The 57,671-nt window shown below is 36.8% G+C and carries 50 protein-coding genes, 2 tRNA genes, 2 pseudogenes and 1 other annotated feature (1 of these 55 running past the window's edge); of the genes and pseudogenes, 13 read left to right on the top strand and 41 right to left on the bottom strand.

Going from position 1 to position 57,671, the window contains the following annotated elements; genetic code table 11:
* The 11 genes from thrS to ytpR form a co-directional block, all read right to left on the bottom strand.
* Window positions 1-327, bottom strand: the 5' end (the start) of a protein-coding gene (thrS, locus tag IV84_RS01105) for a threonine--tRNA ligase (protein WP_056985992.1). 1,650 nt of this gene lie to the left of the window's left edge; only the first 327 of its 1,977 coding nucleotides appear in the window; it begins with the start codon at window positions 325-327; its stop codon lies off the left edge, out of view.
* Window positions 328-659: 332 nt separating this feature from the next.
* On the bottom strand, window positions 660-1,586 hold the full coding sequence (gene dnaI / locus IV84_RS01100; protein WP_046871231.1) for a primosomal protein DnaI: 927 nt from the start codon (window positions 1,584-1,586) through the stop codon (window positions 660-662).
* 2 nt (window positions 1,587-1,588) lie between these two features.
* Window positions 1,589-2,992: a replication initiation and membrane attachment family protein gene (locus IV84_RS01095; RefSeq protein ID WP_046871230.1), complete on the bottom strand. Its 1,404-nt coding sequence runs from the start codon at window positions 2,990-2,992 to the stop codon at window positions 1,589-1,591.
* On the bottom strand, window positions 2,992-3,594 hold the full coding sequence (gene nrdR, locus IV84_RS01090; RefSeq protein ID WP_081036061.1) for a transcriptional regulator NrdR: 603 nt from the start codon (window positions 3,592-3,594) through the stop codon (window positions 2,992-2,994). The genes IV84_RS01095 and nrdR overlap by 1 nt, the downstream gene beginning before the upstream one ends.
* Before the next feature lie 20 nt (window positions 3,595-3,614).
* Window positions 3,615-4,205, bottom strand: a complete 591-nt coding sequence (coaE, locus tag IV84_RS01085; protein WP_046871228.1) for a dephospho-CoA kinase — start codon at window positions 4,203-4,205, stop codon at window positions 3,615-3,617.
* Window positions 4,205-5,044 carry a bifunctional DNA-formamidopyrimidine glycosylase/DNA-(apurinic or apyrimidinic site) lyase gene (gene mutM / locus IV84_RS01080; RefSeq protein WP_056985991.1) on the bottom strand — a complete coding sequence of 280 codons (840 nt, stop codon included), beginning with the start codon at window positions 5,042-5,044 and terminating at the stop codon, window positions 4,205-4,207. Before mutM ends, coaE begins: the two co-directional genes overlap by 1 nt.
* Before the next feature lie 23 nt (window positions 5,045-5,067).
* Window positions 5,068-7,731, bottom strand: a complete 2,664-nt coding sequence (gene polA / locus IV84_RS01075) for a DNA polymerase I (protein ID WP_056985990.1) — start codon at window positions 7,729-7,731, stop codon at window positions 5,068-5,070.
* Window positions 7,732-7,882: 151 nt separating this feature from the next.
* Window positions 7,883-8,587: a Bax inhibitor-1/YccA family protein gene (locus IV84_RS01070; protein ID WP_056985989.1), complete on the bottom strand. Its 705-nt coding sequence runs from the start codon at window positions 8,585-8,587 to the stop codon at window positions 7,883-7,885.
* 149 nt (window positions 8,588-8,736) lie between these two features.
* Complete coding sequence (murC, locus tag IV84_RS01065; RefSeq protein ID WP_056985988.1) at window positions 8,737-10,068, bottom strand: UDP-N-acetylmuramate--L-alanine ligase; 1,332 nt, start codon at window positions 10,066-10,068, stop codon at window positions 8,737-8,739.
* Between the two features lie 71 nt (window positions 10,069-10,139).
* The gene (locus IV84_RS01060; RefSeq protein WP_056985987.1) at window positions 10,140-12,131 is read right to left on the bottom strand and encodes a DNA translocase FtsK; all 1,992 of its coding nucleotides are present in this window, start codon (window positions 12,129-12,131) and stop codon (window positions 10,140-10,142) included.
* A gap of 18 nt (window positions 12,132-12,149) precedes the next feature.
* Window positions 12,150-12,806, bottom strand: coding sequence for a YtpR family tRNA-binding protein (gene ytpR / locus IV84_RS01055; protein WP_046871736.1), 657 nt, complete (start codon window positions 12,804-12,806; stop codon window positions 12,150-12,152).
* Window positions 12,807-12,905: 99 nt separating this feature from the next.
* On the opposite strand from ytpR, the gene IV84_RS01050 reads away from it, so the two are divergent.
* Window positions 12,906-13,229: a PepSY domain-containing protein gene (locus IV84_RS01050; protein WP_046871735.1), complete on the top strand. Its 324-nt coding sequence runs from the start codon at window positions 12,906-12,908 to the stop codon at window positions 13,227-13,229.
* Here IV84_RS01050 and trmB read toward each other — a convergent pair.
* The 3 genes from trmB to IV84_RS01035 all read right to left on the bottom strand — a co-directional run bounded on the left by trmB (window position 13,226) and on the right by IV84_RS01035 (window position 15,922).
* Window positions 13,226-13,864: a tRNA (guanosine(46)-N7)-methyltransferase TrmB gene (trmB, locus tag IV84_RS01045; protein ID WP_046871734.1), complete on the bottom strand. Its 639-nt coding sequence runs from the start codon at window positions 13,862-13,864 to the stop codon at window positions 13,226-13,228. The genes IV84_RS01050 and trmB overlap by 4 nt on opposite strands.
* Window positions 13,865-13,971: 107 nt before the next feature.
* On the bottom strand, window positions 13,972-15,189 hold the full coding sequence (locus tag IV84_RS01040; protein ID WP_046871733.1) for an ABC transporter permease: 1,218 nt from the start codon (window positions 15,187-15,189) through the stop codon (window positions 13,972-13,974).
* Window positions 15,182-15,922 (bottom strand): ABC transporter ATP-binding protein, encoded by a 741-nt coding sequence (locus IV84_RS01035; RefSeq protein WP_046871732.1) that lies wholly within the window; start codon window positions 15,920-15,922, stop codon window positions 15,182-15,184. The genes IV84_RS01040 and IV84_RS01035 overlap by 8 nt, the downstream gene beginning before the upstream one ends.
* Window positions 15,923-16,064: 142 nt before the next feature.
* On the opposite strand from IV84_RS01035, the gene IV84_RS01030 reads away from it, so the two are divergent.
* The 3 genes from IV84_RS01030 to IV84_RS01020 all read left to right on the top strand — a co-directional run bounded on the left by IV84_RS01030 (window position 16,065) and on the right by IV84_RS01020 (window position 17,866).
* Window positions 16,065-16,508, top strand: a complete 444-nt coding sequence (locus IV84_RS01030) for an HIT family protein (protein WP_056985986.1) — start codon at window positions 16,065-16,067, stop codon at window positions 16,506-16,508.
* 1 nt (window position 16,509) lies between these two features.
* Window positions 16,510-16,863: a hypothetical protein gene (locus IV84_RS01025; RefSeq protein ID WP_046871730.1), complete on the top strand. Its 354-nt coding sequence runs from the start codon at window positions 16,510-16,512 to the stop codon at window positions 16,861-16,863.
* 121 nt (window positions 16,864-16,984) lie between these two features.
* Window positions 16,985-17,866, top strand: a complete 882-nt coding sequence (locus tag IV84_RS01020) for a peptidylprolyl isomerase PrsA (RefSeq protein WP_046871729.1) — start codon at window positions 16,985-16,987, stop codon at window positions 17,864-17,866.
* 66 nt (window positions 17,867-17,932) lie between these two features.
* Here the strand turns inward: IV84_RS01020 and IV84_RS01015 are convergent, their stop codons facing one another.
* From IV84_RS01015 to asnB, 16 genes and pseudogenes are all read right to left on the bottom strand, one after another.
* Entirely contained in the window at window positions 17,933-18,556 is a 624-nt protein-coding gene (locus IV84_RS01015) for an HD domain-containing protein (protein ID WP_371861619.1), read from the bottom strand.
* A 126-nt stretch (window positions 18,557-18,682) separates the two neighbouring features.
* Window positions 18,683-18,781, bottom strand: a pseudogene (locus IV84_RS11400) (3'-5' exonuclease); the annotation flags it as partial.
* 501 nt (window positions 18,782-19,282) lie between these two features.
* The gene (locus IV84_RS01010; RefSeq protein ID WP_046871727.1) at window positions 19,283-21,949 is read right to left on the bottom strand and encodes an ATP-binding protein; all 2,667 of its coding nucleotides are present in this window, start codon (window positions 21,947-21,949) and stop codon (window positions 19,283-19,285) included.
* A complete protein-coding gene (locus IV84_RS01005; protein WP_046871726.1) occupies window positions 21,930-23,150 on the bottom strand; it encodes a metallophosphoesterase family protein in 1,221 nt (406 codons plus the stop codon). Before IV84_RS01005 ends, IV84_RS01010 begins: the two co-directional genes overlap by 20 nt.
* A gap of 100 nt (window positions 23,151-23,250) precedes the next feature.
* Window positions 23,251-23,595, bottom strand: a complete 345-nt coding sequence (locus IV84_RS01000) for a YlbF/YmcA family competence regulator (protein WP_056985985.1) — start codon at window positions 23,593-23,595, stop codon at window positions 23,251-23,253.
* Window positions 23,596-23,675: 80 nt separating this feature from the next.
* Entirely contained in the window at window positions 23,676-25,823 is a 2,148-nt protein-coding gene (locus IV84_RS00995; protein WP_056985984.1) for a PBP1A family penicillin-binding protein, read from the bottom strand.
* A gap of 159 nt (window positions 25,824-25,982) precedes the next feature.
* Complete coding sequence (locus IV84_RS00990; RefSeq protein WP_046871723.1) at window positions 25,983-26,447, bottom strand: arginine repressor; 465 nt, start codon at window positions 26,445-26,447, stop codon at window positions 25,983-25,985.
* Between the two features lie 88 nt (window positions 26,448-26,535).
* Window positions 26,536-27,210, bottom strand: coding sequence for a Crp/Fnr family transcriptional regulator (locus IV84_RS00985; protein ID WP_046871722.1), 675 nt, complete (start codon window positions 27,208-27,210; stop codon window positions 26,536-26,538).
* Window positions 27,211-27,323: 113 nt separating this feature from the next.
* Window positions 27,324-28,445, bottom strand: a complete 1,122-nt coding sequence (locus tag IV84_RS00980; protein ID WP_056985983.1) for an aminotransferase — start codon at window positions 28,443-28,445, stop codon at window positions 27,324-27,326.
* 351 nt (window positions 28,446-28,796) lie between these two features.
* On the bottom strand, window positions 28,797-29,459 hold the full coding sequence (locus IV84_RS00975; RefSeq protein ID WP_226997395.1) for an EAL domain-containing protein: 663 nt from the start codon (window positions 29,457-29,459) through the stop codon (window positions 28,797-28,799).
* Window positions 29,460-29,742: 283 nt separating this feature from the next.
* Window positions 29,743-31,431, bottom strand: a complete 1,689-nt coding sequence (argS, locus tag IV84_RS00970) for an arginine--tRNA ligase (protein WP_046871720.1) — start codon at window positions 31,429-31,431, stop codon at window positions 29,743-29,745.
* 267 nt (window positions 31,432-31,698) lie between these two features.
* Window positions 31,699-31,769: transfer RNA gene (locus tag IV84_RS00965), tRNA-Gly, on the bottom strand.
* 99 nt (window positions 31,770-31,868) lie between these two features.
* On the bottom strand, window positions 31,869-32,576 hold the full coding sequence (locus IV84_RS00960; RefSeq protein ID WP_046871719.1) for an aspartate/glutamate racemase family protein: 708 nt from the start codon (window positions 32,574-32,576) through the stop codon (window positions 31,869-31,871).
* A gap of 5 nt (window positions 32,577-32,581) precedes the next feature.
* Window positions 32,582-33,838 carry a carboxylate--amine ligase gene (locus IV84_RS00955; RefSeq protein ID WP_046871718.1) on the bottom strand — a complete coding sequence of 419 codons (1,257 nt, stop codon included), beginning with the start codon at window positions 33,836-33,838 and terminating at the stop codon, window positions 32,582-32,584.
* The gene (locus IV84_RS00950; RefSeq protein WP_046871717.1) at window positions 33,838-35,382 is read right to left on the bottom strand and encodes a UDP-N-acetylmuramoyl-L-alanyl-D-glutamate--2,6-diaminopimelate ligase; all 1,545 of its coding nucleotides are present in this window, start codon (window positions 35,380-35,382) and stop codon (window positions 33,838-33,840) included. The genes IV84_RS00955 and IV84_RS00950 overlap by 1 nt, the downstream gene beginning before the upstream one ends.
* 18 nt (window positions 35,383-35,400) lie before the next feature.
* Window positions 35,401-37,281 carry an asparagine synthase (glutamine-hydrolyzing) gene (asnB, locus tag IV84_RS00945; protein WP_046871716.1) on the bottom strand — a complete coding sequence of 627 codons (1,881 nt, stop codon included), beginning with the start codon at window positions 37,279-37,281 and terminating at the stop codon, window positions 35,401-35,403.
* A gap of 380 nt (window positions 37,282-37,661) precedes the next feature.
* On the opposite strand from asnB, the gene IV84_RS00940 reads away from it, so the two are divergent.
* Entirely contained in the window at window positions 37,662-38,804 is a 1,143-nt protein-coding gene (locus tag IV84_RS00940) for an MFS transporter (RefSeq protein WP_056985982.1), read from the top strand.
* A gap of 85 nt (window positions 38,805-38,889) precedes the next feature.
* Window positions 38,890-40,716: a heavy metal translocating P-type ATPase gene (locus IV84_RS00935; protein WP_056985981.1), complete on the top strand. Its 1,827-nt coding sequence runs from the start codon at window positions 38,890-38,892 to the stop codon at window positions 40,714-40,716.
* A gap of 58 nt (window positions 40,717-40,774) precedes the next feature.
* Here the strand turns inward: IV84_RS00935 and IV84_RS00930 are convergent, their stop codons facing one another.
* A complete protein-coding gene (locus IV84_RS00930) occupies window positions 40,775-41,434 on the bottom strand; it encodes a deoxynucleoside kinase (RefSeq protein ID WP_046871714.1) in 660 nt (219 codons plus the stop codon).
* Window positions 41,435-41,877: 443 nt separating this feature from the next.
* Here IV84_RS00930 and IV84_RS00925 point away from each other — a divergent pair, with 443 nt between their 5' ends.
* The 4 genes from IV84_RS00925 to IV84_RS00910 all read left to right on the top strand — a co-directional run bounded on the left by IV84_RS00925 (window position 41,878) and on the right by IV84_RS00910 (window position 44,719).
* Complete coding sequence (locus IV84_RS00925; RefSeq protein ID WP_052694523.1) at window positions 41,878-42,756, top strand: MalY/PatB family protein; 879 nt, start codon at window positions 41,878-41,880, stop codon at window positions 42,754-42,756.
* A 33-nt stretch (window positions 42,757-42,789) separates the two neighbouring features.
* Complete coding sequence (locus IV84_RS00920) at window positions 42,790-43,065, top strand: beta C-S lyase family protein (protein ID WP_052694522.1); 276 nt, start codon at window positions 42,790-42,792, stop codon at window positions 43,063-43,065.
* Between the two features lie 30 nt (window positions 43,066-43,095).
* Entirely contained in the window at window positions 43,096-44,460 is a 1,365-nt protein-coding gene (locus IV84_RS00915; RefSeq protein ID WP_046871713.1) for an APC family permease, read from the top strand.
* Between the two features lie 175 nt (window positions 44,461-44,635).
* Window positions 44,636-44,719 (top strand) — tRNA-Leu (locus IV84_RS00910).
* Between the two features lie 86 nt (window positions 44,720-44,805).
* Here IV84_RS00910 and IV84_RS00905 read toward each other — a convergent pair.
* The 5 genes from IV84_RS00905 to IV84_RS00885 form a co-directional block, all read right to left on the bottom strand.
* Window positions 44,806-45,084, bottom strand: coding sequence for a hypothetical protein (locus tag IV84_RS00905; protein ID WP_046871712.1), 279 nt, complete (start codon window positions 45,082-45,084; stop codon window positions 44,806-44,808).
* A 13-nt stretch (window positions 45,085-45,097) separates the two neighbouring features.
* Window positions 45,098-45,322: a hypothetical protein gene (locus tag IV84_RS00900; protein ID WP_046871711.1), complete on the bottom strand. Its 225-nt coding sequence runs from the start codon at window positions 45,320-45,322 to the stop codon at window positions 45,098-45,100.
* A gap of 106 nt (window positions 45,323-45,428) precedes the next feature.
* Window positions 45,429-46,247, bottom strand: a complete 819-nt coding sequence (locus IV84_RS00895) for a Cof-type HAD-IIB family hydrolase (RefSeq protein ID WP_046871710.1) — start codon at window positions 46,245-46,247, stop codon at window positions 45,429-45,431.
* Between the two features lie 81 nt (window positions 46,248-46,328).
* On the bottom strand, window positions 46,329-47,450 hold the full coding sequence (locus IV84_RS00890) for a glycosyltransferase (RefSeq protein WP_046871709.1): 1,122 nt from the start codon (window positions 47,448-47,450) through the stop codon (window positions 46,329-46,331).
* A gap of 167 nt (window positions 47,451-47,617) precedes the next feature.
* On the bottom strand, window positions 47,618-48,076 hold the full coding sequence (locus IV84_RS00885) for a universal stress protein (RefSeq protein ID WP_056985980.1): 459 nt from the start codon (window positions 48,074-48,076) through the stop codon (window positions 47,618-47,620).
* 134 nt (window positions 48,077-48,210) lie between these two features.
* On the opposite strand from IV84_RS00885, the gene IV84_RS00880 reads away from it, so the two are divergent.
* Window positions 48,211-49,047, top strand: a complete 837-nt coding sequence (locus tag IV84_RS00880) for an NAD(P)H-hydrate dehydratase (protein WP_056985979.1) — start codon at window positions 48,211-48,213, stop codon at window positions 49,045-49,047.
* Between the two features lie 67 nt (window positions 49,048-49,114).
* Here IV84_RS00880 and IV84_RS00875 read toward each other — a convergent pair whose 3' ends face one another.
* From IV84_RS00875 to leuS, 4 genes are all read right to left on the bottom strand, one after another.
* Complete coding sequence (locus IV84_RS00875) at window positions 49,115-49,840, bottom strand: pseudouridine synthase (protein ID WP_056985978.1); 726 nt, start codon at window positions 49,838-49,840, stop codon at window positions 49,115-49,117.
* 11 nt (window positions 49,841-49,851) lie between these two features.
* A complete protein-coding gene (locus IV84_RS00870; RefSeq protein ID WP_046871705.1) occupies window positions 49,852-51,531 on the bottom strand; it encodes a putative polysaccharide biosynthesis protein in 1,680 nt (559 codons plus the stop codon).
* A gap of 261 nt (window positions 51,532-51,792) precedes the next feature.
* Window positions 51,793-52,119 carry a hypothetical protein gene (locus IV84_RS00865; protein ID WP_046871704.1) on the bottom strand — a complete coding sequence of 109 codons (327 nt, stop codon included), beginning with the start codon at window positions 52,117-52,119 and terminating at the stop codon, window positions 51,793-51,795.
* A gap of 180 nt (window positions 52,120-52,299) precedes the next feature.
* On the bottom strand, window positions 52,300-54,714 hold the full coding sequence (gene leuS, locus IV84_RS00860; protein ID WP_046871703.1) for a leucine--tRNA ligase: 2,415 nt from the start codon (window positions 54,712-54,714) through the stop codon (window positions 52,300-52,302).
* Window positions 54,715-54,769: 55 nt separating this feature from the next.
* Window positions 54,770-54,986 (bottom strand) — a binding site (T-box leader).
* Between the two features lie 97 nt (window positions 54,987-55,083).
* On the opposite strand from leuS, the gene IV84_RS00855 reads away from it, so the two are divergent.
* Window positions 55,084-55,728 carry a phosphatase PAP2 family protein gene (locus IV84_RS00855; protein WP_046871702.1) on the top strand — a complete coding sequence of 215 codons (645 nt, stop codon included), beginning with the start codon at window positions 55,084-55,086 and terminating at the stop codon, window positions 55,726-55,728.
* Window positions 55,725-56,291, top strand: a complete 567-nt coding sequence (gene mnmM / locus IV84_RS00850) for a tRNA 5-(aminomethyl)-2-thiouridylate-methyltransferase MnmM (protein ID WP_046871701.1) — start codon at window positions 55,725-55,727, stop codon at window positions 56,289-56,291. The genes IV84_RS00855 and mnmM overlap by 4 nt, the downstream gene beginning before the upstream one ends.
* A gap of 40 nt (window positions 56,292-56,331) precedes the next feature.
* Here mnmM and IV84_RS00845 read toward each other — a convergent pair.
* Window positions 56,332-57,651 (bottom strand): annotated as a pseudogene (locus IV84_RS00845) (MFS transporter); the annotation flags it as partial.
* Window positions 57,652-57,671 lie beyond the last annotated feature (20 nt).

Below are 57,671 nucleotides of genomic sequence, written 5' to 3'. Positions count from 1 at the left end.
GTCGGTGTCACAATAAAATCCATGTTCCACATTGCCCTTTGTTCCAAAATGAATGTCAGGATAAATTGATTGAACGGCTGCTTCTAAAACAATTGCACCAGTATTCCAAACAACTTGCAGTCCTTCTTCAGAATCCTTTGTGACGATTTCTAATTTGACATCTTCATCCAAAATTTGGTTCAAAGAAACAATCTTATCGTTTACTTTTCCAGCAACGGCCTTTTTTGCCAAACTCGTACTAATTGCCTTTGCAACTTCTAAAACACTTGATCCATTTTCCACAGATCGTTTTGCGCCATCAGCTAATGTAACTTCAATATCTGCCATGTTTCTTCGCTTCTTTCTAATTTTTTTGGATAAAAAAATCCCGAATACAATTAATGTATTCGGGACGTTATTCACGCGGTTCCACCCAAAATTACAGATTACTCTGCATCTCATGGGTTCGATAACGGGAACAATCCGTCCTGATATTTCCATCAGGCTCAGAAAAGTGGTAATCACTAACGTCCATTAGGTAGCTTCCAGCTATAGCTACCATTCCCTGAAATGAAACAATTAACAATCTTGTCTTTTCTTTGATTTCAAGATTAATTAAACCACATTCTCAAAAAAAGTCAATAACCTCTCATCAAATTTTTACTTTTCAAGCTATAGATTTAATTTTGACGCCGGTTGACTCCCACCATTGTCACCTCAGTTGCTAGAAACTTAATGCGTTCCATTAAGCGTTTTGCCTTCAATGGCTCTGATTCTCCCCGCTGATTAATTTGTAAATGTTCTGTTTCTAATTGTGCCATGGAAAAATTAGAACTGAAAAATGTTGGTAATTCGTTTTGCATCCGATACTCTAGAATAACCCCAAGCACTTCATCCCTGACCCAACTAGACATTGAATCTGCACCTACGTCATCTAACATCAGAATTGGTGCCTTTTTAACTAGCGTTAATTTTTCTGCCAAATTATTTTCGCCGATCGCATTTTTCATTTCAACCGCAAAACTTGGAAAATGTACTAACGTAGACTCAAACCCCTGAGCAGCTAATTCATTGGCAATAGCGCCTAAAAGATAAGTTTTCCCTACCCCAAAGCTACCCGTTAAATAAAGACCCTTATGAAATTGATGCGGCTCTGATTCATAAGCTTGGGTAAAATTCAATGCTGCAGTCAGCGCTGACTGTCGGTCTTGGTCCGGAAAGAAGTCATCAAAACGCGCCTTTTTAATCATTTTAGGCATATTTACAGCTTTTACCCGCATATTAAAGGCTTGTTGTTTTTCGCTTGCCAAAAGCTTTTTACTGGGACGGTAAGACACTTCAATCATATGATTGTTCACGATTAAAATTGGTTGATAACCTGGCATTAAAGTTGGTTCGTTTCGCTTATATTTATCACGCTCTTGGACATACTCATAGAGCTTTGATGCAGATCGCGCCACACCATCAGCTGACAATTCATTTTTGTGTGCTTCACAGAAGCTAAGAACATCCGCATCTTCGTAAACTGGAGTCATTAAGTCTTGAAATTTAGTGTCTAATTGATGTTTACTCATGAGCCCTTTTAAAACCTCACGTATATTTTCCATGGCTAGTCTTCCTCCTTATTTTGTTTACGTAACTCTTTTAAGCGGCGGTTCAAAAGTTCTTGATCACTTTTTTTGACCGTTGTTGGTTTGACTGCTGGTGCATCACTTTTGGCCCAATCTGGTAAAGTTTCTTTTTCAACCACTTTTCGTGAAGTTGTTTTAGCTTTCCGTGCGGTTGTTTTTTCATTAGCAAATTTCTTGATTTGTAAAATAGCATCTTCCGGTGTGGCTACGTGTGCCCTGCTCCAGCTATTGACCATGGTATCTACTAATTTACTAGGCAACGTGGTAGCTCCTTGATCAATTACAATATACGAAATCAAAATATTTATCACACTTACAGGAAAAAGATTTCGATCGATTAAATCTTTAAGAATCTGTCTTTCTCCATAAGTAACGTATCCGCCATGAATAGCCATTTTTAAATTTTCTAAATAGGTTGCAGGTGCATAGGCTTTGGCAGCCTTAATTAATTGTTTGTCTTCCTCAGTTAGTTTTTCTTCAGAAGTCTTTTTTTCTGGTACAGATTTAGGCTCTGTGCTGGCAGGACTAGTTGCATAACTTTCCTTATGAGCAGTTTGACTTGTAAAGCTTTTAGAAATTTGTTGTTGCAACTTCTTAGGTTTTAACTGATTCGTAACCAAATCGGTAGCTTGTCCAATCTGGCGACTCATTTCAACTTCATCAATCCCGTACAAAAGGTGTTCGCTTAAGATCAGTCTTTGCGCCTGATCAACCGAATTCCAATCAGTAAAACTATGACTAAGCAAATCTTTTAATAATTTAAAATCAAAATGATCCGTACTTAAACTAATGGGCTGAGCATCTTCTTGTGAGCTAGCTTGCTTAAATTCAGCTTGCGTCTCTCGAATTAAAGAATCAGGTTCTTTAATTGTGCTATCCGAAATATGAAAAGCCGTTAAAAAATCTGTGGAAACATCCTTTAAATTTTTTGTATCAATTTGGGGTAACTTAAACTGCTTTGCAAGTTCTTTAAAGCGATTTTCACCAATTGCTTCAAGGAGTAAACTACTTAATAAGTCATCTTTAAAGAAGACATTTGGTGAAACTGGTCTAATTAATTGGTACACAAAATAACGGCCAAGATTGTCTTGCCCTTCATAGGATTTAAGTAAACCAATGCCCTCTAACTTTTGTCGACTCAGATAAAAATTAGGTAAATCACAATTAAGAAGATCAAGTAATTCTAAATGTGATTTTCTTTCTGAACGAATTTGTGTTGGACTTAGCTCCGTCCATAAGGTCAAAAATAAACTAAAAGCCCTTGCACAAATAATTGGTTGATACAAAAAAGTAAGTACTTTTTGGTCAAAATCGCTCAAATAATTTTTTTGAGTAACTAGAAAACCATCTTTGGGACTTAAATTAGCCCATCCCTCATTCATTATGACTCGCCACCATCATCTTTATCTGGAGTACCTTTAGTATCTTTAATTTTACCTTTAACATCTTTGTTTGTGGTACCTTTAGTACTTTTGTTTTTATCTTTAACGTCCTTATCTGTGGTATCTTTAGCATCCTTTTTGATAGCTTTTTCCTTTGCCATCATGTCTTTCAATTCCGACATAAATACATTCATATCCTTAAACTGACGATAAACACTAGCAAACCGAATATAGGCAACTTCATCAACTTTAGCCAACAAATTCATGACATATTCACCAATAATTTGACTGGAAACTTCATTTTCACCTAAAGATCGTACTTTGTTTTCGACTTTATCCACAATTTTAGTCATTTCATCCATGCCGACAGGTCGTTTTTCAGCAGATCGAATAAGCCCGCGAAGAAGTTTATCTCGGTTAAACTCTTCCCGTGTACCATTTTTCTTAATCACCAGTAAAGGTGACGCTTCAATTCGTTCAAACGTTGTAAATCTAAAACCGCATGCTTCACATTCTCTTCTGCGCCGGATCACACGTCCATCATCTGTTGGACGGCTATCTACCACTCGAGAACCATTGTGATGACAGTGTGGACATCTCATGGGCATTCTACCTCCACTTGCTAACGTAACTTACTATTGTCAAGCCATTTTAACACTTGCTGGCGTGTTTCTTCAATAGACCCGCTATTATCGATCACGATATCAGCGAACCCCAACTTCTTTTCTTGTGACCATTGTGTTGCAATTCGTTTTTGTGCTTCTTGCTTCGAAAAACCATCCCGTCGCATCAATCGATCAAGTTGGCTTGTAGGATCACTTTTCACAACCATAATTTTATCAACAAGTTGTTGATATCCTTGTTCTAAAAGAAGTGGTGCATCTAAAACAACCAGGTTTGCGGTCTGTTCTTTTTTTAATGACTGGATAATTGCCACTCTGATGGCTGGTTGGATGATTGCATTCAGCTTCTCCAATTGTGTAGCATCAGCGAACACAATTTTTCCCAGACGTTTGCGATTAAGTGTTAAATTGTCAAAAATCACGTCTCCAAAAGTCGTTCGTAATTGATTGGCAACCGCAGTTTCAGGCTGCACAACATCGCGCGCAACCTGATCAGCATCAACAATTGGATATCCCAGTTCTTTTAAATAAGCACTAACCGTCGACTTTCCAGTAGCAATACTACCAGTTAGCCCTAAAATCACTGTCATTATTCATCATCCTTGATCAGCTTTTGACAAAATGGGCAAAAATGGGTTCCTCTTTGAGCTACCTTAATTCGCTCAATCGGTGTACCACAACGCTCACAGGGCTTTCCCGTTCGTTGATAAACATGTAGCTGATTTTGGAAACTGCCTGCATGCCCGCTCGCATCTAAGTAAGAGAAAACAGTTGTACCCTTTGCCTTGATGGCCAACGTAAGTTCATCAAATATTTTTTGCCTTAATGTCACAATTTTACCAAGCGGCACTGTATTCGTTGGTTGCAATGGATGAATTTTAGCTAACCAAAGTACTTCATCACAATAAATATTTCCTAGCCCAGCAATCATATTCTGATCTAAAAGAAAAGATTTTATTGATTTATGATGCTTTTTCATTGTTTCTACCAGATAATCAACACTTAGAGTTTCTGGGGTTGGTTCTGGGCCAATCGTTTTAAGTCCTGCAACAGTATATTCTTCGCCCGTTGGTATCAAAACCATGCGCCCAAACTTTCTTGTATCGTTGTAACGTAATTCGGTTCCATCTGTAAACTCGAAAACCACATGATCGTGCTTATTCAAGGGCACTTCATGCGAATGAACAGAATACTTACCTTCCATACGTAAATGGGATACCATGGATTGCTGATCATTAAAATGAAAAAGAAGATATTTTCCGCGGCGGTCAATCCCAAGAATTGTTTTCCCGGTCAATGCTTTGATAAACTCACTTTCGTTTGGCAAAACCATCTTAGGATAATATACATCAATCTTTTTGATTTTTTTCCCCACAACTAATGCTTCTAATCCACGTTTTACTGTTTCAACTTCTGGCAATTCAGGCATAATAATTCCTTCTTATTCATTTGTTATTTGGCATCATACCAACTTTTACCAAACGCACTTTCAACCTTCAAAGGCACATCCAATTTCACTGCAGAATCCATGATACTTGGAACTAATTTCTTAATTAGAGATAATTCATCATCTGGAACTTCAAAAATCAATTCATCATGAACCTGTAATAACATTTTTGTCTTAAGTTGGCGCTTTTCCAACTCATTTTGCATGCGAATCATTGCAATTTTAATGATATCTGCTGCACTGCCCTGAATTGGTGTATTCATGGCCGTTCTTTCAGCAAAAGAACGCTGATTATGATTGCTTGAATTAATATCCGGTAAATAGCGCCGACGACGAGCAATTGTTTCTACATACCCTTGTTTTCTGGCCGTTTCTACAATTTGATCCATAAAAGTTTTAACACCTGGATATTCCTGGAAATAGGTATCAATAAAAGTTTTCGCCTGTTTTCGTGAAATGCCGATATTCTGTGATAAACCGTAATCACTAATTCCATAAACAATCCCGAAGTTAACTGCTTTTGCTTGCCGCCGAATATTCGGTGTAACTTCTGAAGCATCCTTTAGCCCAAAGATTCTTACAGCTGTACTAGCGTGAATATCCTCATCATTTTTAAAGGCTGCTTGGAGATTTTTATCACCTGTAATGTGCGCCAAAACTCGTAATTCAATTTGAGAATAATCAGATGAAAAAATCTGTGCATTATCTGCACTTGGAATAAATGCTTGGCGAATCTTTCGTCCTTCCTCTAACCGAATCGGAATATTTTGAAGATTAGGATCAATCGATGACAAACGACCAGTTTGCGTCAAAGTTTGCAAATAAGTCGTGTGTACCTTTTGATCCGAAGAATGGACAACTTTTAGAAGCCCTTTCACATAAGTCGATTGAATTTTAGAGATTTGCCGATAAATTAAGATGTTATCAATAATTGGAGCCTGACCTCTTAACCCCTCCAAAACACTAACTGCTGTGGAATAGCCAGTCTTGGTCTTTTTAGAACTAGGAAGACCCAATTTTTCAAAAAGAATCGAACCAAGCTGTTTGGTAGATTTAATGTTAAATTCCTCACCGGCTTCGTTATAGATGGTTTGTTCAATTTCAGTAAGTCGTTCTGTGAACTCACTTTCCATTTGTTCCAACCGATCCGTATCCACTCGAACTCCAGCAATTTCCATTTTTGAAAGGACCAGGGCAATTGGTAACTCAATGTCCGTATACAATTGAATCTGCTTATTTTGTTCAAGCTCTGTTTTTAGTTGCGGTACCAATTGTTGAATGGCCCGAAGTTTGGATGCTAAATGAGTTAAAAACACAGTATCATCGTCTGGAATATGTCGTTTTACACCAGTTCCGTAAACCTCTTCATCCGTTTGGATATCCTGATATCCATGGCGATGAGCTAAAGCACCAAGATCATTAGAATTATCATTCGTATCCAATAAATAGGATTCTAAAAGTATATCATTTTCACCATTTGTAAAAGATACTCCTAGTCGGTTCAATCCCACATACGTTCGCTTAAGATCAAACACATTTACCTTATTTTGCGTATCTGTGAAAATCCTTTTAAACGTCTCACTAGTTAGTAAATCTACATTTCTTGAAACATACCATTTATCATCACTACCAATTCCAAAACCAACGAAATCTGATACATGATAATTTTTTTCAGGCATCTCCAAATAAAAGGCCATTTCTCCTTTTAATTGGGTCACTTCACTCAAATTATCAGTAGTTAGCTCTGTATAGGCAATCTCTTTAAGAGTCTGGGTTGTTTCAAAGCCCTCAGTTGATCGAATTTGTTTTAAAAAAGATTGAAAATTCATCCGTTCATAGAAATCTACTAACGTTGCAGAATTTTTTCCTGTATATTCAAGATCCGCCAAAGAAATTTTAATCGGTGCATCCCGATTTATTGTAGCTAGTTTCTTACTTAAAAAAGCATTATCGCGATCTGCAATCAAATGTTCTTTCATTTTTGAGGTTTTCATTTCGTCTACATGTTCATAGACACCCTCGACCGAATCATACTTTTGCAATAATTTGATTGCTGTCTTTTCACCAATTTTTGTAACTCCAGGATAATTATCAGAAGTATCTCCCGCTAACCCTTTCATATCAATAATTTGAGCCGGTTTTAATCCTAACTTTTCTTGCACATGCTCGGGTGTATAGTGTTCAACTTCACTAACTCCTTTAACCGTGACAGAAACCGTCGTCTTTTCACTAGAAAGCTGGGTTAAATCACGATCTCCAGTTACAATTGTGGTTTCAAACCCAGCCTCTTCCGCTTCTCGAGAAAGGGTTCCGATAATATCATCGGCTTCATAATTAGCTAATTCATAAGATTTAATTCCATATGCCTTTAAGAGTTCACGTAAATAGGGCATTTGTTCTGAAAGTTCGGGAGGTGTTTTAGAACGTCCACCCTTATAATTGTCATACATTTCAGTTCTGAAAGTTGTTTTCCCGGCATCAAAAGCAACTAAAGCATCTGTCGGTTCCACAATTTCTAAAATATGATCGAGCATTTTATTGAATCCATAAATTGCATTAGTGTGTAATCCATCTTGATTTGTAAATTTGCTCAGCACATTGTGAAGCGCAAAGAAGGCTCTAAACGCGACACTATTTCCATCGATTAAAAGTAATTTTTTTGAGGCCATATTTTCTCCTTAGTAGTCATACTTCTATTCTAACAAATCGGACCACCTTATTATACTAATGATCTCTCAATTTTTTCTGGAAAGTTATTTAAAATAAAAACGGCTAATCTTCTCTTTCGAGTTAATTAGTCGTTTTTAGGGCAAATTATAGTTAGTCTCGATTTCCATTGAAACCACCAAAGATTTCTAACAAGAACTGGAATAAGTTCAAGAAATCCAAATACAAGGTTAAAGATCCTTGAATTGCCAATCCTGTTAGCGAAACTTGATCTCCGTATTGCAGATATAAACTCTTCATTTTGTTCGTATCTGTCATCGATAATCCTGCAAAAATGATAACTCCAACAAAAGAGAACAAGTAGTTAATCACAGGACTTCTCAAAAAAATATTAATGACCATAACTACCAACAACGCAATTAACGCAGCAAAAAGCTGATTACCTATTTTGCTCATGTCTTTATGCGTCATGGCCCCAATTGCGGACATCGATATAAACGTAATCGATGCTGAAACAAATGCAGCAGTAATTGTAGGCAAGTTAAACGTTAAAAAGATAAACGAAAATTCTAACCCGAAAAACAAGGAGAATAAGCTTAAAACTGTAAAACTCATCCCCGCACTTTGCATTGCCTTACCAGTTGCGGCTGAACTAAAGATCATTAATCCAATTAAAATAAATAAGAATATAAACGGATGACCGCTAAGAACTGGCATAATTTGAGCCCTAAACGTCACACCACCGAGATAGGCAACAATGGCAGACAAAGCCACGGCGTATCCCATAAATCCGTACATTCTTGTCATAAAACTACTGAGGCCTACCTCAGTATTAACTATGTTTCGCGGTTCTTGCATACCCAATTCCCTCTTTCTTTTAATTTGTATACATTTTATCAGATTAAAAAGTTGAATCAAGTGAAAAAGGTCAGAACTAGTCAAAACATTTTGCAGGTTTCTAGTTTCCTCTACTAGGTGCTCAGAAAGCCTTCTTTTAAATCATTTCATTAGTTATTTTTAAAGCTTAAATTGCTGAGTAATTCCTCATAAGATTTCTCATATCGTTGAACATCCCCGGCACCCATAAAGACAACCACGGCATCATGATAATCCAACAGTGGCGACATATTATCTGCTTGAAGAATCTCACCACCCTTATTAATCTTCGCAGCCAAGTCAGCAGACGAAATTTTTCCACTCTTTTCACGTGCAGAACTAAAGATATCAGTTAAATAAACCTTATCTGCTAAATTCAAGCTTTTGGCAAAGTCATCCAAAAGGGCAATGGTTCGACTGAATGTATGTGGCTGAAAAACAGCAATGATTTCCTTTTCTGGATATTTCTGACGAGCAGCATCCAAAGTTGCTTTAATTTCAGAAGGATGATGCGCATAATCATCGATGATCGTCATGTCAGCAACTTTCTTTTCTGAAAAGCGGCGTTTAACCCCTTTAAAGTTTAACAATTCATCTTTAATTTCTTCCAAATTAACTTTTTCAAAATAAGCAACCGCAATTACTGCTAAACTATTTAATACATTATGTTCACCAAATAAGTGAATATGAAAATGGCCCAGATATTCATCTCCATGATAAACATCATATTCTGATCCTTCAGTTGTTCGTTTAATATCACGAGCCTGAAAATCATCATTTTTACCTGTTCCATAATAGTAAATAGGCACATCTGCATGCAAACGCCGCAAATTCTTATCATCACCCCAAGCAAAAATTCCCTTTTTAACTTGTTGAGAAGCATCTTGAAAGGCCTGATAAACATCTTCTATTCCAGTGAAATAATCGGGATGATCAAAGTCAATGTTAGTCATAATCATGTACTCTGGATGATAAGCCATAAAATGACGACGGTATTCATCAGCTTCAAACACGAAGAAACGGGCATTAGGTGTCCCTTTTCCAGTCCCATCACCAATTAAATAACTAGTTGGCGCAACACCACTCAAAACGTGAGAAAGAAGCCCAGTTGTACTCGTTTTGCCATGTGAACCTGCCACTCCGATACTTGTATAACCAGGTAACATTTTGCCTAGAAATTCATGGTAACGTGTGACAGGTAAACCCATTGCCCGCGCTTTTTTTATCTCAGGATGATCATCCGTAAACGCATTCCCAGAAATAACCGTTAACCCTTCTGTAATGTTGGCTTCATCGAAGGGCAAAACTTCAATCCCGGCCTTTTCCAATCCTCGTTGCGTAAACGTATATTTGGTAATATCTGATCCCTTCACGTGATATCCTTCATCATGCAAAATCAATGCTAATGAACTCATTCCGGAACCCTTTATACCTATAAAATAATAAGTCGTCGTGTTATCCATTTTCTCTTCCTCTTTATCAGTTTTGTTAATAGTTTACCACATTAAAAATTCAGGTATACCTCAAATCACATTTAACTATCATGAATCTTTTTCAAATCTGCTTGAGTAAAATACACTTCACGTGGTTTGGATCCTTTTGCTTCTGAAATATCACCTTGAGCTTCCAATTGGTCGATAATCGTAGCTGCATGATTATAGCCAATCGAAAAAACCCGCTGCAACTTAGAAGTAGAAATCGTATCTTCATCCGCCAAATACTCTAAAACATCTGGCATTAATTCATCTTGCTCATCCGTTTCTTGTACTTGTTTTTTTAAAGATTCTGGATCGAATTCATAGTGTGGCTTTGATTCTGCACGAATAAAATCCGTAATTTGATCAATTTCACCATCTACATAGGACCCCTGCAATCGGATTGGGGTACTATCACCATTGCCAAGGAATAGCATATCACCTCGTCCTAGTAACCGTTCTGCTCCGCTATGATCCAATATTGTGCGTGAATCGATTTGACTAGAAACCATAAACGCAACTCGCGTAGGAATATTATTCTTAATCAGACCCGTAACCACGTCCACACTTGGTCGTTGCGTGGCAATAATTAGATGAATACCAGCAGCTCGGGCTTTCTGTGTAATTCGGACAATATAATCCTGAACCTCTGAAGCTGCCACCATCATTAAGTCTGCCAGCTCGTCAATAATCACAACTATGTAAGGCAGATAATCAGCCGCATGACCAGTTGTTTCGGCCTTTGTATTATATTGCTCGATATTACGCACTCCTGCAGCGGCTAATTTTTCATAACGCTCGTCCATTTCATTAGTTACCCATTTTAAAGCCGCAGAGGCCGATTTAGGATCAGAAATAACGGGTGCCAACAAATGGGGAAGATCGTTATATGGTGCTAATTCAACCGTTTTGGGATCAATCAAAAGTAAACGAACTTGACGTGGTGTTGCTTTGTAGAGAATTGAAATTAGCAAGCTGTTAATAAAAACGCTCTTACCAGAACCCGTGGCCCCAGCAATCAACCCATGTGGCATTTTCCTCAAATCATAAACTCGCGGTTTTCCAAATAGATCCACCCCCAAAGCAATTGTTAAAGGTGACTTACTTTGCGCAAAAACTGGTGAGTTTAAAACCTCAGACAACATGACCGGGCGGGATTTAAAATTAGGCACTTCAATTCCAACAGAACTTTTCCCTGGAATTGGGGCTTCAATTCGAATATCCTTAGCTGCCAACTGTAATTTCAAATCATCTGCCAAATTTGTGATTTTATTTACTTTAACGCCTCGCCCTAGCTCAACTTGAAATTGCGTAACTGTTGGGCCAACCGTCCAGTTTGACACTTTGGCATTAACACCAAAAGCACTTAAGGCTTCATCTAAACTTTGCACTTGATTTTGCAACCATTCAGATTGCGAATCCGCATCCAGTTTAACTGGTGGTTTTAACAAACTCATTGGTGGAAATTGATATCCCTCCGACTCGTCATGGGCATTCTCTGTCTCAATTGCATTGCTTACTGTTGTAACTGAACTACTAGCCATAACTGATGGTCTGTGCATAGTTTGACGCGCCTTGAAATGAGCTTCACTAGAAAAACCAGGATCTGCTGTCTTTTCAATTTTAGGCTGCGCATTACTAATTTGTTCAACATTTTCTCCCTGTTCAGTTGATCCTGTTAACAAAGAAGTACTTTTACTTAATTGTACATTTTCTTGTTTCGCACTCACTGAATTTGCAGTGCCTGCTGAAGAATTAACCGTTACTGGCGAACTCTTAGTAGTTTCTGCGCTTTTACTTACTGTTACAGTTGCAAATGAAGAAGAACTAATCGCTTGAGTTTGAACTTGTTCAGATATATCAGACATGGATGTACTGAACACTGGAGGTTCAACTGCTTCCTTTTTAACTTTGGGTTGCAGAAACGGTACATTTTCTGAACGTTGCTTTGTAATTAACGGCTTTTGACGTAATCTGTGAACCTGCTTTTTAGTTTGTTTCAGAGACTTTTCATCTTTACGGTAAAAAGCCGGGCCATCATAATGTTTCATAATTTAAATCACCTAACTTTATTTGGCTGATGGCTGAAATAGTTTTGCTCCCTGTGTAAAGTCAAAAGCTTCGCCTACTTTAAAAACATCATCCGATTCGGGTAAAATTAACGCGCCTTTCTTTTGTGGCGCGTTAGGTAATCCTAATTCACGTCCTGAACAAATCATGCCATCGCTTTTAACGCCACGCAAACTACCTGGCCAAATGATTAGTCCATTTGGCATCATAGCACCAACTTTAGCAACCACAACTTTAATCTTAGCCTTCATGTTAGGTGATCCGCTCACAAGCTGGACCTCTTGATCATGGTCCACTATCGTTTGCGTAACTAACAGGTGATCTGAATCTGGATGTGGCTCTGCGGTTTTGACATAGCCCACAATAAATTTGCTTTCTAGATCAGGCTTTAACTCAGCCTCAAATCCCACACTTTGTAAGTACGTGTTAAGCTTATTAATCTGCTCTTGTGATAAAAATACCTGACCAATTACTGGAACTTTACCTAATTTTGAAGATACATGAGCAAAATTAAGTCCAAGTGTCACATTAGTTTCCGCGTCATAAATGCGTGTAACATCTTTTTTTGTCTCAACTGCTTGTGTATCTGCATCGGGATTCAGGATACAAATCAATGTATCGCCTAGTTCATTTGGATTATAACTGCTAATTAACATATATGATTCCTTTCTGGTGAGTCCGTTCTGATATATTATTTTATCCGCACTTGGTATACTATGATTATAAATAAGATCTTTAAAAGGGAGTGTTTATTGATGAACAAAAAAGAAACTGTAACAACTCTTACTTTGGCAGGATCTGCAAGCTTGGCAACCGGCTTATTAACTAGTTGGTTACTAAATCACAAATCCTCTGTTTCTGCTAATGGTATTCTAGAGACTGTTCGCAAAGCCTTCTTAAAAGAAGGCCCAATTGAAGGCTCATGGATTGAAATGAAAAAAGCACCATTACAAAAATTTGCCATAAAAACTCATGTCTACTACGGTGGTGTAACCCGCTATGAAGACAACAAACTTATCCAATATGAGTTTTTAGCCGACGCAAAAACTGGGACAATTATTGACATTTATCGTCTCTAGAAATGCCCACTAAGTTTATAAATTCGTTGCCCTTTTTCACTAAATTTATGTTCATATTCAGTTTCAACGTTTTCCAAGGCCTCGTCGCTATGATGGAGATCGAGAAAAACATCCTCTAATACGAATCCATAATTATTTAGACTTACTAACGAATACTCAAACAGTCCCTGATTATCAGTTTTAAGCTCCAAAGCACCGTGCTCCACTAATATTTCTTGATAGACATGAAGAAAAGACTTGTAAGTTAGACGTCTTTTTTCGTGTCTTTTTTTGGGCCATGGATCAGAAAAGTTCAAGTAAATTCGTTTGATTTCGCCGTTATCAAAATATTCATCGAGGTTGGCCCCATCCGCCAAAACTAACTGTAGATTTGGTAGCTTTTCTTTCAACGCATTTTTTAAAGCAATAGCCCCAACAGAATGTTGAATTTCAATTCCAATAAAATTAATGTGCGGATATTTCAAGGCCATTTGAATAATAAACTGACCTTTTCCCATACCAATTTCAATTTGAATTGGTTGTTTTTCTTTAAAACGCTCTTGCCAATTACCCTTGTTTTGCAAGGGGTCTGTAACCATTAATTCTGGATGAGCTTCAATTAAGGGCTCAGCCCAAGTTTTATTTCTAACTCTCATTATTTTTCCTCAAGTTCTTCTTTTAAAATTCCGTCACTAATTACATGTCCCAAACATATTCTTTGGGGCAGTCACCTGTTTAAGTTTATAGATTGTCTTGGTCAGCGTCAAGAATTCATTTTTTTGATTCGAATTGGAAAATAAAACTTCAACAATGCCCAAACTTCGATGCTTCCAACAATCCAGGTTATGACGGTCTGCAAAATTGATAAGTTACTAATCCCAACAACGATTGCTAACAAGCTAACTGTAAATTCAAGTAAAATTGCTACTAGCCAGTTAAATCCTGCTGCTTTCGTTTCAACGCTAATTGGATAAAGGTGGGTAAATACATTTTCATCGTAATTTGCAAACAACGGTAATAGTTGAAAACCAATGAGATACACAAATAATAGTTGCAAGAAGATCGATAAATAAACGTTTGAAATAAAAATTAATAAAACCACTCCTAAGGCCGTTAAGCGAAAGTATAAACCACTATAAACCGTACTACGCATAAGTGCTCGTGAGAACAAATAAACATAGGGATTATTTGAATGTTGATCAATAATTGCCAATATACGGTCTAAATATTTGCGACGATGAACCGTTCCATGGACATTCGGTACATCTGTAAACAGGTTAAAGAATCGATAAATTTTCAACATGCGTTGATCTTCTAAATTTACAGCAAGGGTCCAACTCAAGGAACGCGTTTGCCACTGTTGCTGCTCTCGCCTAATTTCTATGAAGCTTTGAATAACCGCACCAATTAAAGCAAACCAAATACCTAGATAAATACCACCTGTAAACCAAATAAGTGGCAATATCCAGTTAGCAAGCAAACGTTTTTGCCATCCAAAAACTTGATTTTGATAAAGTTGATTCAATTCTAAAGAAAGAGAACCGTACTTTAAAATAATTAACACAATCGCAAAACCAGCAATTTGTGCAGTTGGCAATTTAAATGCAATCGCCATAAACGGAAAAAGAATTATTGTTCCGATAACTTCAACTATGGTGCTAAAAATCCAGCTGTGAATGCGTGCTTTCTTCAAATAAGCATGCATATCATGTTCACGAGGTAATAAGAAAACCGGATCAGCGCGTTTGAGCAATGTGGCCAAACTACAGAATTGTAAAATAACCGTTAAACAAATAATTGTTACCGGTCCAGCCCACCATGTACCAGCATGAAAGCTTTTTAAAAAGTTCGAATACCCAAACCCTAAGCCCCCCACCAAGAACATGAGTGCAATCACAAAATGATCATTTAAAACGTACCTTAAATATTTTAGCATTTCTAGAAAGTGAGCACGTTTTCTTTGTGTCCATAAATTAAGCATGTTGCTCACCTGCTCTTGCCAATCCCAGATAAATCTCTGTTAATGATTGTCCCAAGGTTGGATTTTGAGCGCGCAATTCTGCCAGATCACCTTGATTTTGGATTTTGCCATCATGCAATAAGACAAACCGATCACAGTACTTTTCTGCTGTATCCAGCACATGAGTGGACATTAAAACAGCAGCACCGTGAGATTTGCGATCATCAATCAACTTCAACAAATCATCAGTCGCCAAGGGATCTAATCCTAGGAAAGGCTCGTCAATGATATACAAATTAGCATCCGTTAAAAATGCACAAACAATCATCACTTTTTGTTTCATACCTTTTGAAAAATTATTTGGAAACCACTCTAACTTGTTTGCAAGTCGGAAAGTTTCAAGTAACTCATTTGCGCGTTGCCATGCTTGTTTTTTATCAAGTTGATAGGCCATAATGGTTAAGTCAATGTGTTCCCTTAAAGTTAATTCAGGATATAAAACTGGTAATTCTGGAATATATGCAATTTGTTTTTTATAAGCATTACTATCTTGATAAACCGTTTTACCATCAATCGTAATTTTTCCCTTTTGCGGCGTCATTAAGCCAATTACATGATTAATTGTTGTTGATTTTCCAGCGCCGTTTAATCCGATTAACCCAACCAATTCACCGGGATTAACCTCAAAACTAATATCTTTTAAAACTGGAATTTGTGAATAACCACCAACTAGGTGTTCAATTTTTAATGCCATCTTAAGCCTGCCCTTTCACTTCTTGATTTGAATTGATTATATCATGATATGAGTGATTTCACAGGCAGAAGCAGTGAAGTTGTTTGGCTTGCTCCAAAATATTGTTATAATGAGGTTAACTAATAAAAAAGAGGTAATGAACATGACTAACCAACGTGATGCATCATGTATTTTTTGTAAGATTATTGATGGTGAAGTTCCCAGTCACACAATTTACGAAGACGAAAACATCAAGGCATTTTTAGATACTTCGCAAACAACTCCAGGCCATACGCTTGTGGTCCCCAAGACACATGTTAAAGACATTTTTGCTTATGATCCCGAATTAGCTTCCAAAACATTTGCAAAAATTCCAATGATTGCCCAGGCAATTAAAGCAATGGATCCAAAAATTATTGGAATGAACATTGTAAATAACAACGGTACGGTAGCTTCTCAATCTGTTTTTCATTCTCATTTTCATTTGATTCCTCGTTATTCTGAACAAGACAACTTTAAAATCATATTTGGAGATAATACCGAAAAATATTCAGAAGACCAACTCAATCAGATTCAAGATAAAATAAAGTCTAAATTGGAGAAATAAAATGGCAAAAAAAAATAAGCACCATTTTCTTAAATTTACTTTGCTTTCTTTTTTAGGTTTTCATGGTGGAAAATATGTTTTATCCCATCCACATCTTTTAAAGAGCATCCAGCAAGATTTTAAAGACACAATTAATAGTATTCACGAATTTAGTCAGGCCATCACAAATTTGAAGACCAGCACGACTAGCCTCCAATCAGCCATTAAAGCTAGTGAGCCAACAATTGAAGCCATTCAAAAAGACATTGACCACTTTCAATATAAATTGCAACCACGACTGTCAAAAATTAATGGACTTACAGAAGATATTGATAAGCAAATAAATCAAATCTCCAATAAGAACCCTAAAAAATAGCATTCATGAATATAGTTTGAATTTTTATTAAAGATTCATACCGGTTTATAAATCAATCGGTTTGTATGGTATGATGAGTATTGAAGTTTTTCAAACAACTAAGAATAGGATGTGTTTATAGATGAAAAAATGGTTAATTGCATTAGCCAGTGTTTTTATGGCAGTAAGTTTGGCTGCCTGTGGTGATAAGACCGTCGCAACAACAAAGGGTGGAAAGATTACCGAGGATACATACTACAGTAGCCTGAAATCGACTTCTAGTGGTAAACAAGTGCTTCAACAAATGATTTTGAATAAAGTTCTCGAAAAGGATTACGGGAGCAAGGTTTCAACAAAGAAAGTTACAAAGCAGTACAACGCTTATAAGACTCAATACGGTAGTCAATTTAAGAGTGTTCTTGAACAAAACGGTATGACAAATTCAAGTTTCAAAGAAGAAATTCGTTCAAACCTACTTTTGGAACAAGCTGTTAAAGATAAGTCAACTGTTACAAATGCCGACTTAAAGAAACAATGGAAGACTTACCAACCTAAAGTTACCGTTGCACAAATTTTAGTTACTAAAAAGTCAACAGCTGACACTGTTATTAAGAAATTAAACGATGGTGAAAGCTTCACGTCTCTTGCCAAGAAGTATTCCACCGACAGTTCAACTAAGAATAAGGGTGGAAAGCTTGCAGCATTTGATGATACAAATACAAGTTTAGACTCCAGCTTTACTAAAGCCGCATTTAAGCTTGATGAAGGTAAATATACAACAACCCCTGTCAAGACAACTTACGGTTATCAAGTAATTAAGATGATCAACAAGCCTGCTAAGGGTAAGATGAGTGATCATACTGAAGCTCTTAAGAAACGTGTTTGGGCAGCTGATATGAGCAGCAGCAGCAAATTAAAGGCTGTTGTTTCAAAAGTTCTCAAAGACGGTAATGTTTCAATCAAAGATAATGATTTGAAAGATGTTTTATCTGACTACCTTTCAAGTTCATCAACATCTAAGTAATAAATTAGATTAAATAAAAGGTGCCATCCAATTTCTATTAGGAAATTGAATGGCACTTTTTTTATTCTATTCAGTTTTATGATCTAATCTTTTATAGAAATTTCGCCCATTCATAGCAAATAATCTTTCAGAAAAAGTACCACCCTTTGTATGGTCTAAAGCACCCGTTACCATTTGAATTGAAGCATCTAAATCATCTAACGCATGCAAAACAACAGCTTCAAGTAGTAATGGCTCAATTGGTGATCCATATTCTTTTAATCCATGATGAGAAACAATCATATGTCGTAATAATAAGATATCCTCACTACTATCACTAATTTTAAGCTCTTGACAAGCTTTTACAATTTCGCCATCCATAATTACGATGTGCCCCAATAAGTTACCTTCAACTGTATAGGTTGTAGAAACTGGCCCAGATAATTCAACTGTTTTCCCCAAGTCATGCAAGATAGACCCAGCGTAAAGCAATGATCTATCAATTTGCGGATACTGATTACTAACCTGCTTAGCCAACCGCAGAATCGAAATTGTGTGATAGGCTAAACCGCCTTGAAACGCATGATGATTAGTCTTCGCAGCAGGATACGTGTAAAATTGTTTATCATATTTTTGAAGTAAATAGCGTACCACTCTGTTCCAATTAGGATTAGTGATATCAAAAAGTAGTTTGCTAACTTCTTCTCTCATATCTGCTTCACTCATAGGTGCTTTTTTAGTATACAAATTAGGATTATTAGGCTCTGTTTCCGTCGCCAATCGGATTCCCAAAATCTTAATTTGGGGTGATCCCTTATAGTTCTCTCGTTTTCCATTTAGGAAAATCACTTTTCCAGCTTCAAAATTTTGAATATCTTTTGAACTTGCATCCCAGAACTTACCACTGATATCTCCAGAACGATCTTCAAAAACCATTGAAAGAAAATCTTTTCCATTCTTGGCAACACGAACCTCTGCACTCTTGATCAAAACAAAAATGTTTAAAGTTTCATCAACAACATAATCAAAAAGCTTTTTATTTTCCATATTAATGCTCCTTTTCAAGTTATATGTGTATTTTGCATTCGCAAAATCTCTTTTTCAAAACGGATGTCCATCCTCTCTAAACACTTAAGCGTTAAGTCGGACTGGCTCCTTTTCAAGTTATATGTGTATTTTGCATCCGCAAAATTCCTTTTTCAAAACGGATGTCCATCCTCTCTAAACGCTTAAGCGTTAAGTCGGACTGGCTCCTTTTCAAGTTATATGTGTATTTTGCATCCGCAAAATTCCTTTTTCAAAACGGATGTCCATCCTCTCTAAACGCTTAAGCGTTAAGTCGGACTGGCTCCTTTTCAAGTTATATGTGTATTTTGCATTCGCAAAATCTTCTTTTCAAAACGGATGTCCATCTTTTCTAAATGCTTACTGGCCTTCTCATTTAAGATAAATCACTTGGCTATTTGACGTTGGATTGGTCAATTGCGTCTCAGTTGAGAAATAAATAACCTGATGGTTTTGGCTGATTTTGCTCAGCAAATTCATGACATTTTGTTTTCTGGTTGCATCAAAATTAACGAAACCATCATCAATAATAATCGGAAGGTCGACTAAATCCGTCATAACTTCAACAAATGCTAAGCGAATTGCCACATAAAGCTGTTCAGCCGTTCCTTGTGATAACTCACCTACATCAAATGCCTGATTATTGGTATCAAATACAACAATTGTCCCATCATTAAAACTAATCTTATTGTACCGTTTATTCGTTAACAATGAAAAATATTGTTCAGCAAACTTTATAATCTTCGGTAATCGACCCTGACTAGCAACCGACAGGGTTTCATCAATCCATTGAGCTGCCAGTTTGGTCGTCAACCATTCACGCGTTTGTGCTAAAATTTCAGCCTCTAAATTGGCCAACTCCTGCTGTAAATTAGAATAAGTATCATCATCTGCCAGTTGCTGTAATTTTGTATTCAAAACAGTTTTCTGTTCGATCAAAGTCTCTTGTTCCTTACGAAGCTTTTCTAAACTCTGTGTTTGAGCTGTCAGCTCATCTTGAATCTGCTCTTTATTCTCAAATTGCGACAGTTCTTTCAAAGTTGAGGAATTTAATTGTTGTTTTAATTTAGAAATCTTTTCTTGATTACTTTCTTGCTCATATTGTTTTTCTCTAGCAATTTGAAAGCTTTCCCAATTGTTTAATCCTGCTTCTTTTAATTTTGAATCCACATTATGTTGGATTTCTTCTTTTTGAGCAGTCACCTTTTTAAAACGGTTCTGATAATAAGCTAAATCTTGACGGATCTTAAGAACATCTTGTTGTTCTTGATCCATTTTTTGAAAATAATTGTTTAAATTTTGAATTTTTTCTTGTGTATCTCCTGTTAACACGACCCAATCAGATAAAAGCTTACTCTTATCCAAAAACTCACTAATTTGTTTTTGTGCTTTAACAATTTGTTCCTTACCTGTTTTTTGTTTTTGAGTTAACAATTCAAACCGTTTCAAATAATTTTGCAAGGCTGGCCACGTTTGCGGGTCTGAATTAGAAATCCCTTTTTGCTTACCGATCGCAGTCAACTTTTTAGCAATCGTTTGCTGTTGTTTTGAAATATCTTCCAATTGCGTATTTAGATCACTCAATTTAGCATGTAAATCCATATTCGCTGATGAATGAGTTTTAGTTTGATTGTCCGTACCTGGTCGCATAAAGTAACGAATCCCAATACAAACCAATCCTAGTAATGCTAACCCAATTTTGAGCCCAATTCCCATACTAAATAACCAAGGAATTATTATTAAAATAACTCCAACACCCGTGAGTACATTTTGCAACCCTCGTTTTTGCGTCGGTTGAGTTGTTGGGCGTCTCGAATTACTTTCTTCCAACAGTCGATTTTGAATGTGCACAATTTGATCTTGCACCGCTTGTTTTTGATTCTCAAGCTTTGATTTCTGATCCAGATTTGTTTGAACCTGATTCATTTCATCATCTGTAAATGAATTTGGTATCGTTTCACCTACAATTAATTGAGAACTAATTTTTATTTTTTCCTGTTCAATTTCATTAACTTGCTGCTTCAAGTCTTCAACCTGATTGAGTAAACTTTGGCTGTCTCCTAACTCGTCCCGTAAGGTTGTCACTTCTTCTTGGTGTTGATCAAAAAAGACGACCCGTGGATTAGATTTTAGGCTCTCCATCAATTCAGAGATTTTTGTTTTCACATCTGTAGCGGTTTGTTTAATTTCATTCAACTGTTGATTCAATTTTTCCAAGTCTTGAATCTTATCTGTCGAGATAGTCGAATTACCCTGATTATCTCTTTTAATCAAATTTTGTAGTTGTTGATAAATTGACCAACCACTTAAATTTCGTTTTAGTTGCTCTAGTTTGTCCTGACTATCTTTAATCTGAGCACTTAATTTAGTAAGCTTTTTCTGTGCTTCATTCTCAGCTTCTGTTTTCTGACGATATTCCCCAATTTCCTGTGAGGCTTCTTGCACATTTTGCTCCAATTTTTGATGCTTTTTAAGTAATTTGTTCAAAGGCCGTACGCGTCCCTTGGGTGCATATATCTTATCTGCACTTTTTTCGAAACTACTTTGTAAACTAATCCATTGGTCACTACCAACAGCACCAATTTTTAGAACTCGTTTTCGAAATTCATCCCGTTCCAGCTGACGGATTTCTGTTAGTTCAGTTTGACTAAAACTAAACATTTCATTGAATAATGTTTCATCGACAGAGCCCAGTAAAGTTGCCAAAACATCATTAGAAAGGACCTCTTGTGTTGCAACATCCGTAACAGTTAATTTACCACCACTCTTCCCTTTCACTCGCGTAAGCAAATAACGTGTTCCTTGATGCTCAACTAAAAGTTCTCCTCCATATTTAGACCCATCTTTAGGCTCGTAACGTAAATATCGGTCTGCGCCACGCTTTGTTCGAAATCCAAATAAGATACTTAAAATAAATTGTCGTAATGTGGATTTCCCAGCTTCATTAGGCCCAGAAAAGTAAGTAAGATTTTGAGAAAGGTCAAACTTCTGGTCTTGCCATTTTCCAAATCCATAGATATTAATCTTCAGTATTTTCATCATTTTGCTCCTCAGGCCCACCATTTTTAAGCAACAGAGTTTCAACCGAATCTTGAAGCTGATCATCTTGCTGCAAGGCTTCTGCAATAAAAGGTTGGTTCAGTAAGCTTCCTGCGAGTTGGTTGACATTGTCTTCAGTAAATACCCTTTTTTGGCTAGTTTTCCAAAATTCCTTGTCAATTGCATTCAGTTGAAAAGCCTCTTGATTTGGGATTGGTGTAATCTCATAGACCCAGGTTTTACTTTTACCTAGTAGTTTTTGCTGAATCACTTCCAATAAACTATCGTCTTCAATTCGCGTTAATACTGAATTTGCTAGTACTTGAATATTTTCAATTTTGATATTGATAAATTTAGGTTTGTTGCTAGATAATTCTTCAATTTGGTGAAAAATAGTTGCACCTAAATGATCAAAGCTTTCTCCCTCTTTAGCTTTAGTTATCATCGTTTGCCAATCCACAACGGAAGCTTCCACAAACTTAGGTTTTAATTCATGGCCTTCGCTCGAGACTAAATAGAATCCTTTCGTTCCTGCTTCATTTTTGTGCCGACCTTGTAAATTCCCTGGGTAAATTATAGCCGGATTTTCATTTAAGACTTGCCGTTTGTGGATATGCCCTAATGCCCAATAATCATAGTGGAATTTTAGCAATTCGTTTTTAGAAAATGGCGCATAATTTGCTTCAGGTGCATTCAAACTATCCATGCTCCCATGTACAGTTCCAATTTCAAAGTCGGTTTGAGTTCGTGCAGGAAATTTGGCTACCATATCTTCTTTAACAGCTTGCTTATCATAACTAAATCCCACAATTGTCACGGTCGTCCCGTCATGTAAAGTCAGTTTTTTTGCCTCTGGCTGAGCCGGAAATACATAAACATTATCTGGATAATGAATAATTTCAGTGTTTTCATTTAAGTAATCATGATTCCCGTAACTTAAGTAAACTGGGATTTGTTTTTTATTTAGTCGTTCAAATTGTTCATTCAAAAAAAGATCAGCCTGTATACTATGTTGCACACGATCATAAACATCTCCAACAATCAAAACAAAATCCACGTTTTCTTCAATCGCAGTGCTAACCATATTTTTAAATGCATCATAAGTAGATTTGTGAATTTCTTGCCAAATTTGATCTGGGGCTTTCCGTAATCCTTGAAAAGGACTATCCAAATGAATATCCGCTGCATGAATAAATTTCATAAAAATCTTCCTCGATTCATAAAAAAAGGGTAGAACAAATCATTCATTTGCACTAACCCTGTCTGTATTAAAAATACGCATTTCTTTAATTTTATAATCTTTAATCGTGATATAAATTCTGAACTGGCTTGGTTATAATCTGATTAATATCATTTAGAAGCTGATTCAATGCCCGTTCTTTATCCATCAGGCTCTTAATGACATCAACGTCGCCAACTTGGGAAGCAATCTCACGTGCATGAGACATCTCATCATCGCTCATTTCTTCACCATTCATTTGTTTCTGCTGTAAATTTACTTGAACTTCTTGAAAATCTTTAAAAAGATCATATGCCTTTTGATCCTTTTTCATTTCCGTATATGCTGCAACTAAGTTTTTATATTCAGTTGTTTCACGAAGTTCTTCTTCCATTTTGTTCGCGGTATCATAAATATTAACAGCCATTGTCTTCCTCCTAGATGTTTCACTTTTATACTGACATTGTATCATACCAAACCACTTTTGATACCCGCATTTGCCGAAGTTTATTGTCCAATAAAGTTTTTAGCCTTATCTAACCACTCATTTGCCTTTTGCTTCATAGAATCAGTTCCTTGAGAGAAATTCTTTTCGGCACTAGATGTGCCATTTTTAATTGAATCCCATAAATTAGATGATCCAGAGTTTTCACCCGATGCTAAACTCGAAGCGTTGCTTGTGCCAAATTCCGTACCAGGTGTATTGGGCAAAATGCTTTCCATCTCGGATTTAAAGAGCGTCCCTAAACCAACGCCACTCAAATTTTCCAAGTGATTAGTTTTAGTTGTGTCATCAAAACCTTCCCAAGTTGCGACGACCATATCCGGTGTATAACCAACCATCCATTCATCGCCAGTCGCATCACTACTTGAAGCCCCATCAACCTCGGTACTTCCAGTTTTCCCGGCAATTGTGTAATTGGCTGGTTTAGCACTTGCTCCAGTTCCGTAAGAATCACTATATACGCCAATCATCATGCTAGTCATTTCTTTTGCCACTTTTTTAGAAATAACCCTTTTTTTCTGCGGTGTATTATTAACAACTGTTTTACCAGAGGAATCAACAATTTTCCGAATAAACCCAGTTTGCGCTAATTCCCCATTATTGGCAAAGGCCGTGTATGCACTAGCTAATTGATAAGGAGAAATACCGGTGGTTAAGCCTCCTAATGCAAGTGCTAAATTTTTATCACTTTTATTCAAGTTTAAACCAAAGTTTTCAGCCGAATCATAGCCCTTAGAAACCCCAATTTTATTTAGTAACCAAACTGCTGGCGCATTACGACTTTCGGCTAATGCTTTATACATAGGGATTGTTCCGTCATATTGATCATTATAATTTGCAGGCCGATATTTATTTGTGCCATAAGATTTCAACTTATCTTGTAACGTTGAATCATATGAATAGCCACTGCTGAGAGCCGGTGCATAGGCAACAATTGGTTTTAGAGTTGATCCAGGTTGTCGCTTAATTTGAGTAGCACGATTAAATCCCCGGAAAACATGTTTTCCTCGACCACCAACAACTGCGGAAACCCCACCAGTTTTGGGATTAATTGCAATTGAAGCTGCCTGGACCTTACTTCCATCAGATGCATTAGACGGAAAATAACTAGGATCTTTAAACTGCTCTTGCATATTCGTTTGATCTGATTGATTGAGATACGTATAAATCTTATAGCCACGATTCATAATGTCAGACTCTGTCAATCCATAACGACTAATTGCTTCACTAATAACGGCATCAAAATAATATGGATATTTATAATCACTTGTATCCGTATACGCGTTAGATGCTACAAGTGCAGTATTTTGATAAGCTTTTGCCTGAGAATCTGATAACTTATTATTATCAGCCATTAATCCTAAAACAACATTTCGCCGTTGCTTAGAAGCCGCTGGATGATCATCTGGATTGTAAGCACTAGGCGATGTTAGCATTCCTGCCAAAACAGCTCCCTGTGGTACTGTTAACTCACTTGCAGAAACGCCAAAGTAACGTTCTGCAGCATCTTGAACACCCCAAATACCATTTCCAAAATACGCATTATTCAAATACATTTCTAGAATCTCGGACTTTGTATAAACATTTTCCACCTCAATGGAAAGGAATAGTTCACGTGCCTTTCGTGTGAAGGTCTGTTGTTGAGATAAGAATGCATTCTTTACCAATTGCTGCGTTAATGTACTTCCTCCACCACTAATATAATTTTTTCGCATTACTTTATTCATTGCATAAAGTAATGCCGCTCTGCCGATTCCTTTCACAGAGAACCCATATTCTTTATAGAAATTACGGTCCTCAGTAGAAATTACCGCATTTTGAACATTAATCGAAATTTTGTTTAGTCCAACCCACGTCCCTTTTTGAGAATACAAAGAACCTGCCTTATTATTTTTAGCATCATAAACGACGGTCGTCTTCTCTAATGCATTTTTAAGATTACCTACATTTGCAGTCTTAGCTTCGTAGGTAAGGTAGCCACTCATAATCAGAAAAAAGGTTAAAAATATAACAATTAACCAGCGAGTAACTTGGAATCTTTTCCAATACCGTTTTATAAAAGCATGCGATCGATGCCAATACGGAGCCAAAAAATGACCGATCCTTTTTAATCCCGATTTTAGTGAAGAGAAAAACTTATTTGTTTGCATAAAAAATCTCCATATTAATTAAGTAATAGGTGTATTGTATCATATTTATCTTAATCCCTTTAAATGCACTATGAGACTTAAAGTACCCTTAAAAATTGGATCTCAAATACATTAAAATAGAGCAAAAACCGAGGAAAATCAGTCTTTGCTCTATTCGTTTTATTTTTCTGCATCAGGTAAGTACTTTGATAAGCGCTGATTTAATTGTAACGCTAGTTCTTCATTGGGGCTAAAAACCACAATCGTATCAAACCCTGCTAAAGTACCAACGATTTCTGGCATTTTTGTATCATCAAAAACAGCAGCTAAGCGATTTCCATCATTTGAAGCAGTTTTAATGATGTTTACAAATTGAATTTGATCAATTTGCAATGCTGTTTGTTTAAACGTATGAAAAAGTAAGCTAGTTGGATCTTCAGTAGACGAATGAAAAATCATGTAGCGTTGGACGCCTTGATCATCCGCAGACTTAACAATGTGCATTTCTCGCATGTCACGAGAAATTGTGGCCTGAGTGGCAATCACACCACGTTGCTTTAACAAGCCCATTAAATCATCTTGTTTAGCTACTAATTGATTAGAAATAAGATCTGTAATAATCTTTTGCCGTTCACTTTTTTTCATAATCGCACTTCACTTCCGTATTAACTAGCTTAAGTATAGCAAACATCAAAACTGCAAAACAAGTTGTTCTTCCTTTGGTAGGAAATTTTTAAACGAAAAAATACTTATCTTTATAAAGAATTTTACCATCATCAACTAACCCCTTAACAGCAGCACTTGTTGTTTTTCGATTAAGACCACAAAACTTAGCAAGATCACTAATTGTAATGGGAAATGGGATTTGACATTCGTCATCTATTCTTGAATTATCTAAAAACCATTCATTAATTAAACCTAGGTTTTGTTCAACCTGATCCTTTGCAGTCGAACTAGTTCTTATTTGAAGAAATGTTTCGTTTTCTTTCACGGCTTCATCAAACTGTTTCAATATTCTAGATTGAAACTTGTTATTTGAACACAATAATTTATTGAACAATTTTCTAGGAATATACACGACTTCGGCGTCAGTTAAAGCCGTCGCCGTATAATAGTAAGAAGTGTCAGTCTGCGTCCCTCTCAAAGGAAATACCATGTCGGGACAAATAAACGTCATAAAAGATGAGTCATGATAAATATCAACAGACTCCGCCTTTAGAAATCCTTCTTTCAAAAAGAAAGTATAATAGCGTTTCTCATATTGTTCAAATAAATGCTGACCTTTTCGTACCTTTTTACCTTGCATACTATTAAACACTTCGGCGAGCTCTAATTTACTAAGTACCTTACACTCATGAGTATGGGCGATATGTCGTTCGTAATTGCCTTTATTCCTGGGATCAATCATCATAAACCTCTTTCATATCAATTATAATGGTTACCATTATCCCAGAATTGGTTATGAAAGCAAGTAGTAGTTTTACCTAATAACTCTGTAGTTTTGATACTTAAGTCTGTAATTTATTGACACTGTTTCAAAAACTCATTCAATCTTTGTAATCCATTTTTTAACGTCTCTGTATCTGTGCAGTATCCCACTCTAGCATGGCCGGGCATATCGAACCGATTTCCTGGAACCAGCAAAACGCCAGTATCATCTAATAATTTTTGACAAAAGGTTTCGTCATCCATTTTAATATTAAGTTTAATACAAGCCGTTGAAACCTGCTCAGGCATAATAATGTCAACTTTTTCTTGAGAATCCACCCACTTTCGCAAAATTTCATGATTTCGCTTAACTAATTTTTTATTTCTTGCCAAAATTGCTTGCTGATTTCGTAAAGTAATGCAAGCTAATGTGTCATTAACTACTCCACCAGAAATCATTGTGTAATCTCGATATTTTCTGAATACATCTGCTAATTTTGCTGATTGGGTTGCAATCCAGCCAATTCTTAATCCAGGAACTGAGTATGTCTTAGAAAGGCTATTTACAGAAATTCCTTGTTCATAAAGATCTGCAATTGACGGAAACTGATCAACTTTATCTACTGGCTGATAAACTTCGTCTGCCAATATGTATGCACCTACTTCTCTTGCCAACGCCACAACTTGTTTTAATAATGGCTTTTTGAGGAGGCTGCCTGTTGGATTTTGTGCATTATTTAAACAAATCATTTTTGTCTTTGGTGAAATAAGCTGTTTTAATTGTTCAATATCTGGTTGCCAATTTAGATCCTCACGAAGGCCCCAATTATCAACCTTCACCCCTAATGATTTAGGAATGTCATATAGTTGCTGATAACTTGGATACAAGGAAATGATCTGATCTCCTGGATTTAACAGACTGAATAGCGCCAAAAAATTGCCACCAGTTGCCCCATTCGTTTGTAAAACATTCTTGCTATCGACTCGTAAATATAACTCGGAAACTAATTGTTTAAACTCAGGTGATCCTTCAATCCACCCATAATTTAGTTTCGTATTTAAATATTTCGTGATTTGTTCGGTTGGATTTTGGCTGTCAAACTTTAGTAATTCCCCCAATGTCAGTGAACTAATCGTGCTTTGTGAGATATCAAATTGAGCCGATTTTTCATTTTCATTCAACCATTCTTCAACCCCAAAACCTTTGATTTCCATATTTGTCTCCTCCCAAATTTCATTCGGCTCAATCGTTTCTCAACAAAACTATTATATCAGCCCTGAAATTTCCATGTTGCCCAGATTACCCATTCAAAAGGGGTAATCTGGCACACTTAAGTTATTCTGTTTATTTTTGTATGCTTTTCTTCCTAATGTCAGGATTTACCACCATATTTTTTGATAAATCATTATTTTGGAAATTAAATTTTTTCTTTCGCATCATTTAATTTCTTTTACCAGTATATCATTCACAATCTAGGCGTATGATCCCAATTTGAAATTATGATTAAACTCTGAAAAAAAACTCGTTCATAAATGAACGAGTCTAATCGATATATACTATAGTTTTTAGTAAAACTTCTGTGGACGATCATATAAATATCCTTGTCCATAATCAACAGCCAATTGACGCGCAATAACCAAATCCTCTTCGGTCTCGATTCCCCCAAGCACAAACTTTTTTCCTAAGAAATTCGCTAATTCTTGCCAAAAATAAAGTTTGTTATAAGCGGTTTTAATCTCTGTTTGAAAGTTCTGTAAAGCAAACTTTAATTCCGTTACAAAAGGTAATAATGGCCTCAAAAGCTCAAATTGATTAACCCCTGAACCGACATCATCAAGACTAAGGGCAACACCTTTACTTGTGAGATACATTGCGGATCTTAACAGTTCAACATCCATAATCATTTTTGTGTTATCACGTTCTGTTAACTCTACTGTTAAGCCATAATCCGGCAATTTTTCATGAACATTAATTATTGCATCTAACATTTTACGATCTACAAATTGATCATGATCTAAATTAATCATAATTCGAGATTTGGATGGTAAGTGTTCCATGGCTTCTGCCACAAGCCCTGAAAAAAGTTCTGGTGTTAGGATGCTGAAATCAGCTGGAACCCGCCATTCATCATCTACAAACTCACGTAAGAGCAATTCATACCCGTCCACCATGCCGTACTGAAGATCATAACAAGCTTGACGCAACATTCGATATTTTTTGATTTCCAATTCTTCATATCTCCTATTAATCTTTAAGTCTTAATCCAAGCAAATTCAAAAATAAACTAACAACTCTAATTTAATCACACTCAATATCCCAATAAATAATAATACTTAATTTTCACACACATATCACTACTCGGCAAATAAAAGTCAACACAGTGTTCATTATAGCGCAATACTAAAATTTATTGAACAAATTAATGCTTACTTTTTCAATGTGTTCTGTGAACAGATAATCAATGAACTGTCAAAAAGCAAGCAAAATTCAATGAATTTTGCTTGCTTTTTCTTACATTTCTTCTGGTGACTGAACGCCTAATAAGTTTAAAGAACTCTTTAAAACAATACTTACACTCTTAACAAGTGCCAACCGTGCATTCAATTGATCATCTTTTACCAATACTTTTGAATTTGCATAGTATTGATTAAATGATTTTGCTAAATGCAGTGAATATTTTGCAATAATTGATGGTTCATACTCTTTAACTGCACGTAGAATCGTATCAGGGAAGTTTTGCAATTGTTTTAATGTATCCCAAGCATTCGGATCAGCCAGTTTTAAACCATCCACAGTTACCTGATGGTCTGTCTTGCGTAAAATACTTTCCGCTCGTGCTCGGGTGTATTGAACATACGGACCTGTTTCTCCTTCAAAACGAACTACTTCGTTTAAATCAAAATCAAACGAGTTCATTCGTTCATTCTTAAGATCATGGAAAATGACCGCACCCACGCCGACTTCATGCGCCACTTCATCTGCATTGGCTAAATCTGGATTTTTTGCTTGAATTTGCTGTTTTGCTAAATCAATTGCATCATCTAGCACTTTATCCAAAAGAACTACCCGACCAGAGCGGGTTGATAACTTTTTTCCATTTAAAGTAATTAAACCAAATGGAATATGATGAATATCATCTGACCAATCAAAACCCATCTCTTTCAAAACGGCTTTTAATTGTTTAAAATGATTAATTTGTTCGGCCCCAACTACATATAAAGACTGAGAAAAATCATAAGTCCGTTTTCGATAAATGGCCGCTGCTAAATCACGCGTAATGTATAGCGTTGCACCATCAGTCTTTTTAATCAGTGCCGGATTTAAGTTGTACTTATCCAAATCAACAATTTCAGCACCTTGACTCTCTTTTAGAAGATGTTTATCTTCTAAAATCTGGACAACCTCATCCATTTTGTCATTGTAGAAAGCTTCGCCCTTGTATGAATCAAAAGTAATTCCTAACTTATCATAAATATGTTTAAAGGAATCAAGAGAAACGGAGCGGAACCATTGCCAAAGCTTAGTGGCCTCTTCATCGCCATCTTCCAGTTTTTTAAACCATTTACGCGCCTCGTCATCAAGTTCAGGATGCTCTTTGTCTTCTTTATGAAAACGCACATAATACTCCAACAACTTATTAATTGGATCAGCCTTAACTGCTTCTTCACTGCCCCAAAGTTTATAAGCTTCAATCAATTTACCAAATTGAGTGCCCCAATCTCCTAAATGATTGATTTTTACTGGCTGATATCCGGTTTTGGCCAGTAAGTTAGCTAGTGCATTGCCAATCACAGTTGAACGTAAATGACCCATTGAAATTGGTTTAGCAATGTTTGGTGATGACATGTCAATTGGCACTTTACCATTATTACCAACAGTAGCATCCCCAAAATGATCTTTTTCAGTCAAAACCGTCTGCAAAGTTTCTAAGCTAAATTTACTCTTATCTAAAAAGAAGTTTACATAAGGACCAGCGGCTTCTACCTTTTCATAATTTTCCTGATTAATATTTTTAACTAAATCAGCAGCAATCATCTGTGGTGCTTTGTGTAACGTTTTAGCCAATATAAACGCGGGAAAGGCAAAGTCTCCCATTTTGCTTGTCTTAGGTACTTCAACTTTTTCATAAACAACTTGTTCTTCAAGCTGCCCATCAAGTGCTGAAACAATACTTTGTGCAACCTGTTTTTTATAATCCATTTTGTATCCTCCTATTTTATCTATAAACCATTCTAAATTTCACAAAAATGCTAATCCTCTTTAAAAAGTTCCGTATTAAAAAAGTCTCTTACAAATAAACATTGTAAGAGACGAGTTCACCCGCGGTACCACTCTAATTGATTTTAAAAATCCACTCAATTTCTTTAATTGTTATCATAAAAACACGTTCCTCGAAATTTCTTATTCGGCTCACACCATTCCGAACTCGCTTGGAAGAAACTGATCAAGTACTACTCTTTTATGGAAAGCGGGCAACGGGAATCGGACCCGCGACGCAAGCTTGGGAAGCTTGAATTTTACCACTAAACCATGCCCGCAAATACAAAAATAAGTATAGCATATCGGGTCATTTTTGTCATGGCTGTTTTATCTATCCACACCCAAACAGCCCATGCTTACCTACTTCGTTTTTAAATTTATTTTCGTAATTTGGTTGCTAATTCAATCGATTTATCTACTAAAATTGATTGCGAATCTGCAATTGGAAACGTTAATTCAGGTGCCATTTCTTGAGCATATGACAATTCTGTACATCCTAAAATAACAACTTCAGCATTTTGTTCTTTAACCATCTTTTTGACAATTGTATGAAACAGGTCACCATCTACTTTATTTTGATTTTTTATATCATCAAAAATTAACTGAGTAGTTAGCCGTTGAATCTCTTCTGTGGGCTTAATAACTTCCAAGTTTTGCCGCTTTAACTCTCGATCATAAATGCCATCTGTTGTGGTTCCCTTTGTTCCGATGACACCAATTCTTTTTGCAGTTGGATATTTTTCTTTTATATCGTTAACCGTTTCTCGAGGCATATGAACAATCGGAATTTCCGTAGCCGCCTGCAAATCCTCATAAAAATAATGAGCGGTATTACATGCAATTACAAAAAAGCTCGGCTTCAGCATACTTTGCTGCTTAATATCTTCTAACAAATCAGGCAACGGACTTGGTTGTGAATGATCCATTAAAAAAGTTGAACGATCAGGTACCGTCGCATGATTCACCAAAATGTAATTAAAATACTCCTGATCACAATGAGCAGGTGTTCGCTTATTCAACAAACGTAAATAACTCTCGGTTGCTGGTGTCCCCATTCCGCCAATAATCGTAAAGAAATCTTTCATTTAAATCATCCCTTATTTTCTTCAAAATAACGATCAAAGTTCTTAACATAATTATGGTTCATCCAAGTTAAAAGCGCCCATCGTCTCACATTCATATCTTTTGAGTAAAAAGCAGTCATCCCATAACGTTTTTGTTTTATCAACTGTAAGGCAACTTGCTTATCACGATTATCACGAGTGTACTTTTTAAATACTTTAATCGGAACCCCTAACCATAACTGATGCATTTTTTCATCTCGATTAGCGTAAACAGTTGGTTTATTGGCCAAATCTTCGGTCACATAATCATCAACAACCCATTTAGCTAAGTTATAACCATTTAAAGTTACAAAGAAACTGCTACGTCCTTGCCGTAAATTGATCTCAAACAACTTAAAGGTTTTATCTCGTGAATCATACTTCAAATCGAAATTAGCATATCCGGTAAACTGAATTTTTTCCAAAAAATCTTGAATTGTTTTATAGATTGTTGCGTTGTACTCAGGCAAAATGGCCACATAATTTCCAATTGCAGATGGTGCCGCATCCTCTAGTAATGGATGCCCCAAACACATCATTTTCACTTTATGGTTTTGGTCTACATATGCATTCAAAACGCGCATATTACTATCATCTCCAGGAACAAAATCCTGCAAAATAAGATCAGAGGTATACCCATTATCATAAATTTTACCAACAATTTCATCAAATTCTGCTCTTGATTGAATTCGGAAGGCCTTTTTACGACCTTCAAAATGGATATCTAACCATTCAACACTATTGGCTGGTTTCAAAGCAACTGGAAACTCAAAAGGCTCATCAATTGGTTCTGAACTTTCATATTCTGCCTTAGTAATAATCCTTGTTTTGGGATAAGGCAAATCAAACTCATCACAAATCTTATAAAAACGCTCCTTATTATTTAACTTACGTAAAAGATCGTAATCCACATAAGGACAAATGAAAGTTTTTGAAAGCTCTTCTTTGTGCTTAGAAATGAGTTCTGCATAGCCATCGCCCATTCCAAGCAGGATGATTTTTTCAGATCGGTTTTCATAACGTTTAGCAATTTTCTTCATAGCTTCAAAAAAATTAGGGTCTTCTGAAAATCCAGGAATTAATTCTAAATCCACAATTTTTGTAAATCGGGTTGGTGCTAATTCCATCTCTGCAAAAGCCTTAACCTTTTTTCCGGTCATTTCGTAAAAAGAGCGAGCCATTCCATATGCATTAAAATCACTTCCTAACAAAATAGGAATATAATCAGTTTTCGAAGTTTCCATTATGCCAATCCTTTCAAAACTTTTTTTGCAACCACTGAGTCTGTTGGCCAGGGCGTATCAACTCCCTTTACCTTTTGATACGGATCCTCACCTTTTGCAGCCAAAATCACGACGTCTTCCGGCTGACTAATTGTAATCGCACGCTTAATTGCATCGTAACGATCCACAATTTTTTCTACATGAACTTTCTGATGATCAATATAACTGTCAATTTCTGTAATAATATCAGCGGGATTTTCAAACCCAGGATCATCAGCTGTTAGTATTGCCACATCAGCATACGATGTCAGGGCCTTACCAAACCCTTTACGTCGCGAAATTCCCTTGTCACCTGGGCTGCCAACTACCACAATCATTCGGCCTTTGGGATACTGACTCCGTAAAAAACTAAGTAGCGCATTCATACTTGCATAGTTATGCGCATAATCTACGTAGATTACGCCGTGTTTTTGAGATTGAATCGATTCCATTCTGCCAGGTACTTTCACTTTTGATAACAGGTTGTGAGCCTCTTTATAAGTTACCCCCGCAACTCCAACTGTAATCAAAGCAGCTGTCGCATTACTCTGGTTGTAGCTACCAGGCATACTCAACATATAACGTCCATTAATTTGAAGGGCGTTTGCCTTTTCTGTATGTGAGCTAACTTCAATTTCATTGACTTGTAAATCATCACGATCGTTGTGAAAAGTAAAATCAACTGGTACTTCAACTTGAGTCTCATTACCCGCTTGTTTGTACAAATAAATTTTTTCTGGATCGGTTGTTGCCCGAGCAGCTTGATAAATCTCTTCCAAATGATCAGTCTCTGCGTTAATTACGCAAATATCCGAGTTTACCAATAATTGGAGTTTACAATGCAGATAATTTGCAAAATTAGGATGCTCATTTCGGCCAATATGATCCGGAGAGATATTCAAAAATACGCCAACATCATAATGAAGTCCATACACTCGATTACGCAAATAGGCCTGCGACGAAACTTCCATGACTAAGGTATGCATTCCACTATCAACCGCTTCACGCATATCATGAAACAAATTTAAAGATTCTGGAGTTGTTAAATCAGATTTAAACTGTTGCTCCGGCTTGGGTCCAACAATGCGATCAATTGTTGAAAATAGGGCCGTTTTGTCTCCAGTCGTCTCTTTAAGAATATTATGCGCATAATAAGCGGAAGTCGTTTTCCCCTTAGTTCCAGTAAATGCAATAATAAACAACTCATTTTGTGGATAATCATAATAAGCCGCACTAATTAATGCCATTGCTTTTGAAACATCGCTAACAATAATGCCACACATTTTTGCAACGCTATCATACTGTTGTTCCGCAATGTAAACAGTGGCCCCCTGGGTTTGAGCATATTCTAAATAGGCTGGCTTAAAATTCCCCTTACAAAAGAATAAGTCATTGGTGTCAGCACGTCGAGAATCATACGTGACCCCCGTTATCTTTTGATGATCGCCTTTCACATTATTTACTATCTGTTTCAGCAAATGATGTTCTTTTAAAATTGTAGTAATCTCGGCAATCTCAAGTGCCATTTTTTTCATCTCCAACTTTTAAACTTGTGTGCGATGAACCAACTTACTTGTTGTCGCAGTCGTATTTTCTGGGAAATAGACTTCGTACCAAAGGATAAACGTATAAATTGTAAAAATCTTTTGCATACTAGATTTTCCATTAATATGCTCATGCAAAATATGCATTAATGCTTTAGGTTTAAAGAATTTCTTAGCTACATCAGAATTAAAAGCTGTTTCAATTCGTTTTCGGTACTTATCTTCTTTAATCCAGCTTGCAATTGGTGATGGAAAGCCCATTTTTTCCTTCTTGGCAACTCGTTCTGGCAATTCGCTTTCAGCTGCGGTTCGAAGGGAAATCTTAGTTTCATCCTTGTGGATACGAGTACTTACAGGCATTGTGGCTGCAAACTTTGCAACTTCCTTATCAACCAAAGGTGTCCGTACCTCTAATGAATTACACATGCTCATTCGATCAGCCTTATGCAAGATATCAAATGGTAACCAAGTATTGATATCAAAGTATTGCATTTGTGTCATTTCGTCTTTGTCTTTTACTTCATCAAAAATATGCTGAGTGTACTTACCAGAATCCATATTTATACTTGGATCACGTAAGATCTCATCCCGTTCATGCTTGTCAAAGACATAATTAACTCGATAATAGCGTTCACTCAAGGGCTCTGCACCACGCACTAAGAATCGTTTACCATGAAAACGAGGTAAATTTTGTACCATTTTTGCTAAACCTGTTCGAATAAACTGAGGAACCCATTTTTGATACCGTTCGAATGGAAAAGCCTCTAGATAAGTATTATACCCACCAAAGAACTCATCAGCACCCTCACCAGATAAGGCAACCTTCACATGCTCTCTAGTCCCCTTTGAAAGATAGTAAAGCTGCATAGCAGAAGGATTTGAAAGTGGTTCATCCATGTAATACATAATTGTTGGTAAAATATCGAAATAGTCATCGCCATCCATTGTTAATGGTGTATTTTGTTGATGAATTTCTTTTGCAAATTCCGTTGAATAACTTAATTCGCTGTATTTAGAATCGTTAAATCCTAATGAAAAAGATTGAATGGGTTTTAACTTTGCAGCTTCTGCCAGCAAATAACTAGAATCAATCCCGCTTGAAAGAAAACTACCAACCTCCACATCAGCAATCATATGAGCTTTTACAGAATCTTTAACAATTCCACGAATCTTATTGGCATCTTCTTCAATTGTTTGTGAATTATCAATATGATCATAGTTAAACTTATAGTAAGTATGCGTTTCTGTTTTCCCATTTTTATGAATAAAATACGTGCCTGGTAAAACTTTATAGACGTTTTTAAACATCGTTTCTTTGGAAGGAATAAATTCAAAACTCAAATGAATTGGTAACAAACGCTCATTGAATTCTTTAATAAATTTAGGATGGTCCAAAAATGCTTTAATTTCGGATCCCCAAAGGAAAGAAATCCCATCATCATAATAATAGAGAGGTTTAATTCCGAAATGATCGCGGGCTCCAAATACTTCCTTTGTCTTCGTATCATAAATAACAAAAGCATACATACCGCGAAGCTTCTGTAATAACTCTGGTCCCCAAGCATCATAGCCATGAATTAGAACTTCTGAATCTACATCTGTTTGGAATTTGTAGCCAAGTGCTTTTAACTCTTTACGAATTTCTTTATAGTTATAGATTTCACCATTAAAGGTCAAAACTTTTGTCTTTGTTGAATTTAGCATTGGTTGCTTACCATGTGCCAAATCAATAATCGATAACCGTCTGAAACCTAAAGAAGCATCCTCATTTTGAAAATAAGCTTCATCATCTGGGCCACGATGTTTGATGCGATCAGCCATTGATTTGATCACGTCTGTATTGACGTCTGTTTGATTCAAGTACCCCACAAATCCACACATAATTTAATAGACCCCTTTAATTTAATTGAGTTTTAGAATAGTAATTTTAGCGCCTTTATACATAATTTTAATAAATCACCGTAACAAAAATATTTTACCAAATTTACAGCCATAATACTACCGCCGCCAAGAACTCTTAGTCATTGTATACCTGTTTCGATGCCAATTTGTTTTTCTTTGCCAACCAGATAATAACAAATTTTCTAATTGAACATTAACAATAAAAGGTCAATTACTTAACTATAAACGTGGTCAAAACATTTTATTGACTTACTATAATCATGGACCTTCTTCAAGATTTGAATTTTACAGGTTTCTATGTAATAGTATTATTAACATTCTATGAGAACATTATTAAAATCAGAAAGGTGTTGCACAGTTTGAAAAATAAATTTGTTCTTCTGACAAATATGCTTGTAAATATGGGAATTGGACTTATCATGCCGATTACAACTCTTTATATTCACGGAACTCTGCATAAAAGTATCGTTACAGCCGGCTATGTTCTATTTTGCTTTTCTGGCGCCATGATGATTGGCAATCTCATTGGTGGCAAACTATTTGATAGTTGGAAACAAAAGCCTCTCATGTATCTTTGCGGTTCAGGAGTGGTCATAGCCTTATTTTTGGTTGGCCTTTTCCCCCAATGGCCAATCTATCCCATTTTAATCACCTGTTACGGGCTTTGCTTAGGTGGCCTAAATTCATCAATCAATGGGTACCTTGCCTTTTTACAAGTTTCTGATCCCAATATTTTCAATAATGGCTATTGGTTTGCAAGTTTGGGAATGGGTCTTGCCACATTCTTATCCGGAATTTTATTTGGTGTTAGTATTCGCGTCGTATTTTTCAGTTCAGCTATCCTTTTTCTGTTTACAACACTGATTATTCGCGTCGCTTTTCATCCCATTAAAAAACATGTCCAAACAAAACCAACGACCTCTTTTAAATCTAAAACTGATCGCTCATTTTTAAACGTCCTTATTATTTGTTTAGCAATGATTATTATCTGGATTTGTTACGAACAATGGAATAGCAATGTTTCAGTTCTAATGGTAGCAAAACACATTTCGATTCCTAAATACAGTATGCTTTTCACAATTAGCACGGTTGAAATTGTTTTAGTTCAACCTTTTATGAATCGTTTCTTTAAACCAGCTTTTCAATCAGAGAAAAAAAGAATTATTTTAGGCTTACTTGCTTTTGCTTGTTCATATTTATTTATCCTCAATGCGGAAAGTTACTGGCGCTTTGTAGCCGGGATTACCATGGTCACGTTAGGTGAAATGCTCGCCCTAATTGCTATTCCAGCAGTTTTAAACCGATATGCTAGTGATCAAAACCGGGGTACCATTCAATCTCTAGGAAGTTTTGCAGGTTCACTGGGCCGCGCATTAGGTCCACTTCTCGGTGGCTATTTTATTACCGGATTCGGCTATAACTGGACATTTTTGGGAATGTTTATTATCCATCTCTTGCTTATTTTTCCAATCCTTTCCTTAAAGCTTTCAAAACAAGAATAAGATGATTATCTGGCTGGTATTTTAAAGTGATTACGCCTATAATAAGTTTAGAATCATTCTAAATGGAAAAGAGGTCGCGTAATCTATGAAACATTCAACAAAATTCATCTTAGTTTTGGGACTTGGTATTTTAGCATTAATTCTAGAATTTATTTTTCACCTTCAGCTAGCGGCACAAATTATCATCACTGCAGTTGGAATTGTTATTTCAATTTCAATGTTGATTGAAATGATTAAAACACTACGCGCTGGTAAATACGGCGTCGATTTGTTAGCCATTACCGCAATCATCGCTACCTTAGCCGTTGGTGAATACTGGGCAAGCATTGTCGTTCTTGTCATGTTAACTGGTGGTGATTCTCTGGAGGATTATGCCGCTCACAAAGCTGGAAAAGAATTACAAACACTTCTGGATAATTCTCCGCAAACTGCAAATGTTTTATTAAATGGCCACTTAACAACTAAACCAGTCGATGACGTTTTGGTTAATGATGAAGTTGTCGTAAAACCAGGTGAAGTTGTCCCTGTCGATGGCATTATTTTATCCGGAACCTCTATTTTTGATGAATCCTCACTAACTGGTGAGTCAAAGCCCGTCAATAAAGATGTTGGGGACGAGCTGATGTCCGGTTCCGTTAATGGCGATGGATCTGTGTCCATGAAGGTCACAAAAATTGCCGCAGATAGCCAATATCAAACCATTGTTAAATTGGTTAAAGATTCAGAAGCACGACCGGCTCATTTTGTACGGTTAGCTGATCGTTATGCTATTCCGTTCACGATTATTTCTTATGTAATTGCCGGGGGCGCATGGTTTGTTTCAAAGGATCCCGTTCGTTTTGCAGAAGTCCTTGTAGTTGCCTCACCTTGTCCCCTTATTTTAGCAGCGCCAATTGCATTGGTTTCGGGGATGAGTAGTGCTAATCGAAATGGAATTATTATCAAGAACGGTACTGCCATTGAAAAGCTTGCGACAGCTAAGACCATTGCTTTTGATAAGACCGGGACCTTAACCAAAGGTGTTTTAGCAATTGATCAGGTTAAGAGCGTCCCACCATTTTCAAATTCAGAGCTTCTAAATATCACGGCAAGTGCTGAACAGCAATCTAGCCATATTTTGGCCCGCTCAATCGTCAAGGCTAGTGACGCTAAGACGTTAATGCCGGTTTCACATATTAAAGAAGTTACTGGAATGGGAGTAACAGCTGAAGTTGACAATCACAAAGTTAAGATTGGTCGTCAAAAATTTGTGACTGATCAAAAAATAGCCTCCCCAAATCAAACCGCCATTTTTGTTGCGATTGATGATAAATTTGCTGGTTACATTACATTTTCAGATCAAATCAGACCAGAAGCCGCAACCACAATCTCACAGATAAATAAATTGGGTATTCAAAATACATTAATGATTAGTGGTGATCAAAAAGCCACGGCTGAAATGGTTGGTAACAAAATTGGAATCTCAAAAGTATATGCCGAATGCCTTCCAGAAAACAAGATCACCATTTTAAAAGATCAAGAAACTCATCTGCGCCCGGTTGTAATGGTTGGAGATGGAGTTAATGATGCCCCCTCACTAACAGTAGCTGATGTCGGAATCGCCATGGGCGCACGAGGATCAACAGCAGCAAGTGAATCAGCAGACATTGTTATTTTAAAAGATGATCTAGGCCGAGTAGCACGTGCTCTCAGTATTTCGAAATACACCATGAAGATTGCAAAACAGTCTGTGTTAATTGGAATATTTATTTGTATCGGGTTGATGTTAGTTGCATCAACTGGAGTTATTCCAGCTTTAGTAGGCGCTCTTTTCCAAGAAGTTGTCGATACAGTGACAATTCTTTGGGCACTGTTGGCTCATCGTAGTAGCTCTCAATTAAAGCAAGTAATTAATGGGCAAAAAAATATTTAGACAAAAAAAGTTATCCCTAATCAATTTAAGATTGATTAGGGATAACTTTTTAAATCCATTACATTGCTTCTTCGATACCTTTAGGCGCCCAAATTTTTGTTAAAGCTGCATCAATTTGTTCTAATACAGCATCAACATTCTTTGGATTTTCTAGATTGTATTTTTGTAAATTAATTTTTATTTTAGGGCTTGCATCATATTCTTCATACCAGTCCTTGTATGCCAACCACATTTTATGATAATAGTCTTCAAGATCTGGATTATTATCAAACTGTTCATAATCTCGACCCCGTTTTTTAATTCGATACAAAATCGTTTCGAAATCTGTTTCCGAATATACCATCAAATCTGGTGCCTTCTTCGGAAGATCGTTTAACTCGTTCATCATGTTATCAATAAGGCTTGTGTAGACACCAAACTCAGTGTCCGTAATGTTACCTTCTTTATTATTTTCACGGGTAAACAAGGCATCTTCATAAATCGAACGGTCTAACACATTGTTGTCATCAGAAAGTGCCTTTTTAATCATTGCAAATCGTTTATTTAAAAAATAAATTTGCAGTAAAAAACCATAACTTTTTTGATCAGAATAATAAAGCGGTAAAACGGGATTGTCCCCCACTGGTTCATAAAATGCTTTTGATCCATAATGTTCTGCAATTTTTCCAGTTAATGTTGTCTTTCCAACACCTATCATTCCTGCTGTAATTATCACCATACAAGGCCCCTCTTTATCTTTAATCAGCATTCAGTATATCATAATTTTTCTATATACAACATCTTGTGTTTTTCCTAAAATTATGTATTTATCTTCTTATAAAAATGAAAGCTTGCAATCGCGGCGTTTCACAAAAACTAAGGCAGATAAAATTTTAAAATTTCTTTTTCTTTAACCTACAAATGCGCATGAACAAGCATACCATATTTCAATCTCAATTCTTCAAGAAAATTAAGATTTGTTTATCAATTTTTTGTAAAAACTAGCTGTGTTATTCATTTAAGTTAACTGTTAATCCTTTAAATACTACATATTCTAGATCGACTAGCTATTTATTTTAAACATTTGGTCAATGAAGTGTTTCAACTTGCAAATTAATCAAACTCAGTTTACAGTTTTAACTGTAAGAAAAATATTTACAGTTAAAAAGGTGGTACATAATTATGGACTATAATTTTGATAAAATTACAAATCGACAAAATACTGACGCCATTAAATGGGATCCAATGGCCCAGCAAAATGACTTTGGTGCCAAAAACATTTTGCCTTTTGGTATTGCTGATATGGATTTTCCAGTGGCTCCTGCAATCCAATCGGCTTTACAAAAGCGTTTAGACAACGGTGTTTTTGGTTATAGCGAAGGAACAGATTACAATGAAGCCCTTCAAAATTGGATGAAACAGCAACATAATTGGAATATTCCTAGCGAGTGGATTACCAACACTAATGGCATTGTGCTCGCAATTAATCTTGCAATTCAGGCATTTTGCCAAGCTGGTGATCAGGTTTTAATTCAAGAACCGGTCTACTACCCATTTGCCTCATCAGCTCGCAATAATGGTTGTCAGGTAGTTTCAAACGATCTTATCAATCACGATGGTCATTACGAAATTGACTTTGATGATTTTGAAAAAAAAGCCGCTGATCCTAAAACAACCTTGTTTATTCTATGTAGTCCTCATAATCCAATCGGTAGAATTTGGACTTCAGAAGAATTACATCACATGGTAAAAATTTGTGCTAAATATCACGTTTACGTAATTGCTGATGAAATTCATAGTGATTTAACAATGCCAAACGAAAAATTTATAAATACTGCCGTTGCTGCCAAAGAATGGCAAGATAACGTCATGACTTGCTTGTCTGAGAGTAAAGCTTTCAATCTGGCTGGTATTAAAATTTCCTACATTGTTATTTCCGACCCGCATATGAGACAGTTATTCCGTCGCTCTGTGGACCGCTCCTTCGCTGTAGATCTTAACCCCTTTGCCATGGCTGCTACTGTCGCAGCTTATCGAGATTCAGAAGATTGGCTAAAATAATTAAGAAGTTATCTTTACAGTAATCTACAATTCATGCGCACCTATTTAGCTACCAATCTCCCTCACGTGCATTTAGGCGAGCATCAAGCTACTTACCTTGCCTGGCTAGACTTTCGCGATTACGCGCGCTCTCAGACCGAATTAAACCACTTACTTTGGCAACAAGCTAAAGTTGGTTTGGAATCTGGCAATCAGTTTGGCAAAACCGGAACAGGGTTCATGCGCTTAAACTTTGGTTGTCCTCGTTCTGTATTAAAACAAGGACTTCAACAGATAACTGCAGTTTTTAAGGATCAACCATTAAGATAACTAAACATATAACTAAGAAGGTCTTACACTTTGCAACAAAATCATGTTCTTCAAAAACCAATTTCTATTTCTGCACCAAATAATCAGACAGTCAAACACAACCTTTCCCGTACTAATTTATTTATGCTCTCTGTTGGGCAAATTGTTGGGGCTGGAATTCTTTCAATGCTAGGAATTGCAGTTGGAATGACTGGACGTTCAATTTTTATTTCATTTATTTTAGCCGCCTTTCTAATTTTAGCAACACTAATTCCCATTGTGTTAACGAGTGGAACTGTTCGTCTACCTGGTGGTGATTATTCGCGGGCCGCTCTATTGGCTGGTAAAAAATGGGCTGGGATGTATATTTTTATTTTTGCAATCAGCAACTTTAGTATCTCTATGTATGCACTATCGTTTGCAGATTATTTGCTTGCCTTAATTCCTGGGCTTCCCCATCAAGCGGTTGCATTAGGGATTCTTACCTTAGTGTTTATTTTTCATTATTTTGGTATCAAAAACGCCGCCCGGTGGCAAACTTTAATTATCATTCTTCTTTCTGTAGCCCTTACGATGTTTACCGTTTTAGGTCTGCCCCATGTTCAACCTGGTTATTTTCAACAACCAGGTTTTATGACTCATGGCGGAATTGGAATTCTGGCTGCAGCTGCTTATATGACTTTTACCGTTGGTGGTGCTCAGTTTATGATTAATTTCAGTGGTGAGGCAAAAAATCCGACTAAAGATATTCCTTTCGTTATGGTAATTTCAACCATTACTGTCGCTATTTTGTATGCCCTAATGGCAGTTGTTGCTTCTGGCGTTTTACCACTCCATCAAGTAATCAATCAACCACTTACGCACGTTGCAAATGCCATTCTTTCCAGACCGTTATATATATTTTTTGTTATTGGTGGTGCTTTAATTGCATTGACTGGAACTATGAATGCCTCTATTGGTAGTTCACTTTCACCAATTGTCCAAGCTAGTCGTGATGGGTGGTTTCCAAAACAAATGGGATACTTACATCCAAAATACAATTCACCTGTCGTTATTCTCGGAATTTTTTACTTAATTGGTATCCTGCCTATTATTTTTGGTTGGAATATTTCCCTGATTAGTAATTCGGTGCTTATATTAACAAATGTCGTTAGCTTGGTCCTTGCAATCAGCACCATCCGCTTGCCTCAAGTTATGCCCGAACAATGGGCAAAATCAGCCTTTCACGTCAGCAATCGTCACTTAATCGAACTGTCTTTATTTTCAGCAGCCACAATGATTGTTCAGCTGGTCATGTTTTTTAGAAGTATCTCAACAACTGCGGTAATCGGAAATGTTTTTGTCGTCGTTTTGGCTTATCTATTCGGCGTATGGCGCACTAAATATGTGACAATGGATCTTGAAAACATTAAATAAGTTATTAGTGAACTAATTAGCCTTGAAACTAGCTTACAATTTAATCTCAGCAATTCAGAACGATTTTCATTTCATTAATGCAAACTGTTCTGAATTGTCACTCTCAGATCCGGTTACTTACTTGAATAAAACTTTTCATTTTTTAAAATATAGTGTAAAATAATGAATGTTGTTTGCCCCAGTGGCGGAACTGGCAGACGCGCAGCGTTCAGGTCGCTGTATGGACAACCATGTACAGGTTCGAATCCTGCCTGGGGCATAAAACATCATAAAAAAACGGCTAGATTCTCTTGCTTAGAAGAGAGCCTAGCCGTTTTTACTTTGTTCAATTTTGATTGTTGCCATTTATTTATCTAGTTTAACAACCGTTCCATATCCCACGACCACAAGAAATTTAGGAGCCACACTCACATTAACAACTTCTGTATTAAAATGAACCCCAATTAAGCCATCACCGTCTTTTAATTTTGCACGTTTAGTTAATTTCTGCTTTGTTTCTTCAATAAGTTGATCAAACATCTGATATTGGTCAATTTCATCTGCCGCCAACATAATGCGACTCGTTGCCGACACAATACCAATAATCGTATGTCCTGCGTTAACTTCTTCAGTAGACATAAACATAATAATTCCTCTTTTACTTTAACTCTTGTTTGTCCGTTTTATCTTGCTCTGCTTGATGCCGTTTTATTGCCGTCATTCTAATTTTTAATTCAATTACTAAAACGGAAAACATGGCAATTAAAAATCCAATAATCCATAAAACAGCCAGTAACCAAAATGGTAACTTAACAAATTCCGTCACCAAAATTAGTCCCACAGCAACCAATCCTGGAATAACAATTAGGGCTGCCCTTTGCATAAGAAATCCTCCATTACTTGATCAGAGTATGTCTCCAAATCACTTTCTAAACTTTCTCAATTACTCTACTTAAAAATGTCTACAAAGTCAACTTTTGAAACGATCTCTAGTCCAGAATAAATTTGTGGATTGCTTCTGCTACACCCATTTTATAATTATTCTTGGTTACATATTTGGCGATTTCTTTAGCCTCATCTGTTCCATTAGACACCACAACAGGCATCCCCACTTTTCGCAACATTGGTAAATCATTGCTATTATCACCTAATGCAAGAACCTCATCTTTCTTAATTCCCAAAGATTCAGCCAGCTCTAAGGTTGCTGTCCCCTTATCAGTACCCAAGTGGTTAAACTCAGCGTACATCCCTGATGAATAAGTCGCATTCAATTGATTATTAAACGCCGCCATCACTTTGTCATGAACTGGATGAAGAACTTTTTCGTCTGGGTTCATCGTAATAACCTTCATGATCTTTTCATTTTTAAAAATCGAAAAGTCTCTATCTGTCATAATCTTATATTCAACGTGGCGAGGCTTTAAATAAGCAAGATCCTCTTCACGTGGATTATAAATATACAGTTCATTTAATGTGTATACATGGGTATCATTTTGGGGATATTGGGAAGTAATATCAAAAACACCCTTAGCCTCTTCATAAGTCATTTCATTTGTCTGCAAAACTTGATTTTTTTGGTTTTCAATAATTGCCCCACCATTATAAGAAATCACAAATTCATCAGGCTTTTGAAACAACGATAATTTTTTTAATAAAGGTTGTACTGAAGCAAATCCTCGTCCAGTATTCGGCACAAATTTTACGCCCTTTTTTGACGCCGCTTCAACTGCAGCTACGTTTTCTTCAGAAATACTGCCGTCTCTACTAAGTAATGTTTCATCCAAATCACTAACTATTAATTTATACATTTTAACCCATCGACTTTCCTAGCTTACTATATTGTAAACGTTCTACTCATACCTTATCGAAGTTTGGCACTGTTTTCAATGCTATTGGGCACATTTCAACATTCTTTTTGAATTATCATCATCAGAAAGGATTGGTAACCATTGTTTAATAATTTTATCTAACATAAAAGAACTTCGAATTCGTTTACAAGATTTTTTTGCGTAGGTCCGTCTTAAAGGCTCGCTTACAATTAATTTATTTAGTCCTGCAACAAAATCTGGAACATCTTGCGCTTTGGTTAGAATCCCATACTCACTGTTCCCCAAAAACTCTCTAGAACCCGTATTTTCCATCGCGACAATTGGCAATCCAAAGCCCATTGCTTCTCCAATCACTAATGGCATCCCTTCCCAACGAGAAGTAGAAACGAAAATGGAAGCTGTTTCGTAATGTGCTTGAAGTTCCTCATCTTTAAGGGCTCCTCGATAAATAATTTTATCGGCCACATCGAATTTTTTTACCAGTTGCTTAAAAATTTCCATGTCCTCATCAGAGCCCTCCCCAGCCATTGCAATTTTCCAATCGTCCGGTAAGTACTGAGCAGCCTCTAAAAGAAAATCAATCCCTTTATGCTGAATTGCAATTCGGGCCGTAAAAGCAATCGTATGTGCGCTTAAATCAGCTTTTTCTTCAGGAACAATTGTCAGAGGATTATAAATTTTGACAGTCTTTTCATTAAATTGACGATAATTAATATAATCTGACTCCGTTAATACCACCACCACATCAGCAGCCTTTAAACCTTGCACAAATTCGGATTTCATCAATTGATAATATTGAGTTAAATATGTTTTATAATTATTATGCATCCATGCAATTACACGCACTTCAGGAGTTTGATTCTTAATTAAGGGGGCAAAACTGGTTGTCAACCCCGCTGGTAAAATAACTGTTTGAAACTTCTCTTCTTGAATAAAATTACATAAATCTTCAATTTGTGGTTTGTATCTTTCATAAGGATTTTCACCAAAGAAATTTAAAACATGACTTGATGCCGGTCTCTTGGCAATAACTAAGTCAGCATCCAATTCATAATAAGGAGCCACATCTTCTAACGAGTAATACGTCACATCTGCATATTCAGTCAGTGCATTTCCCACAACTGTTGCAGCCCGTTTAACTCCATCCATCACAATGTTTTCAAGTACAATTAATAATTTCATATTTGGACGGCCAAGATAATTTATTGTTCATCCATCTTGACCTTCCCCCTCTCTTATTTTTATTAGTTAATACCATCGGCTAATTTTTTGGTAAATTAATAGCGGGATAGTCTTGCCTATTTAAATAACTATTCCGCCATAAAATTTAATTTGTTCACTTTTTACCTTTATCTGACTACCATGACATAGGCCAAAGAGTTTTCTAAAATATATGTTGAGTTTGAACCCAAGAACATTTGTGCCACTCGATTTACGCCAGTTGCACCAATGTAAATTAAATCAATTTTTTCTTCCTGTTGGATATTTCTTGCTAATTCTTCACGCGAATTACCAACCTTCACAATTGCTGTTACTTGATCTAAGCCTTCACTTTTAACTCGGGCAACAATTGCATTTATTGCATCTTGTTGTTCTTTCAATCGATCGTTGTCATCAATATCGGTTGCGACAACGCCAAAGCCAAGTGATGATTGGCCAATCGTTGATTGCTGTGGCTTTAAAATTTGAGCAATGTACAGTTTAGCGTCATTTCGCTTTGCTGAATCCACAGCTTTATCTAAAGCCCTCATTGAAGTTTCTGAACCATCAATTCCAACTAAAATATTCTTATATTGTTGATCTTGCATGAGACTCATCCCACTTCCTGATTATTTATGATCATTATAACAATTATTCATAAAATCTTATAATAAAAAGCTCCTTTTTATTTCTCTTATCATTTTTTATTCGCTATACTGAACTTATGGAGGAATAAAAACTCATGCAAACTATTACACAAAAACTAGTTGAAAATACAATTACAAAACGTGCGACTCAAACCCACAAAGGTTCATTTGGAAAAATATTGATTGTTGGTGGTAATGACCAGTTTGGCGGTGCTGCTATTTTAAACAGTAGTGCAGCCGTATATGCTGGTTGCGGGTTAGTGACTACTGCAACCCATCCAAGCAACTTTACGAGTCTTCACGCACGGCTACCAGAAACCATGGTCATCGATTTCACGGATGATCAGGCAATCAAAACCATGCTAAACAAAGTGAATGGCGTTGTAATTGGCTCTGGGCTTGGCGAAGACTCATCTTCATTAAAAATTCTAAAATTTGTCTTTCAAAACGTTCAGTCAGATCAATATCTGGTAATCGATGGTTCGGCAATTGATCTCATCGCGTCCCACAATTTGGACTTGCCCGATGCCCATATTATCTTTACGCCTCACGAAATGGAATGGCAAAGACTCTCTGGTATTCCAATCAAAGAACAAACAGAGACCAATAACCGCGCCGCCCAGCAAAAACTCAATGCAATTGTCGTTCTCAAAAAACATCATACTGAAATTTATACAAATCAAGAAACCTACCAACTTTTAATTGGCGGCCCTGAGATGGCGACTGGTGGGATGGGTGATACATTAGCAGGTATGGTTGGTGCGTTTATAACCCAATTCACTGATAATGAAATCAATGCAATTATGAGTGCGGTGTATATACACAGTTTTATCGCCGATCAACTTGGTAAAACCCAATATGTTACTTTGCCTCATCAACTTATTAAAAAGATTCCTCAAACCATGTTAAAGTTTTCTCAAAAAGCAGAGTAATTATAACTAAAAAAGCTCCTAACCAAATTTCAAAAGAACAATTCTTTTGACTGGTTAAGAGCCTTTTTTATTCAGTTAATCTTAATAAATCGTCCACTTCAGTTTGGGTTAATTCCCGATAATTTCCTGGCAAAAGTCCTTCATCAATCGCAAGGGTGCCCATTTTTATTCGTTGCAAATGAATAACCTTTTGACCAACCGCACCAAACATTCGCCGCACTTGATGATACTTACCCTCTTGAATTTGAACATGAATATTAGTGGTATCATCCATCTTATTATAATTTAGAATTTCAAGTTTAGCCGGATAGAGTTGCGTCCCATCTTTGAGAAGAATCCCTTCAGCAAATTTTGTGATTACCGATTCATCTAGCTTACCGGTTACGGTAGCTTCATAAGTTTTTTTAATATGATGTGCGGGTGATAATAGTTTATGAGCAAGATCCCCGTCATTGGTAATCAATAGCAAGCCCTCAGTGTCCTTGTCAAGACGACCAACCGGAAACAGGTCTGATCGGTAATCTGATTTGTTAAACAGGTCCATAACGGTTTTCTGATGGGTATCAGTTGACGCCGAAATAACGCCCATTGGCTTATTTAATACATAATAATAATGGACTTGATACTTAATTTCCTGTTCGCCTAATTTAACTAGATCTTGTCCAGGATCTAACTGGGTTTTACCGGTACGAACTCGCTGAGCATTCAAAGTAACTCGGCCTTTTTTTATCAATTGCGTAATCTGGTTTCGTGTTCCAACGTTCATTTGATGTAAAAATTTGTCAACTCGCATAAATTCACCTCTTAATGAATCCTTAGTATCCGTCGAATTCGTTCTACTCTAGGTCCAAGCATCATATCAGCCAATCTTGTCTTTAAAGTCGCATAAAGATATACCATGCCACCCAGAAAAGCTGCAAGCACACATACAATTAAAGCAACTGTTTTACTGTATGGGTCTAAAACCAGATAAGCCACACGAACTACAGCAAAAGCCACAATAAATGTTAATAAACTAAATACCATAATCCCAGAAAGGGGCTTGCTCATTCGCTTAAAGCCAATCCCAAACTCCTGATTCAAATGGCGTAAGATTAAACCACTGACTACTGTAAAACCGATCCCGGTTGAAATTAACGGTCCAACTGCTCCCAAATAGGCTACCAATGGATACTGGAGCGCTATTTTGACAACTACTCCGACAAGAAAGTAAGCCACAGCGCGAACGTTTTCTGAAACTCCCTGCATCACAGCCGAAATAACTGTGAAAAGGCCTAAAATTACGGCAATAAAAGCCGAAACTTCTAAAACTGCTGTGCCAATCACATCATAATGATAAAAAAGGGTATTTAAAGGCTGTGCAACGGCTGCTAAACCTAAAGCCGCTGGAATCATGAAGAACGCAAACAACATCAGTGCATCTGTAATCTGACTATTGATTTCGTGCTTATCTCCACGAGTTTTAGCTTCCGATAACATTGGTACCGCAGTAATGGCCATGGCTGATCCCAAAGAGACAACAATCATAACCAATTTATTAGAATTAAATGCGAAATCTGCATAAAGCGTGTTAACAATTGTCGCAGAAAAATTGTATACATGATTCATAATGTTAAAAAATGTATATTGGTCAATTAATTGAAAAATAGTAATTGCCGATCCAATGATAATAAATGGCGTTGCTTGTGAAATGATCTCTTTATATAATTGTTTAGTTGGAATTGCTAATTCCTGCTTACTATTACGAGCCAATTCTTGTAAACGACTTCGATGGCGCAAATAGTAAAAGACCAACACCAACATCCCACCGATAGCTCCGATAAAAGCAGCAAAAGTTGATTGCGATACAGCCGTTACCCAATTACCATGATGAACTCTCATAATTAGGAAAGCTGTAACCAACATATATGCTACTCGTACTAATTGTTCTACAAATTGCGAAATGGCGGACGGTGCCATTTCCTGATAACCTTGGAAAAAGCCTCGCGTTAAACTCATTGTTGGGATTATTAGAACGGCCCAGGCCAAAGAATGGAGGATTGGAACAACGTTAGGATCTCCATTTGATAAAAATGGCGCCCCAAAATATAGAATTAAAGCACAAATTATTCCTGTGGCTCCTGATAGCAACAACCCACGTTTATACAGACGCTGGCCCACCGCAAATTCGTTGATCGTATTATAATGCGCAACTTGTTTTGCAATTGCTGAAGGAATCCCAGCGATCGCGGCAATTAGGAAGAAACTATAAATGTTATACCCCTTAGCAAATAGTGCATTGGCTTCATCACTCATGCTGCCAAACCAAATAACCCAAGGAATTATGTAAATTGCACCTAAAAGTCGCGAGAAAATGCTCCCCGCCGTCATCCAAGCTGATCCTTCAATCATTTTATCTTTTGAACTAGATTCTTTATTAGTTTTTCGAAGCGGTTGAAATCCCGCATTATTTGTTTGTTTCTTATCTTGAGATGTTTCAGCCATAATTTGTTACCCTACTTTCAATTACTCAATCTTAACTATTTTATCATGCCTTGAAGCCAATTCAAATTTTAATTCATTTTGTAAGAAAATATAAAGAAATGGTTGTAACCTAACTGGCAAACGAAATTTAGGCTTTGCTAAATTCAGATTTATGAGTTATACTGAAGTTGTTGAGATAGTGCTGAGCGTCAGACCATTTATGATGGCCTGGCGTTCTTTTTGTATTCAGTTTGAATAAATTATCTTAAAAAATTAAGAAATCTACTTTTCGGAAACCCCATCAGCAACTTTCTTGATCAGTTCGTCCATGGCCGCCGGCTCTTCGTCGCACTCAAAATAAGCCCCATGATAAATCTTACTGATTGGATCTTCGACATCCATATATCTGGTATCAAACTTATTAACTGTATATTTCCCATCTGGCTCTACCAAAAATATAATGCAGCCATCTGCTTCTTTATAACCATCTCGTGTAAACGTAACAGGAAACGTACATCGCTCAAATTGATATTTAATGCCATCAGTACGAGGATGCAATCTCATGTTAATTTCTGAAACAATATTACCGACAATCCCATCAATAGTCATAATTTTTAAGTATCTCCAGTTTCTACCATTAAATTTAAAATACTGAATTCTAGCGTATCATACTTAGAATTAGTTTCAAGTTCCAGATAAAAAGGCATCCAGCTGATAACGAGTAATCACTCCTTATTTCCTGTATGCCTTTTTGAATTCTAAAATTAATATCTGCTTAACCCATTTAACTTAAACAACAATGTTCACAATCTTATTTGGAATTGCAATCACTTTACGAACCGTTTTTCCATCTAACCATTCTTCCATTGTTTTATCTGCTAAAGCTAATTTTTCTAATTCATCTTTACCTGTGTCTTTAGCAACCTGCATATGAGAACGAACTTTACCATTTACTTGAAGAACAATTTGAACAGTCGACTCCTCTAGCTTTTTAGGATCAAAAGTTGGCCAAGCTGCATAGGTGATGGTTTCATCATGTCCTAATAATTGCCATAGTTCTTCAGCGACATGCGGCATAATTGGTGAAATCATTTTTACAAAACCTTCCATGTATGCTAGTGGTAAAGCATCCACTTTATAGGCTTCGTTTATAAATACCATCATCTGTGAAATAGCTGTATTATAATGAAGATTTTCGAAATCTTCTGTAACTTTCTTCACGGTTTGGTTATATACTTTGTCGAGCTTGCCATCATTAAAGGTTGTGACGCGATCACGAGGATGATTATTTTCATCAATCATCAAACGCCAAATTCGCTCGATCCATTTTTCACTACCATGAATGCCATCCTCACTCCAAGCCACGGACTCGGTCAAAGGTCCCATGAACATTTCATAGAGACGCAACGTATCTGCCCCATATTGATCAACAATATCATCAGGATTAATGACGTTACCCTTAGATTTAGACATTTTTTCATGATTGTCGCCCAAAATCATTCCTTGGTTAACTAACTTCTGGAAAGGTTCCTTTGTTGGGACAACTCCGAGATCATACAAAACCTTGTGCCAGAATCGGGCATAAAGCAAATGCAAGACGGCATGTTCTGCACCACCAATATACAGATCCACTGGTAACCATTCTTTCAAAAGATCCATATCTGCAATGCGTTTTTCGTTATGCGGATCAATGTATCTCAAATAGTACCAAGAACTACCTGCCCATTGTGGCATAGTGTTCGTTTCACGACGCCCCTTACGACCGTTCTTATCCACAACATTAACCCAATCCGTTAAGTTAGCAAGAGGACTTTCATAAGTTCCAGATGTTTGGAGATCCTTAGCAGCTGGTAGCTTTAGTGGCAACTCATCTTCTGGAACCAAAGTTGTTTCACCATCTTCCCAATGAATAACAGGAATAGGCTCACCCCAGTATCGTTGCCGTGAGAAAATCCAGTCACGCAAACGATAATTAACTTTCTTATGACCGGCACCCTTTTCTTCTAACCAAGCCAATATTTTATCAATGGCAGTAGTTTTATCTAAACCATCTAGAAATCCAGAGTTAATGTGCACGCCATCTCCAGTATAAGCAGCGTCATCAACGTCGCCACCCTCAATAACTGGTTTAATTGGTAAATCAAACTTCTTTGCAAACTCCCAATCACGTTGATCATGGGCTGGAACGGCCATGATTGCGCCAGTTCCATATGAAGCCAAGACGTAATCAGCAATCCAGATTGGCAATTTTTCACCATTAACTGGATTAATTCCGTAAGCTCCGGTAAACACACCAGTTTTATCTTTATTTAAATCTGTTCGTTCCAAATCTGATTTAGTTTCAATCTTCTTCTCATAAGCTTCCACAGCTGCTTTTTGAGCGTCTGTCGTAATCTTTTTTACCAGTGAGTGTTCTGGTGCGATAACCATGTAGCTTGCACCAAACAGCGTGTCAGGGCGGGTTGTATAGATCTCAATTTCATCATCAGTCCCAGCAACTTTAAAGTTAACACTGGCCCCCGTTGAACGGCCAATCCAGTTTCGTTGCATTTCCTTGATACTGTCGGGCCAATCAATCAAGTCTAAATCATCTAGCAAACGATCAGCATATGCCGTAATCTTAAGCATCCATTGCTTCATGGGGACCCGATAAACTGGGTAACCACCCCGTTCTGTCTTTCCATTAATTACTTCTTCGTTAGCAACCACTGTGCCTCCCATCATATCAGGAGCCCAGTTAACTAAAGTTTCTTTTTCGTAAGCTAACCCTTTTTTGTACATTTGCTCAAAAATCCATTGGGTCCACTTGTAATACTTAGGATCAGTTGTATTAATTTCGCGATCCCAATCGTATGAAAAACCAAGTGACTTAATTTGGCGTTTGAAATTTTTAATATTGTGAGCAGTAAATTCACGCGGATTATGCCCTGTTTTTAAAGCATACTGTTCTGCTGGTAACCCGAAAGCATCCCAACCCATTGGATGGAGGACTTTATAACCTTGCATCCGTTTGAAACGGGCCATGATATCTGTTGCTGTATAGCCTTCTGGATGCCCTACGTGCAGCCCTTGTCCAGATGGGTAAGGAAACATATCCAAAACATAGTATTTAGGCTTGCTAGAATCCTCAACTGTTTTAAATGTTTTGTGTTCGCGCCAGTAATGCTGCCATTTACGTTCAATTATCTCATGATTATATGCCAAATTTATTCCACCCTTTCTAAAATAAAAAAAGTCCTATAAGATATCAAAAAATATCTTATAGGACGGAAGTCTCCGCGGTACCACCTATATTTACGATTGAATAAGTCAGTCGAACACTCAAATTCTTAACGCGAATTCACGTTAACAGCTACTTTAACTTCACCGTTAATTAACACAAAAGATGAGTTCAGCACAGTTCCAATCTATACTCACATTTCCGTACAGTTTCTGAAAGAAGTTCCGTGCTTACTATTTCTTTTCAACTAATATTAATGGACTAATCCTATCAAATTAACTAAAAAAAAGCAAGACATCTCAAAAAATCTGATATACTGGAATCGCATTGTGAAAGTTAAAAAGGAGAAATTTATGTCATCAACCAAACAGCATCACCTATGGCTTATTTTAGGTTTAATAACTGGAGTCCTTTTTATTTGGCTCACACTCTCAGTTTATTTACAAACCAACTTTGTTAAAGAATTTGATCAAATCATTGCAACTTTTATCCAAACTAATCGAACTCCCGGCAAAACTAGCTTTTTCCTATTTATAACCACTCTCGGAAATCCACTACCGCACATTGGATTTATCCTCTTACTGGTTGCGTGGTTAATCTATAGTAAACACTATCGTTTATTAAGCTTTGCAGCACTTGCCCTCCTTTTGGATACCTCTGGAAATCAAGTAATCAAACAACTTATAGAAAGACCACGACCGCTTCACAAATTGATTTCAATCGGTGGCTACAGTTTTCCAAGTGGTCATTCTACCGGTACCACAGTGCTCTTGGGAAGTATCATGATTATTGCAGCTGTTTTAGTCAAGACCAATTGGCGTCGCTGGTTAATCTATCTGGGATCATTTATGGGAATTTTATTAATTGGAATTTCACGCATTTATTTAAACGTTCATTATCCAACTGACGTGCTTGGTGGATTTCTCCTTGGGACCACCATTGTGCTATTAACTGCTTATTTTGTTTTACCAGGGAAAAAGGAGCTTATCCAAAAATGAATTTAGAATCTGCGTTACGTTACAGTCATACTTTATTGGACCAAGTTGTGCGAGTTGGCGATACCGTCATTGATGCCACAGTAGGCAACGGCAACGATACCGTCTACTTAGCAGCCAGTGTAGGTAAGGCTGGTCATGTTTATGGTTTCGATATCCAAGCAGCTGGTTTAGAAAAAACGAAAACCCAACTTTTATTGACGGGTTTATTACCACAAACAACTTTAATTCAAGATGGCCATGAACACATTGATAATCACGTCCCCGCTGATACAGAAATCTCGGCGGCCATCTTTAATCTCGGCTATCTTCCTGGAAGTGATAAAACTGTTGTAACTCACGGTGAAACAACAATTGCAGCGATTAACCAATGCTTAAAAATGCTACAAGCTGGTGGGTTAGTAGTAGTCGTGAGTTACTATGGTCACCCAGGCGGCAAACAAGAACTCACTACATTACAGAGCTTTCTAAGAGAACTCCCTCAAAAAAAGTTTCAGGTATTGACCTATCAATTTATCAATCAAAAAAATGATCCTCCAATCTTATTTGCAATCCAAAAACGTTAAAAAAATCGATTTCCGTTTTAATTAACAGAAATCGATTTTTTTAATGAACTTTTTTTGGATGACTATAATCTAAACTGTTGACGAAAATTGCCAACAAAATCAAAATTACGCCGGCAATATAAATATTGTGCAAAGCTTGATACAGGATTGTCCGTAATACTGGGATCAACTTAGCTGGCAACGATGAAGCTGTTTGTGGATTGATCAACTTATTCATCATCCCAATATTAAGTTGCGGATTCTGCGCAACACCACGATTCATTGTTCCATTCATGATAATTCCAAAAATAGACATCATAAGCGTCTGCCCAAGGGTTCTAGCCAGGGTATTAAATGAGGTCGCCACTCCCATATCTTTTGCGGCCACCAATCGTTGTGAAGTCACAGTTGTTGAAGTAATGGTAATTCCAAAGCCAATTCCCAAAATAGTAGCAATCACAAAGAATAACCAAAATGGCGTAGTTTGTGGCAATAAAGCCAGCCATGCACTTCCGACTAACAAGAACCCTAAGCTAATCATCAAAGTTTGTTTGGGAGTCAGTTTAAGAATAAATTTACCTGCTAAAAATGATCCAAAAATCCACATAATTGAACTTGGCGTTACTGCAAAACCAGCCAAAGAAGCGGGTAATCCAAGAATTCCTTGTGTCCATGTAGGTAGATAAACTTCAAACCCAATCAAAAATCCAGATACAAGCATGGTAGCCAAATTTTGAGTTACGAAGGTCCGGTTTTTAAATAATTTTAATGAAATAATTGGATCTGGTGCCCTTTTTTCACGATTAATAAACAAGATTAGCGCCACAATAGTAATGGCAAAACAAATTATGACTGTTTGCCAAGCAAAGTTTGCTTCCCCTAACACCTGGAAACCATACATCAAGCTCAGTAAAGTTAATGTTAACCAAAGGCTTCCTAAATAATCAATTTTGCCAACTGCGGTATGTGGTTCTTCATGTAAATATAAGGCAATCAAAATAACCGTTAAAAGGCCAATCGGAATATTAATGAAAAATACCCAGTGCCAGGTTAATTGATCAACAATAAAGCCACCTAATAAGGGTGCAATAATTGCTGCAATTCCCCAAGCTGCTCCATTAAATCCCATTACCCGAGCCCGTTTTTCAAATGGATAGATATCTGCAATAATTGTATTGGCCACAGGCATGATACAACCTGCACCAATCCCCTGCAAGGCACGCCAACCAATCAATGTTTGCATTGAATTAGCAGTCCCACTTAGTCCTGATCCCACAATGAAAATCATAATGCCAATCATAAAGATCCGTTTCCGGCCAAAAAGATCGGCTAACTTCCCGTAAATCGGCGTTGCTACTGCATTTGTTAATAGATAAACGGACTAACATTAGTGGTGAATCA

Origin of the sequence: Pediococcus damnosus (genome assembly GCF_001437255.1) — a bacterium.
Classification (GTDB): domain Bacteria; phylum Bacillota; class Bacilli; order Lactobacillales; family Lactobacillaceae; genus Pediococcus; species Pediococcus damnosus.
This window is presented reverse-complemented; position numbering and strand designations above follow the sequence as displayed.

Coding starts and splice junctions, on each gene's coding strand:
- dnaI (WP_046871231.1), bottom strand. CDS start 1,586: ATGGAAAATATACGTGAGGTTTTAAAAGGGCTCATGAGTAAACATCAA.
- IV84_RS01095 (WP_046871230.1), bottom strand. CDS start 2,992: ATGAATGAGGGATGGGCTAATTTAAGTCCCAAAGATGGTTTTCTAGTT.
- nrdR (WP_081036061.1), bottom strand. CDS start 3,594: ATGAGATGTCCACACTGTCATCACAATGGTTCTCGAGTGGTAGATAGC.
- coaE (WP_046871228.1), bottom strand. CDS start 4,205: ATGACAGTGATTTTAGGGCTAACTGGTAGTATTGCTACTGGAAAGTCG.
- mutM (WP_056985991.1), bottom strand. CDS start 5,044: ATGCCTGAATTGCCAGAAGTTGAAACAGTAAAACGTGGATTAGAAGCA.
- polA (WP_056985990.1), bottom strand. CDS start 7,731: ATGGCCTCAAAAAAATTACTTTTAATCGATGGAAATAGTGTCGCGTTT.
- IV84_RS01070 (WP_056985989.1), bottom strand. CDS start 8,587: ATGCAAGAACCGCGAAACATAGTTAATACTGAGGTAGGCCTCAGTAGT.
- murC (WP_056985988.1), bottom strand. CDS start 10,068: ATGGATAACACGACGACTTATTATTTTATAGGTATAAAGGGTTCCGGA.
- IV84_RS01060 (WP_056985987.1), bottom strand. CDS start 12,131: ATGAAACATTATGATGGCCCGGCTTTTTACCGTAAAGATGAAAAGTCT.
- ytpR (WP_046871736.1), bottom strand. CDS start 12,806: ATGTTAATTAGCAGTTATAATCCAAATGAACTAGGCGATACATTGATT.
- IV84_RS01050 (WP_046871735.1), top strand. CDS start 12,906: ATGAACAAAAAAGAAACTGTAACAACTCTTACTTTGGCAGGATCTGCA.
- trmB (WP_046871734.1), bottom strand. CDS start 13,864: ATGAGAGTTAGAAATAAAACTTGGGCTGAGCCCTTAATTGAAGCTCAT.
- IV84_RS01040 (WP_046871733.1), bottom strand. CDS start 15,189: ATGCTTAATTTATGGACACAAAGAAAACGTGCTCACTTTCTAGAAATG.
- IV84_RS01035 (WP_046871732.1), bottom strand. CDS start 15,922: ATGGCATTAAAAATTGAACACCTAGTTGGTGGTTATTCACAAATTCCA.
- IV84_RS01030 (WP_056985986.1), top strand. CDS start 16,065: ATGACTAACCAACGTGATGCATCATGTATTTTTTGTAAGATTATTGAT.
- IV84_RS01025 (WP_046871730.1), top strand. CDS start 16,510: ATGGCAAAAAAAAATAAGCACCATTTTCTTAAATTTACTTTGCTTTCT.
- IV84_RS01020 (WP_046871729.1), top strand. CDS start 16,985: ATGAAAAAATGGTTAATTGCATTAGCCAGTGTTTTTATGGCAGTAAGT.
- IV84_RS01015 (WP_371861619.1), bottom strand. CDS start 18,556: ATGAGAGAAGAAGTTAGCAAACTACTTTTTGATATCACTAATCCTAAT.
- IV84_RS01010 (WP_046871727.1), bottom strand. CDS start 21,949: ATGAAAATACTGAAGATTAATATCTATGGATTTGGAAAATGGCAAGAC.
- IV84_RS01005 (WP_046871726.1), bottom strand. CDS start 23,150: ATGAAATTTATTCATGCAGCGGATATTCATTTGGATAGTCCTTTTCAA.
- IV84_RS01000 (WP_056985985.1), bottom strand. CDS start 23,595: ATGGCTGTTAATATTTATGATACCGCGAACAAAATGGAAGAAGAACTT.
- IV84_RS00995 (WP_056985984.1), bottom strand. CDS start 25,823: ATGCAAACAAATAAGTTTTTCTCTTCACTAAAATCGGGATTAAAAAGG.
- IV84_RS00990 (WP_046871723.1), bottom strand. CDS start 26,447: ATGAAAAAAAGTGAACGGCAAAAGATTATTACAGATCTTATTTCTAAT.
- IV84_RS00985 (WP_046871722.1), bottom strand. CDS start 27,210: ATGATTGATCCCAGGAATAAAGGCAATTACGAACGACATATCGCCCAT.
- IV84_RS00980 (WP_056985983.1), bottom strand. CDS start 28,445: ATGGAAATCAAAGGTTTTGGGGTTGAAGAATGGTTGAATGAAAATGAA.
- argS (WP_046871720.1), bottom strand. CDS start 31,431: ATGGATTATAAAAAACAGGTTGCACAAAGTATTGTTTCAGCACTTGAT.
- IV84_RS00960 (WP_046871719.1), bottom strand. CDS start 32,576: ATGAAAGATTTCTTTACGATTATTGGCGGAATGGGGACACCAGCAACC.
- IV84_RS00955 (WP_046871718.1), bottom strand. CDS start 33,838: ATGGAAACTTCGAAAACTGATTATATTCCTATTTTGTTAGGAAGTGAT.
- IV84_RS00950 (WP_046871717.1), bottom strand. CDS start 35,382: ATGGCACTTGAGATTGCCGAGATTACTACAATTTTAAAAGAACATCAT.
- asnB (WP_046871716.1), bottom strand. CDS start 37,281: ATGTGTGGATTTGTGGGGTACTTGAATCAAACAGACGTCAATACAGAC.
- IV84_RS00935 (WP_056985981.1), top strand. CDS start 38,890: ATGAAACATTCAACAAAATTCATCTTAGTTTTGGGACTTGGTATTTTA.
- IV84_RS00930 (WP_046871714.1), bottom strand. CDS start 41,434: ATGGTGATAATTACAGCAGGAATGATAGGTGTTGGAAAGACAACATTA.
- IV84_RS00925 (WP_052694523.1), top strand. CDS start 41,878: ATGGACTATAATTTTGATAAAATTACAAATCGACAAAATACTGACGCC.
- IV84_RS00920 (WP_052694522.1), top strand. CDS start 42,790: ATGCGCACCTATTTAGCTACCAATCTCCCTCACGTGCATTTAGGCGAG.
- IV84_RS00905 (WP_046871712.1), bottom strand. CDS start 45,084: ATGTTTATGTCTACTGAAGAAGTTAACGCAGGACATACGATTATTGGT.
- IV84_RS00900 (WP_046871711.1), bottom strand. CDS start 45,322: ATGCAAAGGGCAGCCCTAATTGTTATTCCAGGATTGGTTGCTGTGGGA.
- IV84_RS00895 (WP_046871710.1), bottom strand. CDS start 46,247: ATGTATAAATTAATAGTTAGTGATTTGGATGAAACATTACTTAGTAGA.
- IV84_RS00890 (WP_046871709.1), bottom strand. CDS start 47,450: ATGAAATTATTAATTGTACTTGAAAACATTGTGATGGATGGAGTTAAA.
- IV84_RS00885 (WP_056985980.1), bottom strand. CDS start 48,076: ATGCAAGATCAACAATATAAGAATATTTTAGTTGGAATTGATGGTTCA.
- IV84_RS00880 (WP_056985979.1), top strand. CDS start 48,211: ATGCAAACTATTACACAAAAACTAGTTGAAAATACAATTACAAAACGT.
- IV84_RS00875 (WP_056985978.1), bottom strand. CDS start 49,840: ATGCGAGTTGACAAATTTTTACATCAAATGAACGTTGGAACACGAAAC.
- IV84_RS00870 (WP_046871705.1), bottom strand. CDS start 51,531: ATGGCTGAAACATCTCAAGATAAGAAACAAACAAATAATGCGGGATTT.
- IV84_RS00865 (WP_046871704.1), bottom strand. CDS start 52,119: ATGACTATTGATGGGATTGTCGGTAATATTGTTTCAGAAATTAACATG.
- IV84_RS00855 (WP_046871702.1), top strand. CDS start 55,084: ATGTCATCAACCAAACAGCATCACCTATGGCTTATTTTAGGTTTAATA.
- mnmM (WP_046871701.1), top strand. CDS start 55,725: ATGAATTTAGAATCTGCGTTACGTTACAGTCATACTTTATTGGACCAA.